52 protein-coding genes and 1 pseudogene (2 of these 53 running past the window's edge) are annotated in these 57,375 nt (G+C 59.5%); 30 read left to right on the top strand and 23 right to left on the bottom strand.

All coding sequences use genetic code 11. The features are described 5' to 3' along the window. Positions 1-3,707, bottom strand: partial view of a CheR family methyltransferase gene (locus JFU47_RS10275; protein WP_201182780.1) — the 5' portion only. Its footprint begins 430 nt before the window's first position; only the first 3,707 of its 4,137 coding nucleotides appear in the window; it begins with the start codon at positions 3,705-3,707; its stop codon lies off the left edge, out of view. Positions 3,708-3,905: 198 nt separating this feature from the next. Between JFU47_RS10275 and JFU47_RS10270 the strand changes: the two genes are divergently transcribed. The 4 genes from JFU47_RS10270 (at position 3,906) to JFU47_RS10255 (ending at position 9,083) form a co-directional block, all read left to right on the top strand. Continuing rightward, positions 3,906-5,510 carry a tetratricopeptide repeat-containing response regulator gene (locus tag JFU47_RS10270; RefSeq protein ID WP_123368743.1) on the top strand — a complete coding sequence of 535 codons (1,605 nt, stop codon included), beginning with the start codon at positions 3,906-3,908 and terminating at the stop codon, positions 5,508-5,510. Then, positions 5,507-6,199, top strand: coding sequence for a sensor histidine kinase (locus JFU47_RS10265; protein WP_140676506.1), 693 nt, complete (start codon positions 5,507-5,509; stop codon positions 6,197-6,199). The genes JFU47_RS10270 and JFU47_RS10265 overlap by 4 nt, the downstream gene beginning before the upstream one ends. Positions 6,200-6,400: 201 nt before the next feature. Further along, positions 6,401-7,642 carry a glutamine synthetase family protein gene (locus JFU47_RS10260; protein WP_201185195.1) on the top strand — a complete coding sequence of 414 codons (1,242 nt, stop codon included), beginning with the start codon at positions 6,401-6,403 and terminating at the stop codon, positions 7,640-7,642. Positions 7,643-7,712: 70 nt separating this feature from the next. After that, positions 7,713-9,083, top strand: a complete 1,371-nt coding sequence (locus JFU47_RS10255; RefSeq protein WP_201182778.1) for an MFS transporter — start codon at positions 7,713-7,715, stop codon at positions 9,081-9,083. A 71-nt stretch (positions 9,084-9,154) separates the two neighbouring features. Here JFU47_RS10255 and JFU47_RS10250 read toward each other — a convergent pair whose 3' ends face one another. The 4 genes from JFU47_RS10250 to flgA form a co-directional block, all read right to left on the bottom strand. Further along, positions 9,155-9,901: a flagellar brake protein gene (locus JFU47_RS10250; RefSeq protein WP_123368747.1), complete on the bottom strand. Its 747-nt coding sequence runs from the start codon at positions 9,899-9,901 to the stop codon at positions 9,155-9,157. Between the two features lie 92 nt (positions 9,902-9,993). Beyond that, the gene (locus JFU47_RS10245; RefSeq protein ID WP_123368748.1) at positions 9,994-10,461 is read right to left on the bottom strand and encodes a flagella synthesis protein FlgN; all 468 of its coding nucleotides are present in this window, start codon (positions 10,459-10,461) and stop codon (positions 9,994-9,996) included. A 48-nt stretch (positions 10,462-10,509) separates the two neighbouring features. Continuing rightward, entirely contained in the window at positions 10,510-10,836 is a 327-nt protein-coding gene (gene flgM, locus JFU47_RS10240; RefSeq protein WP_123368749.1) for a flagellar biosynthesis anti-sigma factor FlgM, read from the bottom strand. A 166-nt stretch (positions 10,837-11,002) separates the two neighbouring features. Continuing rightward, positions 11,003-11,764 carry a flagellar basal body P-ring formation chaperone FlgA gene (flgA, locus tag JFU47_RS10235; RefSeq protein ID WP_201182776.1) on the bottom strand — a complete coding sequence of 254 codons (762 nt, stop codon included), beginning with the start codon at positions 11,762-11,764 and terminating at the stop codon, positions 11,003-11,005. A gap of 82 nt (positions 11,765-11,846) precedes the next feature. Between flgA and JFU47_RS10230 the strand changes: the two genes are divergently transcribed. Both JFU47_RS10230 and cheR read left to right on the top strand, forming a co-directional pair. Then, positions 11,847-12,803 carry a chemotaxis protein CheV gene (locus JFU47_RS10230; RefSeq protein ID WP_140676489.1) on the top strand — a complete coding sequence of 319 codons (957 nt, stop codon included), beginning with the start codon at positions 11,847-11,849 and terminating at the stop codon, positions 12,801-12,803. Between the two features lie 22 nt (positions 12,804-12,825). Next, positions 12,826-13,653, top strand: coding sequence for a protein-glutamate O-methyltransferase CheR (gene cheR / locus JFU47_RS10225; RefSeq protein WP_201182774.1), 828 nt, complete (start codon positions 12,826-12,828; stop codon positions 13,651-13,653). 112 nt (positions 13,654-13,765) lie between these two features. Here the strand turns inward: cheR and JFU47_RS10220 are convergent, their stop codons facing one another. Continuing rightward, positions 13,766-14,716 (bottom strand): tetratricopeptide repeat protein, encoded by a 951-nt coding sequence (locus JFU47_RS10220; RefSeq protein ID WP_201182772.1) that lies wholly within the window; start codon positions 14,714-14,716, stop codon positions 13,766-13,768. A 293-nt stretch (positions 14,717-15,009) separates the two neighbouring features. Here JFU47_RS10220 and flgB point away from each other — a divergent pair, with 293 nt between their 5' ends. From flgB to flgE, 4 genes are read left to right on the top strand one after another with little or no spacing between them, the layout of a single operon-like run. Then, the gene (gene flgB / locus JFU47_RS10215) at positions 15,010-15,417 is read left to right on the top strand and encodes a flagellar basal body rod protein FlgB (protein WP_140676480.1); all 408 of its coding nucleotides are present in this window, start codon (positions 15,010-15,012) and stop codon (positions 15,415-15,417) included. 3 nt (positions 15,418-15,420) lie between these two features. Then, positions 15,421-15,864 carry a flagellar basal body rod protein FlgC gene (gene flgC, locus JFU47_RS10210; protein WP_007937507.1) on the top strand — a complete coding sequence of 148 codons (444 nt, stop codon included), beginning with the start codon at positions 15,421-15,423 and terminating at the stop codon, positions 15,862-15,864. Between the two features lie 15 nt (positions 15,865-15,879). Next, complete coding sequence (gene flgD / locus JFU47_RS10205) at positions 15,880-16,602, top strand: flagellar hook assembly protein FlgD (protein WP_201182770.1); 723 nt, start codon at positions 15,880-15,882, stop codon at positions 16,600-16,602. A 31-nt stretch (positions 16,603-16,633) separates the two neighbouring features. Beyond that, a complete protein-coding gene (gene flgE, locus JFU47_RS10200) occupies positions 16,634-17,950 on the top strand; it encodes a flagellar hook protein FlgE (protein WP_201182768.1) in 1,317 nt (438 codons plus the stop codon). Between the two features lie 295 nt (positions 17,951-18,245). Here flgE and JFU47_RS10195 read toward each other — a convergent pair whose 3' ends face one another. After that, positions 18,246-21,140: a ribonucleoside-diphosphate reductase subunit alpha gene (locus tag JFU47_RS10195; protein WP_140676475.1), complete on the bottom strand. Its 2,895-nt coding sequence runs from the start codon at positions 21,138-21,140 to the stop codon at positions 18,246-18,248. A 739-nt stretch (positions 21,141-21,879) separates the two neighbouring features. On the opposite strand from JFU47_RS10195, the gene JFU47_RS10190 reads away from it, so the two are divergent. Together JFU47_RS10190 and JFU47_RS10185 are read left to right on the top strand one after the other, a co-directional pair. Next, positions 21,880-22,593: a response regulator gene (locus tag JFU47_RS10190; protein ID WP_074879161.1), complete on the top strand. Its 714-nt coding sequence runs from the start codon at positions 21,880-21,882 to the stop codon at positions 22,591-22,593. After that, positions 22,590-24,200, top strand: coding sequence for an ATP-binding protein (locus JFU47_RS10185; RefSeq protein WP_140895461.1), 1,611 nt, complete (start codon positions 22,590-22,592; stop codon positions 24,198-24,200). The genes JFU47_RS10190 and JFU47_RS10185 overlap by 4 nt, the downstream gene beginning before the upstream one ends. A 161-nt stretch (positions 24,201-24,361) precedes the next feature. Here the strand turns inward: JFU47_RS10185 and JFU47_RS10180 are convergent, their stop codons facing one another. Together JFU47_RS10180 and JFU47_RS10175 are read right to left on the bottom strand one after the other, a co-directional pair. Beyond that, positions 24,362-25,087, bottom strand: coding sequence for a 4'-phosphopantetheinyl transferase family protein (locus tag JFU47_RS10180; protein WP_201182766.1), 726 nt, complete (start codon positions 25,085-25,087; stop codon positions 24,362-24,364). A gap of 196 nt (positions 25,088-25,283) precedes the next feature. Further along, positions 25,284-26,075, bottom strand: a complete 792-nt coding sequence (locus JFU47_RS10175) for a dienelactone hydrolase family protein (RefSeq protein WP_123368759.1) — start codon at positions 26,073-26,075, stop codon at positions 25,284-25,286. Positions 26,076-26,215: 140 nt separating this feature from the next. On the opposite strand from JFU47_RS10175, the gene JFU47_RS10170 reads away from it, so the two are divergent. The 4 genes from JFU47_RS10170 (at position 26,216) to JFU47_RS10155 (ending at position 29,948) form a co-directional block, all read left to right on the top strand. Then, a complete protein-coding gene (locus tag JFU47_RS10170; RefSeq protein WP_140676467.1) occupies positions 26,216-26,818 on the top strand; it encodes a porin family protein in 603 nt (200 codons plus the stop codon). 225 nt (positions 26,819-27,043) lie between these two features. Then, entirely contained in the window at positions 27,044-27,721 is a 678-nt protein-coding gene (locus tag JFU47_RS10165) for a response regulator (protein WP_008029360.1), read from the top strand. Next, positions 27,718-29,064, top strand: coding sequence for an ATP-binding protein (locus tag JFU47_RS10160; protein WP_201182764.1), 1,347 nt, complete (start codon positions 27,718-27,720; stop codon positions 29,062-29,064). The genes JFU47_RS10165 and JFU47_RS10160 overlap by 4 nt, the downstream gene beginning before the upstream one ends. Positions 29,065-29,582: 518 nt before the next feature. Further along, a complete protein-coding gene (locus tag JFU47_RS10155) occupies positions 29,583-29,948 on the top strand; it encodes a DUF6124 family protein (RefSeq protein ID WP_201182762.1) in 366 nt (121 codons plus the stop codon). A 128-nt stretch (positions 29,949-30,076) separates the two neighbouring features. On the opposite strand, the gene JFU47_RS10150 is transcribed toward JFU47_RS10155, so the two are convergent. Beyond that, positions 30,077-31,075 (bottom strand): AraC family transcriptional regulator, encoded by a 999-nt coding sequence (locus JFU47_RS10150; protein ID WP_201182760.1) that lies wholly within the window; start codon positions 31,073-31,075, stop codon positions 30,077-30,079. A 339-nt stretch (positions 31,076-31,414) separates the two neighbouring features. On the opposite strand from JFU47_RS10150, the gene JFU47_RS10145 reads away from it, so the two are divergent. Then, a complete protein-coding gene (locus JFU47_RS10145) occupies positions 31,415-32,749 on the top strand; it encodes a dicarboxylate/amino acid:cation symporter (RefSeq protein WP_123368763.1) in 1,335 nt (444 codons plus the stop codon). 144 nt (positions 32,750-32,893) lie between these two features. Next, positions 32,894-34,075 (top strand): CaiB/BaiF CoA transferase family protein, encoded by a 1,182-nt coding sequence (locus tag JFU47_RS10140; protein WP_201182758.1) that lies wholly within the window; start codon positions 32,894-32,896, stop codon positions 34,073-34,075. A gap of 121 nt (positions 34,076-34,196) precedes the next feature. Here the strand turns inward: JFU47_RS10140 and JFU47_RS10135 are convergent, their stop codons facing one another. Both JFU47_RS10135 and JFU47_RS10130 read right to left on the bottom strand, forming a co-directional pair. Continuing rightward, positions 34,197-34,691, bottom strand: coding sequence for a SprT family zinc-dependent metalloprotease (locus JFU47_RS10135; RefSeq protein ID WP_201182755.1), 495 nt, complete (start codon positions 34,689-34,691; stop codon positions 34,197-34,199). Positions 34,692-34,849: 158 nt separating this feature from the next. After that, positions 34,850-35,452, bottom strand: a complete 603-nt coding sequence (locus tag JFU47_RS10130; protein ID WP_008147981.1) for a Yip1 family protein — start codon at positions 35,450-35,452, stop codon at positions 34,850-34,852. A gap of 286 nt (positions 35,453-35,738) precedes the next feature. On the opposite strand from JFU47_RS10130, the gene ttcA reads away from it, so the two are divergent. Together ttcA and JFU47_RS10120 are read left to right on the top strand one after the other, a co-directional pair. Further along, positions 35,739-36,563: a tRNA 2-thiocytidine(32) synthetase TtcA gene (ttcA, locus tag JFU47_RS10125; protein WP_033055258.1), complete on the top strand. Its 825-nt coding sequence runs from the start codon at positions 35,739-35,741 to the stop codon at positions 36,561-36,563. Positions 36,564-36,694: 131 nt separating this feature from the next. Further along, positions 36,695-37,369 carry a DNA-3-methyladenine glycosylase I gene (locus JFU47_RS10120; protein WP_074879137.1) on the top strand — a complete coding sequence of 225 codons (675 nt, stop codon included), beginning with the start codon at positions 36,695-36,697 and terminating at the stop codon, positions 37,367-37,369. A gap of 51 nt (positions 37,370-37,420) precedes the next feature. Here the strand turns inward: JFU47_RS10120 and JFU47_RS10115 are convergent, their stop codons facing one another. The 3 genes from JFU47_RS10115 to arsC are packed head-to-tail and all read right to left on the bottom strand — an operon-like array spanning position 37,421 to position 38,794. Beyond that, positions 37,421-37,846 (bottom strand): DUF2069 domain-containing protein, encoded by a 426-nt coding sequence (locus JFU47_RS10115; protein ID WP_201182753.1) that lies wholly within the window; start codon positions 37,844-37,846, stop codon positions 37,421-37,423. A gap of 1 nt (position 37,847) precedes the next feature. Continuing rightward, complete coding sequence (gene wrbA, locus JFU47_RS10110; protein WP_046046494.1) at positions 37,848-38,444, bottom strand: NAD(P)H:quinone oxidoreductase; 597 nt, start codon at positions 38,442-38,444, stop codon at positions 37,848-37,850. Next, positions 38,441-38,794, bottom strand: coding sequence for an arsenate reductase (glutaredoxin) (gene arsC / locus JFU47_RS10105; protein WP_123369215.1), 354 nt, complete (start codon positions 38,792-38,794; stop codon positions 38,441-38,443). Before arsC ends, wrbA begins: the two co-directional genes overlap by 4 nt. A 114-nt stretch (positions 38,795-38,908) precedes the next feature. Here arsC and JFU47_RS10100 point away from each other — a divergent pair, with 114 nt between their 5' ends. Beyond that, positions 38,909-39,376 (top strand): TlpA disulfide reductase family protein, encoded by a 468-nt coding sequence (locus JFU47_RS10100; protein WP_201182752.1) that lies wholly within the window; start codon positions 38,909-38,911, stop codon positions 39,374-39,376. A gap of 175 nt (positions 39,377-39,551) precedes the next feature. Here the strand turns inward: JFU47_RS10100 and JFU47_RS10095 are convergent, their stop codons facing one another. Then, positions 39,552-39,956 (bottom strand): META domain-containing protein, encoded by a 405-nt coding sequence (locus JFU47_RS10095; protein ID WP_140676435.1) that lies wholly within the window; start codon positions 39,954-39,956, stop codon positions 39,552-39,554. Continuing rightward, positions 39,956-40,390, bottom strand: a complete 435-nt coding sequence (locus tag JFU47_RS10090) for a hypothetical protein (RefSeq protein ID WP_008147995.1) — start codon at positions 40,388-40,390, stop codon at positions 39,956-39,958. The genes JFU47_RS10095 and JFU47_RS10090 overlap by 1 nt, the downstream gene beginning before the upstream one ends. 134 nt (positions 40,391-40,524) lie before the next feature. On the opposite strand from JFU47_RS10090, the gene JFU47_RS10085 reads away from it, so the two are divergent. Continuing rightward, the gene (locus tag JFU47_RS10085; RefSeq protein WP_140676432.1) at positions 40,525-40,926 is read left to right on the top strand and encodes a hypothetical protein; all 402 of its coding nucleotides are present in this window, start codon (positions 40,525-40,527) and stop codon (positions 40,924-40,926) included. A 5-nt stretch (positions 40,927-40,931) separates the two neighbouring features. On the opposite strand, the gene JFU47_RS10080 is transcribed toward JFU47_RS10085, so the two are convergent. Both JFU47_RS10080 and JFU47_RS10075 read right to left on the bottom strand, forming a co-directional pair. Next, on the bottom strand, positions 40,932-41,921 hold the full coding sequence (locus tag JFU47_RS10080; protein ID WP_201182750.1) for a 2-hydroxyacid dehydrogenase: 990 nt from the start codon (positions 41,919-41,921) through the stop codon (positions 40,932-40,934). 21 nt (positions 41,922-41,942) lie between these two features. Next, positions 41,943-44,696 carry a response regulator gene (locus tag JFU47_RS10075; protein ID WP_201182748.1) on the bottom strand — a complete coding sequence of 918 codons (2,754 nt, stop codon included), beginning with the start codon at positions 44,694-44,696 and terminating at the stop codon, positions 41,943-41,945. Positions 44,697-44,910: 214 nt separating this feature from the next. On the opposite strand from JFU47_RS10075, the gene JFU47_RS10070 reads away from it, so the two are divergent. The 8 genes and pseudogenes from JFU47_RS10070 to JFU47_RS10035 all read left to right on the top strand — a co-directional run bounded on the left by JFU47_RS10070 (position 44,911) and on the right by JFU47_RS10035 (position 54,544). Continuing rightward, positions 44,911-45,633: a response regulator transcription factor gene (locus JFU47_RS10070; RefSeq protein ID WP_201182746.1), complete on the top strand. Its 723-nt coding sequence runs from the start codon at positions 44,911-44,913 to the stop codon at positions 45,631-45,633. Then, a pseudogene (locus tag JFU47_RS10065) lies at positions 45,620-47,057 on the top strand (histidine kinase sensor domain-containing protein). Before JFU47_RS10070 ends, JFU47_RS10065 begins: the two are co-directional and overlap by 14 nt. A 197-nt stretch (positions 47,058-47,254) precedes the next feature. Continuing rightward, positions 47,255-48,277 (top strand): PDDEXK nuclease domain-containing protein, encoded by a 1,023-nt coding sequence (locus JFU47_RS10060; RefSeq protein ID WP_201182744.1) that lies wholly within the window; start codon positions 47,255-47,257, stop codon positions 48,275-48,277. A 108-nt stretch (positions 48,278-48,385) separates the two neighbouring features. After that, positions 48,386-49,288 carry a cysteine synthase CysM gene (gene cysM / locus JFU47_RS10055; protein ID WP_201182742.1) on the top strand — a complete coding sequence of 301 codons (903 nt, stop codon included), beginning with the start codon at positions 48,386-48,388 and terminating at the stop codon, positions 49,286-49,288. Then, a complete protein-coding gene (rlmD, locus tag JFU47_RS10050; RefSeq protein ID WP_140676414.1) occupies positions 49,288-50,640 on the top strand; it encodes a 23S rRNA (uracil(1939)-C(5))-methyltransferase RlmD in 1,353 nt (450 codons plus the stop codon). Before cysM ends, rlmD begins: the two co-directional genes overlap by 1 nt. A 124-nt stretch (positions 50,641-50,764) precedes the next feature. Next, complete coding sequence (gene relA / locus JFU47_RS10045) at positions 50,765-53,008, top strand: GTP diphosphokinase (RefSeq protein ID WP_140676411.1); 2,244 nt, start codon at positions 50,765-50,767, stop codon at positions 53,006-53,008. Positions 53,009-53,139: 131 nt separating this feature from the next. Beyond that, entirely contained in the window at positions 53,140-53,973 is an 834-nt protein-coding gene (mazG, locus tag JFU47_RS10040) for a nucleoside triphosphate pyrophosphohydrolase (protein WP_201182740.1), read from the top strand. A 28-nt stretch (positions 53,974-54,001) separates the two neighbouring features. After that, complete coding sequence (locus tag JFU47_RS10035; RefSeq protein ID WP_008148015.1) at positions 54,002-54,544, top strand: DUF2058 domain-containing protein; 543 nt, start codon at positions 54,002-54,004, stop codon at positions 54,542-54,544. A gap of 70 nt (positions 54,545-54,614) precedes the next feature. Here JFU47_RS10035 and JFU47_RS10030 read toward each other — a convergent pair whose 3' ends face one another. The 4 genes from JFU47_RS10030 to JFU47_RS10015 all read right to left on the bottom strand — a co-directional run. Continuing rightward, positions 54,615-54,803: a hypothetical protein gene (locus JFU47_RS10030; protein WP_095132420.1), complete on the bottom strand. Its 189-nt coding sequence runs from the start codon at positions 54,801-54,803 to the stop codon at positions 54,615-54,617. Between the two features lie 403 nt (positions 54,804-55,206). Beyond that, a complete protein-coding gene (fabB, locus tag JFU47_RS10025) occupies positions 55,207-56,427 on the bottom strand; it encodes a beta-ketoacyl-ACP synthase I (protein ID WP_140676405.1) in 1,221 nt (406 codons plus the stop codon). An 11-nt stretch (positions 56,428-56,438) separates the two neighbouring features. Continuing rightward, entirely contained in the window at positions 56,439-56,954 is a 516-nt protein-coding gene (gene fabA, locus JFU47_RS10020; protein WP_111451717.1) for a 3-hydroxyacyl-[acyl-carrier-protein] dehydratase FabA, read from the bottom strand. 247 nt (positions 56,955-57,201) lie between these two features. Beyond that, positions 57,202-57,375: the end of an ATP-binding protein gene (locus JFU47_RS10015; RefSeq protein WP_140895602.1), read on the bottom strand. Its footprint extends 1,728 nt past the window's final position; only the last 174 of its 1,902 coding nucleotides appear in the window; its start codon lies off the right edge, out of view; it ends in the stop codon at positions 57,202-57,204.

Raw genomic sequence — 57,375 nt, 5'->3', positions numbered from 1 at the left:
TGGGCCAAGGGCAGGTAAACCGTGAAGGTACAACCTGTTCCCTCCCCGGCAGAGTTCACCTCAACCGTTCCCCGTTGGGCTTCGGCCAACTGGCGGACCAGGGACAAACCGATCCCCAGGCCTTCACGGTTGTGGCTGACGTGCTGCTTTTCAGCCTGACCGAACAGGTCGAACACGTGATCGAGGTTCTCGGGTGCGATGCCGGCACCGTTGTCTTTGACGTCCAGCCGCGCCATGTTTCCAATTTGGCTGGCGATCAATTGCACACGGCCGTTGGAGGGTGTGAATTTCAGCGCGTTATTCACCAGGTTCCAGATAATTTGCTCAAGGCGCGTCGGGTCTGCATGGACCATCAAGGCGCCTGAAGGCACGAGCAGTTCGACGGTGGCGTCATGTCGGTCGCTGAGCACGACGGCATGAATGTCGCGTAACACACCGGCCAGATCCACGGCGATGGGTTTCAGTTTGAGTTTGCCGGTACGCACCCGGGCGACATCCAGCAGATCATCGATGATTCGTGCCTGGCTGTTGACGGCGTCGCAGATGGTGTTGACGGCCTTGGCGGCCGGCGCCACCGACTTGGTCACCGGCAAGCGCCGCAGCAGTTCTGCATTGAGCTGAATCAGGTTCAACGGATGCTTGAGTTCGTGGGACATGACCGCGAAGAATTCATCCTTGAGGTAATTGGTGTTGCGCGTTTCGGCCAGTTGTTGGCTCTGTTCTTCATGCTGGCGTTTATGGCCGGTCAGGTCCCGGGCGATTTTGACGTAGCCTTTGAGATTGTCGCCGCTGAGCAATGTCACCTCGCCGCTGCAAAAGAAGCGGTTGCCGTCCTTGCGCACGTGCCAGCGCTCATCTTCGCTGCGGCCATGGGTGCGCACCGACAGCAGTTCGTTTTCAGGCACGCCGGACGCACGATCTTCAGGCGAGAAAATGAAGTCGTAATAGGCGCCCTCGGCCTCGGCCTTGCTGTAGCCGAAGATCAATTCGGCGCCTTTGTTCCAGGTGGTGATCACGCCCAGCTCATCGAGGGTGATGATGGCGTAGTCGCGAGTGCTTTCGGCGACCAGGCGCATGCGTTCTTCGCCCAGTCGCAGCTCTTCTTCAGCCGCCCGACGTTTGGTGATGTCGATGAACGTCAGTACGGTGCCGTCGATGTGGTCTTCGCTGGAGCGATAGGGCAGCAGGCGGGCGATGTACCAGCGGTTGTCGGTGCTGCTGACTTCGCGTTCGATCATGTTCAGCGATTCGAAGACCTGCGTCGCGTCTGCGACCAGGTCCTCGTAATGCAGGCGATGGGTAATGTCGAGCAAGGAGCGGCCGGTATCCACCGGCAACATGCTGAAGATGTCAGTGGCGCGCGGGGTGAACCACTTGATGCGCATGCTGCGGTCGACAAACACCGTGGCGATGTCGGTGGAGGCAATCAGGTTGGTCAGGTAGTCGTTGATCTTGTCGGTTTCTTCGACTTTGGTTTTCAGCTCGTAGTTGACCGTCAGCAGCTCTTCGTTGATCGACTGCAACTCTTCCTTGCTGGTTTCCAGTTCTTCGGTGGCCGAACGCAGTTCTTCGTTGATGGCCTGCATTTCTTCGTTGGAAGCCTTGAGCTCTTCGCTGGAGACTTCCGATTGTTCGATGGTGTCCTGCAGGTGCAATTTGGTGCGTTGCAGTTCGCGCTCAAGGTTGGACAGCACCTGGCTTTCGGTCTGTAGCACGGTGGTGGCCGCTCGTTCGGCAGGGTCGACCTCGACTTCCTCGAAAATCACCAGGACGTATTCGCCGTCCGATTCTTCATCCTTGTAGGGGTGCGCGACCAGATCAATCAGGTAACTGCGCTCATCACGCTTGATCGGCACTTCACGGGACTTGACCGGGAGGCCACTCTGCTGGACCTGGAACAGCGTGGTGCGGATTTCCAGGCGCAGTTCCGGAAGAATCAGTGTCAGCAAGTTACGCGACAATTCGCCGCCAACATGACGCAGGAAACGTCCGGCACTCTCGCTCATGTGCAGGATGTCGGCGTTGGCATCGATGATCACGCTCGGTGGTGCGGACTGTTCGAGGGCGCGGTGATGGATATCGCCAAATGACAATTTACGCGGCGCGCTGCTTTGCGGGACCTGTTGGGAAGTGTTGGTCCGCACATAGCCTCCACGTGGCATGGTCGGGGTGCGCCGACTGTTGGCCGTGCCGGTCTTGGCACGGAAGATTCGGTTGCGTTTATCCACCGGCGCGAACAATTCGTGGCACGCGTCCGCGCTCTCGGAAGTACCGAGGAACAGGAAGCCACCGGGACGCAGGGCAAAGTGGAACATCTGGAGGATTTCGCGTTGCACTTCGCGATCCAGATAGATCAGCAGGTTGCGGCAAACAATCAGGTCGATCTGCGAGAAGGGCGGGTCGGACAACAGGCTGTGTTTGGCGAACAAGACCTTTTCGCGGATTTCCTTGCGAATCCGATAATGATCGTCTTCCTTGATGAAGTAGTGGCGCAGCCGCGAGGGTGGCACATCGGTGATGATCGCTTGTGGATACAGGCCGGCCCGGCCGACGCTGATGGCGCGTTCGTCGATGTCGGTGGCGAATAGCTGCATCGACGCCGCACTGGCGTCCAGTTGCAATTGATCGTTGAGCAGCATGGCCAGGCTGTAGGCTTCTTCGCCCGTGGAGCAGCCCGCGGACCAGACCCGGATTTCTTCTTTTTCGGGTTGCGCGGACACGGCCGCGCTGACCAGTTGCGGCACGACATCCCGCTCCAGGGCTTCGAAAGCCTCCCTGTCACGGAAGAAGTTGGTCACGCCGATCAGCATGTCGCCCAGCAGTGCCTTGGTTTCTTCAGGGTTGTTTTGCAGATACTGGTAATAGGCACTCAGGTCCGGTTGGCCGGTGACCTGCATCCGGCGTTCGATCCGGCGCAACACGGTGGCGCGTTTGTAGTGCTTGAAGTCATGGCCGGTGCCGGTGCGCAACTGAATCAGGATGTCGCGCAGCATTTGTTCGGCAAGTGCTGCGTCGCGCTCGGACACCGCAGCAATGGTTTGCAGTTCCGGATCGTTGGCGATGGGCAAACAGATTTCCCTGGAGTTGCGCCATAGCTCCAGCAGTTTTTGTGGCATTTCCACTACGGGCAGCACCAGGTCAACCATGTGGGTTTCGATGGCGGCGCAAGGCATGCCATCGAACTCGGCGTCTTCCGGTGCCTGGACCAGTGTGATGCCACCTTGTTCCTTGATCCGTGACAAGCCCACCGCGCCGTCCGAGCCGGTGCCTGACAGCACCAGGCAGAAGGCGCGCTCGCGGTGCACATCGGCCAGGTTGCGGAAGAACAGATCAATGGACGCGTGGCGACCTTCGCGCGGATCTGTAGCGCTGACCTCCAGAAAGCCATCGTTCATTGTCAGCCGTTGCGCCGGTGAAATGACGTACACCCGGTTTTTCTCGATAGCCACCGTTTGGGTCACCTGCAGAACCGGCATCTTGGTCGATTCCTGGATGATCTTGTCAGCGATGCTTTGGTGATCGGGCGACAGGTGGAGAATGATCACGAACGCCATGCCATTGTCCTGGGGCATGTTTTCAAAGAACAGTTTGATCGCTTGCCGCCCGCCCGCCGACGCACCGATGCCCACCACCGCAAAGTCCAGGGTGCTGGGGGGCAGGGCCTTTCGCTCAGGAGCAGGGGCCGAGTGCTTGGGAGTGGTGGTCATTACGCTTGCCTTTGGCGAGGGGAAACGCCTCGAGTTCAAGTGGGGGGGGCGCCTTAATAAATCAGGATAATCCCGATTTTCAATAACACTTCAAATATTTAGCGCGTACTGAGCGGCATGGTTTCTCAAGGGAACGCCACTACTGGCCGATAACCCGAACAGTCATGGTCTTCTTCTTAAATTGCCTGGAAATCTTCGATGCTGTCGTATCACCAAAAGCGCTTTTTGATCGTCGATGATTTCTCGGATTTCCGCAGTTCCGTCAGGTCCATGCTGCGTGAGCTGGGCGTCAAGGATGTCGACACCGCCGACACCGGTGAGCAGGCGCTGCGTATGTGTTCGCAGAAGGCCTACGATTTCATCCTGCAGGACTTTCACCTGGGCGACGGCAAGAAGAACGGTCAGCAAGTGCTTGAAGACCTGATGATCGAAAAGCTGATCAGCCACGAGTCCGTGTTCGTCATGGTCACCGCCGAGACCAGTCAGGCGATGGTGCTCAGTGCGTTGGAACACGAACCCGATGCGTACCTGACCAAACCGTTCAACCGTTCCGGCCTGGCTCAACGCCTGGAGCGGCTGGAGCAGCGCAAGACCTTGCTCAAGCCGATTCTGCAGGCCCTTGACCGGGGCAAACCGGTTGAAGTGCTCAATGCCTGCATCGCCCTGTGCAAGCAAGATATCCGCTACTCGCCGTTGTGCCTGCGCTACCGCGCCGATGCCTTGCGCGACCTGAATCAGAACGAGGCGCTGGAGCGTCTCTATGACAGCATCATTGCTGATCGACCTTTGCCGTGGGCGTTTGCCGGGTTGGGTAAGCTGCTGTTCAAGCGTGGCCAGGTTGCTCAGGCCAAAGGCGTCTACGAAAAAGCTCTGAAAGTGTTCCCGATGATGCCGGCACTCTACGACGGCATGGCCGATGTGCTGGTCGCCGAAGGCGACACCAAGGCGGCCCAGCGTGTGCTGGAAGAAGCGATCCGCTTGTCGCCGCTGGCGGTGCGCCGACAAGCGCTGCTGGGCAAGTTGGCGATGGCCAACGAAGATTTTGACACCGCCTCCAAAGCCTATCGTCAGGCCGTGGCGCAGGGCGCGCAGTCACGTTTCAAGGATGCGGAGAGCAACCTTGGCCTGGCCCATGCCTTGATCAGTAAAGGCAGCGAAAAAGGTCTGGATACCCGGACTCGACTGGAAATCAACACGACGCTGAGTGCGGTGGCCAAGGAAAACCCTTCCGACCCGGGTCTGCAGATTCGTGCGCGATTGATGAAAGCCACCAGTCTGCTGCTCAACGATGCCGAAACCGCCGAGAAGCTCACCGAGCAGGCGATGATGCGCCTCGATGGCATGGAACAGTTTATGAGCGCCGAAGCGGCGCTGCTGGTGGCCAAGCAACTGCAGATGCTCGGGCAGGCCAGCGCCGGTGCCTCGATGCTGAAAAACTGCGCGGAAATCTACGGCGACGACCCGACAGTGATGAAGGGCATCGCCAAGTTGACCGACGATCCGACCATTCTCAACTCCGGCAACGCGGCTGCCGACCTCAACCGTCAGGGCGTGCGGGTGTACAAGACCGGCAACCTGGTGGAGGCGCGGCAGGTGTTCCGCAAAGCTCTGGCGCTGCAACCCAAGAACATCAGTATCGCGCTGAACATGGCGCAGTCGCTGCTGCACGGCACCGACACCAGTGTCCCTTCGGCGGAGCTGGAGGAATGTCGGACGTGCCTGAAAATGGTCGGCCTGATGCCCGACACCGATGCGCGTTTTCCCCGTTATCAGAAGTTGCGAAGCAAGGCGTTTGGCGAATGAACGACAGCGAACAGGCACTCGATTTTTCCACGGTGATTGCCTCCACCGTGCACGACATGAAGAACTCCCTGGCGATGCTGATGCAGGCCCACAGCCAATGGTTGGCGCGCTTGCCGGATCCGCAACACCACACCCCGGAGCAGGGCGTGATCGAATTCGAGTTCGCGCACCTCAATGGCATGCTCGTGCAGTTGCTGGGGCTGTACAAACTCGGGGTCAACCAGATGCCGTTGCAACCGGCCTACCATGAACTGGATGACTTCATCGAAGCGCAATTGGCCTGCCACCAGGACGTGTTCGCCAGTCGCGGCATCATGGCGACCTATGAAGTGGACCCGCTGAGCCCTCTGGGTTTCTTCGACCGGGAGCTGATTGCTTCGGTGCTGGGCAACAGCATCAACAACGCCATTCGTTACGCCCGCCACGCGGTGTTGATCAGCGTCAGCGATGAAGCCGGGCAACTGGTGCTGACCGTCAACGACGATGGCGAGGGTTATCCTCCCGAGATGATCGAGCGTCAGGCCGATTACGTGCAGGGCATCAACCACAGCAGTGGAAGCACCGGCCTGGGCCTGTATTTTGCCGGGCGGATCGCCGCACTTCATCAACGCAATGGCGTGGGCGGACGCACCGAAATCAGCAATGGCGGCCCGCTGGGTGGCGGGGTGTTCAGTCTCTATCTGCCTTGACCGGTCTTTTTGTTGGCCGCTGCTTGATATTCCGAACAGGCGGAGCCTATTTTGTACGGGTCGCCGTTCGCGGCTTGCACAACAACAAAGGATTGCGTCATGACAACCGATGGCCATAGTTCATTCGCGGAGCGATTGACGGGCATTGATGAGATCGAATGTGTTACGCCGGATTTGAATGGCGTACCCCGCGGCAAGGTAATGACCGCCGAAGGCTTTCTCGAGGGGCGGCGTTTGCAGATGGCGCGGGGGGTGCTGCTGCAATGCATCATGGGCGGATACCCGCCAGCGCGCTTTTACGGCTGCGATGATGGCGACCTGGCGCTGGTGCCCGATCCTGCACAGATCCATCGCTTGCCGTGGAGCCAGCAGCCGCGAGCCTTGGCCATTTGCGATGCACACGAGCTGACCGGCGAAAGCTCGTCTCTGTCGACCCGCGGCCAACTCAAAGCCGTGATTGCGCGTTACGCGGCTCTCGGCCTGGCGCCGGTGGTGGCGACCGAGCTGGAATTTTTTGTCTTCGCGCCCAATACCGACCCGACTCAACCGTTCCAGCCGCCGCTGGGCCTGGACGGTCGTCGCGAGGACGGTCATTCGGCGTTCAGTATCAGTTCCAATAATGGTTTGCGGCCGTTCTTCAGTGAAGTCTACGCCTGCATGGGGGCCCTGGGTTTGCCGCGCGATACCTTCATGCACGAAATGGGCGTCAGCCAGTTCGAGATCAACCTGCTGCACGGTGACCCACTGCTGCTGGCCGACCAGACTCTGCTGTTCAAACATCTGCTTAAAGAAGTTGCGCTCAAGCATGGCCTGACCGTGGTTTGCATGGCCAAGCCGCTGGCGCACACGCCGGGCAGTTCGATGCATATTCATCAGAGCATCATCGAGATCGGCAGCGGGCGTAACGTGTTCAGCGACAAGGCTGGAGAGCCGACGGCGACCTTCCGTCATTTCATCGCGGGTCAGCAGGCCGGCATGGCGGATTTGACCGCGTTGTTCGCACCGAACGTGAACTCGTATCAGCGCTTGTGCCATCCGTATGCGTCGCCGAATAATGCCTGCTGGTCCCACGACAACCGGGCGGCCGGATTGCGTATTCCGGCCAGTTCGCCCGCCGCTCGTCGGGTCGAGAACCGCTTGCCGGGGGCTGATGCAAATCCTTACCTGGCGATCGCCGCCAGCCTTGCCGCAGGGTTGTATGGCATTGAACACAAACTGGAGCCTGGCGAGCCGATCCAGGGTGAGTTCGAAGTGCCGGACAATCTTTCGTTGCCGTGTACCTTGCATGCGGCTCTTGAGCGTCTGAAACGTAGCCAATTGGCGAAGGAACTGTTTGGCAAGGAGTTCATCGAAGGCTACATCGCCTCGAAGACCATGGAGTTGACCAGCTTCTTTGATGAAATTACTCCCTGGGAGCGGCGTGTTTTAGCGGCCCAGGCCTGACGTTCCATCGTCTTCGGGCTATCTTTTCGGGTAGCCCGACTCTCACTGCAAGGAGCCGCTCGGAACGCCGATGCGCCAAATCTGGAAACCCTTTCGAGCGCTTTATTTTGCCTCGCTGATGATGTTGATCGGCTCTGGCCTGTTGAGTACTTACCTGGCCTTGCGCCTGGCCGCCGACCACGTCGACAGCCTGTGGGTCGGTGCGTTGATGGCAGCCAACTATTGCGGCCTGGTGCTGGGTGGCAAGATCGGCCACCGGCTGATTGCCCGGGTCGGGCATATTCGCGCCTATTCGGCCTGCGCCGGGATTGTCGGTGCGGCGGTGCTGGGCCATGGCCTGGTGGACTGGTTGCCGGCCTGGATCTTCCTGCGGGTCATCGTCGGCCTCGGCATGATGTGCCAATACATGGTCATCGAAAGCTGGCTCAATGAGCAGGCTGAAGCCTCGCAGCGCGGGACGGTATTCAGCGGCTACATGATCGCTTCGTACCTGGGGCTGGTGCTGGGTCAGCTGATTCTGGTCATGCACCCAGGCCTGGGTCTTGAGCTGCTGATGCTGGTCGCCTTGTGCTTCGCGCTGTGCCTGGTGCCGGTGGCCCTGACCCGGCGGATTCACCCGGCGCCGTTGCACCCGGCACCGATGGAGCCGCGGTTCTTCATCAAGCGCGTGCCGCAGTCGTTGAGCACGGTGCTGGGGGCGGGGCTGATCATTGGTTCGTTCTACGGTCTGGCACCGCTGTATGCCTCACAGCAGGGGTTGTCCACGGAGCAGGTCGGTCTGTTCATGGGTAGCTGCATTTTTGCGGGGTTGCTGGTGCAATGGCCGTTGGGCTGGCTGTCCGACCGTTATGACCGGGCGCTGTTGATCCGCTGTTTTGCGCTGGTCCTGGCGCTTACCGCGTTGCCGCTGGCAATCATGCAACAGGTACCGCTGGAGATTTTGTTTATCACCGGGTTCTGCTGTTCGCTGGTGATGTTCTGCCTGTATCCGCTGGCGGTGGCATTCTCCAACGACCACGTCGAGGGTGATCGTCGGGTGTCCCTGACAGCGATGCTGTTGGTGACCTACGGTGTCGGCGCCAGTATCGGACCACTGGTGGCCGGGGTGCTGATGAAGCTGTTCGGCAGCCACATGCTCTATGCCTTCTTCAGTTTCTTCGCGTTGGTGCTGGTGTGGCGGATTCGCCCGAAAGCGGTGACCAACCTGCATGTGGTGGACGATGCACCGCTGCATCACGTCGCCATGCCGGACAGTATGTCGAGTTCGCCACTGGTGGCTTGCCTTGACCCGCGGGTCGATGAGCAGGTGGTGCAAGACCAGATGCAGAGCCCGATCAACCCTGAGCCGGACCCGGAACCTGAATCAGAGCCCGAAACCGATCCGCCGCCCGAAGACCCTGATGCACCTCGCGAGCAAAGTTTTACCGAGGCCAGGCCATAACGCATAAAAGCAACGCATAAAAAACGGGCAGTCACCGCAAGGGACTGCCCGTTTTCTATTGAAGCGTCGTATTACATGTCGTCTTTGTCGAAGCGCCGCGCTTCACGCTGAAGCTGATAGACGAACCGCTCGACCTGGCGCTGCACCAGCCCGCTCATGTTGTGAAAGCGTACGCCGGCGAAGGTGATGGAGATCCTTTCTTCGAAGTGCAGGTAACGCAGCTCGACGGGTGCCGTCATGTTGCCAAAGGGCAGGGCGGCGATGAAGCGGTCATAGACCTGGCCCAGTTGCAGGCTGTCCGTGATGTCGCCTTCGAAGCGCAACTTGCAGCCGGTGGCGGAGATGTCCAATAGCTTGCCGCTGATCGGCGACTTGAGCTTTTCACCGCCCAGATCGACGTTGACCAGTTGTGCCAGCTTCAATGCTGCGCGGAATGCATTGCGACGCTGGTGGTAAACCACCTCGGCGGGCAGGGCGCCACGGTAGCAGCGACCGCCACCGGATTCGTCGATGGTCAACGGGCCGTTGCTTTCCCAGGCAATACGCACGCCGTCGTGAAAGCCTTCGACCTTGAACGGTTCGCCGGCGAGCAGGAAGCGTTCACCATCGCGGGGAATCATTTCGTCCAGGGCAATCATGTTGCTGTTACGGTCAATGTCCACCAGATAACTCTGGAAGCGCTGGCTGCGCTCATGGAACGTGATGATCAGCGGGTCATGGCTGTCTTGCAGCTGGCGCAGGGTGCCGGAGATCTCCAACGGCGTGGTGAGCACCTTGGGTGGCTGCGGAGCATCTTCCGCGCTTAAGGCATTGAACACGGTTCATCAATCTCCAGACAAAATATGACTACGACTGGCTATCATATTGCCAGCATGTCGCGCGTCTTGATAGTACGCGCTTTTCAGCAGGCTCAAGCCTGACTGAGCGGGCGTGGCTTCGCAAGCATGGAGGTTGATCCGCGCGCATCGTAGAGCGCTGGCGGCTCGCCGCCGTTGAGGATTTTCAGCTGATTGGCCGTCGCGGCCTGTTGCACCAGGATCGACTGGCCATTCTTGACGTTGGCCGCTTGGCACTGAGCCAGAAGATCGGTCAACACATCACTCTGCTCCAACAGCTGATCGCCAATACTCGAATGGCTGGCAAGTTGCTCCAGGCCGTTGCGATTGGTCGGCAGGTTGAGGCTGGCGAGGATTTCACTGCGCTTGCGGCCATGCTGATCGAGCAAAATGATCAATGCCTGTTTCTGCGCCAGAATCTCTTCGAGCAGTGGCATGTCACGACCGTGCAAGGCGAGGGACTCGGTTTGCAGTAACTCCAGCAAGTGCTGTGCTGGAGCGAAATCGTCGGTGATCAGTTGCAGTAAATTAGTGTCGTGCATGGCTGGCCTTGGGTTTTAAGCGTCCAAAAGCCTGGCGCAGGCCTGGGCCTAGCGCTGGGCTTCGAAGTTGAGCAGTTTGCTGGCTACACGGTTGCTGTCGACTTTGTAGCTGCCATCGGCAATCGCTGCTTTCAACTCGGCCACGCGGGCGTTGTCGACGGCAGGCTGATCGCGCAGCTTGTCAGTGACCTTCTGCAACTGTTGAGCCTCATTGCTGAGATGTACTGATTCCCCGCTTTTAACGGTACTGGCCTGTTCGGCCGGGGTATTCAGCGGCGCGGATTTGCCGGTTTCGGCGGTTTCCTTCGCGGTGCTGGTACGTGTACTACCGGTTAGTGACGAGGAACTGTTCAAACGGCTGAAATCGATGACCATGACAAAAAACCTCTGGGTATTTGGACGCTTGCCATGTTTTCGGCCATACCCTGGAAAACTTTAGGCCCATTTATCAATGAGCTTGCGCGCGTCAGCGCTTGCCCTGCATAGGGCACAGTCTAGGGAACAGTCGAGCGGCGCGCCACATCTTCACCAACAGAGAGTTCTACATGGCCACTTCCACCTGGCCGGGCGCGGTGACTTGCGCCTTGATGACCCGCTGGGAGTTGAGGTTTTTCACCCGAATCTGTTCGCGCAAGCCGCCGTTGGACAGCGCTTCACCCGGCATGCGCACGCTCAGCGTTCCACTGTGGGCGGTAATCACCACCTGGTCACCCTTGCTGATGACTTCTGCCTGTTCCATGTGCACCAGGGTCATGACCTGGTCGGCGACCATTGGTCGGGTAAGTTTCTGCCCGATCGCCTGGTCGACGGAAGTCAGGTAACCCTGGCTGATCAGGCTGATGTCACGCTCGCGCAGGGTCACATCCTGGGGCTCGACGATACCGGCGCGTCGCAGCGGGCGGGTGGTGGTCACAATGTCGCGAAACAGGCGCACTTGAGCGGGTACGAAGACCGTCCAGGGCGACGCGCCCTCGCAGCGAACCTTGACCGTAACCCGTCCCAGCGGCGTGGCCGGGCTCTCCAGGGACGCTGTCAATTCCTTGTCGCACATGGGCATGCGCAGCCGCGGATCAAGCTGCTTGACCTCGATCTCGTAGCGGCCTTCCGTTTGACTGGTGGCCAGATAGTCTTCTACGGTGAATTCAAGAAAGCCCTGAGTGACGCCGATAAGCATGTCAGGCAAGGTAACCGCGTCAGCAAGGGCAGGGCAGCCAGCGTTGAACAGGCAGACGGCCGACACCACGCAAAGCAATTTGCGGGCGTTTGATGTCAGGCGTCGGAAAAATGTCGGTTCTGTGTTCATAAGAGTTAAAAAGCAAGCGCCGTGCCGTTTAGTGATGAATGCGCGTCGCAACACACTTAAGCGTTGGTGTAGGAGTCTGTGCATGGCTGGTGTAATGGATGCGGTAAACCAGCGCACGCAACTGGTAGGGCAGAATCGCCTTGAGCTGTTGTTGTTCCGTCTCGACGGCCAGCAGCTGTATGGGATCAACGTGTTCAAGGTTCGGGAGGTGCTGCAATGCCCCAAACTGACGCTGATGCCAAAATCCAGTCCTGTCGTGTGCGGTGTGGCAAATATTCGGGGGGCGACCATTCCGATTCTTGATCTGGCCATGGCGACCGGTTCCGGGGCTTTGAAAGACAAGAACAATCCCTTCGTGATCATCACGGAGTACAACACCAAGACCCAGGGTTTCCTGGTGCGCTCGGTGGAGCGCATCGTCAACATGAATTGGGAGGAGATTCATCCGCCACCCAAGGGCACGGGACGCGATCATTACCTGACGGCTGTGACTCGGGTCGACAATCAGTTAGTCGAAATCATCGACGTCGAGAAAGTGCTGGCAGAAGTGGCGCCGACACCGGAAGCGATTTCCGTTGGCGTGGTGGATGTCGAAACCCAGCACAAGGCGCTCTCTTTGCGAGTACTGACGGTCGATGACTCGTCGGTGGCGCGCAAGCAGGTGACCCGTTGCCTGCAGACGGTCGGTGTCGAAGTGGTGGCGTTGAACGACGGTCGGCAAGCGCTGGATTACCTGCGCAAGCTGGTCGACGAGGGCAAGAAGCCGGAAGAAGAGTTCCTGATGATGATTTCCGACATCGAGATGCCGGAGATGGACGGGTACACCCTCACGGCCGAGATCCGCAACGACCCTCGCATGCAAAAGCTTCACATCATCCTGCATACTTCGTTGTCGGGTGTATTCAATCAGGCGATGGTCAAGAAGGTCGGTGCCGATGACTTCCTTGCCAAATTCCGTCCTGATGACCTGGCATCCCGGGTAGTCAACCGGATCAAAGCAGCAGACATCAGCCAGGGGCCTTCTGCCCCTAACGGTTAATACGATTTAAGAGGCGGCATCTTTGTCTACGGGTAATTTGGATTTCGAACAGTTCCGGGTCTTCCTGGAAAAGGCCTGTGGCATTTTGCTCGGTGAAAACAAGCAGTACCTGGTCTCGAGCCGTCTCAACAAACTGATGGAACAGCAAGGCATCAAGTCCCTGGGTGAGCTGGTCCAGCGCATCCAGACCCAGCCGCGCAGCGGTTTGCGCGAGATGGTGGTGGACGCCATGACCACCAACGAAACCCTGTGGTTTCGTGACACCTACCCGTTTGAAGTCTTGAAGAACAAGGTGCTGCCCGCAGCGATCAAGGCCGCCCCTGGCCAGCGTCTGCGGATCTGGTCGGCGGCCTGTTCGTCGGGTCAGGAACCGTATTCGCTGTCGATGTCGATCGATGAGTTCGAGCGCGTGAACATGGGCCAGTTGAAGATGGGCGTACAGATCGTTGCCACCGACCTGTCCGGTACCATGCTGACCAACTGCAAGGCCGGCGAGTACGACAGCCTGGCGATCGGCCGTGGCCTGTCGCCCGAGCGCCTTCAACGTTACTTCGACCCGAAAGGGCCGGGACGCTGGGCCATCAAGGCACCGATCAAGAGCCGGGTGGAGTTTCGCTCGTTCAACTTGCTGGACAGCTACGCGAGCCTCGGCAAGTTCGACATCGTGTTCTGCCGCAACGTGCTGATCTACTTCTCCGCCCAGGTGAAGAAGGACATCCTGTTGCGCATTCACAGCACGTTGAAGCCAGGCGGTTATCTGTTCCTCGGTGCTTCCGAGGCGCTGAACGGTTTGCCGGATCATTACCAGATGGTCCAGTGCAGCCCGGGGATTATTTACCAGGCCAAGTGATTGGCCGGCAGCGTAAAGAAACTGTCGACCTCAAAGTAATGCCAGTCAGCCAAGCTGACTGGCATTTTTGTTTTGGGCATAGGACATCGAACGCTATTGGCGGTACCCGAGATTATTTGAGGTCGCTGTACGTCAATGGGTACGCACACAGCGGTGGGTGGGAATCTGTCCATTCCCTGGCAAACGCCTTGCCGGCTTCGATTTGTTCGGGTGTGGATCGGCTGGTCAGAGTGGCCAGCAGATTGGCTGCTTCACGATGCCTGATATATTCCCGAGTGCTGTCGACCACCAGCCAAAGCAAGCCATAGCCCTTGATGTAGTCATAGCTGAAGTTATAGCGATCGAGGTTTTGTTCGGTGTCGAAATAGTGCATGAGCGCGTAGCTATAGGCGAGTACGGCGTTGAGATCATTGTGTTCAAGTCGCTTTAACAGCCAATACTGCTGATAAGGAATATTCCTGTACCTGACCCGCAGGTTGCTCAACCAGGTCATCGCAGGAGGGAAACCGGCTTGGGCGGACTTTCTCAGCATGATGTCCCGCAGGCTGTCCCAGTTTGAATCGGCAGGCCTGAGTGCCCTGTCGTTTTCGTAGAGGAGGGCCTGGATGTAGATCGCCTCTCCATTGCCCGCTACGCCAGCCTTTTTCAGCCAGGCGATATCCTTGGTCAGTTCATACATTTCAAGCATGGCGTCGCTGTCGCCAATATCGGCCCGCTCGCGCGCCAGTTTCAAGGCTTTCGCAAGAGAGTCGGTATCGCCCAGGCGCATCAACGAATAGACGTGATCTTGCGCGCCGGCCAGTTCGTACCACTTTTTGGCCGAGCCGGTGGTATTGCCTTCGCGGCGTCGAAAGATTTCGCCCAGCGCATATTGTGATTCGGCATCACCAGCAGTGGCCGCGATAGTCAGGTCGCTTTCAGCATCCAGGTATTCCCGCAGATGGTAACGCTGCAGTCCTCGTGTTTTGGCAGCCCGTTGCGGATCGGTTAATGGCGACACGAGCGAGTGGATTGATTTGATCAGTGTGTGAAGCGCCGTAAATACATCAGCGTGAATATGCATGTTCAGTCCCTGTGTGGATGCAAAGTGGAGTTGCCAACACAGGTTATCGGGGGGGCGGTGGCCAGAAGCGGTACATATTTATGGACGCCTGCCACTTTTGCGTCAGCTCCTCAGAGGCATGCGCCCATGGACAAGCGGCAGAAAAGCGGCAGACGGCGGAAACCCGTTGCCGCTTTTCTGGCATTGCCACGTTGCCACGGCCCGCAAAGCCCCGGTTTACGGGCTTTTTTGAATTGGCACGCCGCTTGCTATGTCCCTGTTACGAAAAATCAGGTCACCCGAAGGTTTCCGACATGAGCATCAGCTTCGATAAAGCGCTCGGTATCCACGAACAAGCCCTGGGCTTCCGCGCTCAGCGTGCCGAAGTCCTGGCCAACAACATCGCCAACGCCGACACCCCGAACTACAAGGCTCGGGATCTGGACTTCTCGAAAGTGCTCGCCGAGCAGAACGAAAAGACCAAGAGCGGCACTTTCGCCTTGAACATGACCAACAGCCGTCATATCGAAGCCGAAGGCCTGGGCAATGGCGACGAGTCGCTGCTGTATCGCACGCCGATGCAACCGTCGATCGACCAGAACACTGTGGACGCCCAACTGGAACAGTCGAACTACGCGGAAAACGCGGTCGGCTTCCAGGCCAGCTTCACCCTGCTCAACAGCAAATTCAAAGGGCTGATATCAGCCCTGCGCGGAGAGTAAGCCATGTCTCTATCCAGTGTTTTCAACATTGCCGGTAGCGGCATGAGTGCCCAGACCACTCGCTTGAACACCGTCGCCAGTAACATCGCCAACGCCGAAACCGTCTCGTCGAGCATCGACCAGACCTACCGTGCTCGGCACCCGGTATTCGCCACCATGTTCCAGGGTGGCCAGAGCGGTGGCAGCGACTCGCTGTTCCAGAACCAGGACGCCGCCGGTCAAGGCGTGCAAGTGCTGGGCGTGGTCGAAGACCAGAGCAACCTTGAGGCGCGCTACGAGCCGAACCATCCGGCGGCCGACGCCAAGGGCTACGTCTACTACCCGAACGTCAACGTGGTGGAAGAAATGGCTGACATGATTTCCGCGAGCCGTTCGTTCCAGACCAACGCCGAAATGATGAACACCGCCAAAACCATGATGCAGAAGGTCCTGACCCTCGGTCAGTGATAAGGGGCGACTCAGATGAGTGTTACCGATACCACCAGTGGCATTAGCCTCAAGGACATCCTGGCCAACTCCTCGATCAAGACCAGCACCACGACGGATGGCCTGGCGTCGGCGACGAACAGCGCCACCGGCAAAAAGGCCCTGGGCAAGGACGCGTTCCTGCAGTTGCTGGTAACGCAACTGAAAAACCAGAACCCGCTGGAGCCACAGGACAACGGCGCGTTCGTCGCCCAGTTGGCGCAGTTCAGTAGCCTGGAAGGCATCACCACGCTCAACGACACCGTCAGTGGCCTGGCGAGCAATTACAACTCGTCCCAGGCGTTGCAGGCGTCGTCGCTGGTCGGGCGTTCGGTTATTGCACCGGGCGACAAGGCTGTGGTCGATACCTCCAAGAGTTTCAGCGGCACCCTTGCCGTACCGGCGTCGGTGGACCCGGTCACGGTCAAGATCACCGATGCCGATGGCAAGGTTGTCCGCACCCTCAACCTGGGCAGCCAGGTCGCCGGTACTTCCAGTTTCATCTGGGACGGCAAAAACGATGCAGGCGAAGTGGCCAAGGCGGGTACCTATACCTTTGGCGCTACGGCGACCTACGACGGCAAGGCGACCTCGCTGGTGACGTACCTGCCGGCCACCGTCAACAGCGTGACCATCAGCCAGACCGGCGGTGAGTTGATGCTCAACCTGGCCGGGGCAGGCAGCATCGCCCTGTCCAAAGTACAAACCATTGGTATGTAGAGCCGACTAACACGGCACAAAGGAGTGGAATATGTCTTTCAATATCGGCCTTAGCGGTCTCTATGCAGCCAACAAACAACTGGACGTGACCGGTAACAACATCGCCAACGTCGCGACCACCGGTTTCAAATCGTCCCGTGCAGAATTCGAAGACGTCTACTCGGCGACCAAGCTGGGTTCGGGCGGCAAGACCACCGGTAACGGTGTGCGTCTGGCCAACGTTTCCCAACAGTTCACCCAGGGCGACATCAACAACACCGGTAACGTGCTGGACATGGGCATCAACGGCTCCGGCTTCTTCGTGCTGAACAACAGCGGCTCGCTGTCCTACACCCGTGCCGGTACGTTCAAGGTCGACAAGGACGGTTACGTCACCAACACCGACGGCACTTCGCGTCTGCAGGGCTACGGTGTGGATGCCAATGGCAAGATTCAGAACGGTGTGTTGACCGACCTGCGCATTGACACCTCCAACCTGGCGCCGAAAACCACCACCACCGTGTCGTCGACCATCAACCTGAACTCTTCGGCTGATGTGATTGACCAGGCGGTTGTGGCCAACAAGTTCGATCCGACCAAGTCAGCCACCTTCACCAAGCAGTTCAGCACCCCGATTTTCGACACTCAGGGCAACCAGCACACCATGGATCAATACATGGTCAAAACTGGGGCCAACACGTGGGATACCTACACCCTGATCGATGGTCGCAACCCGGATGGCAGCGACCCTGCTGTTGCCGCTACCGCTCCGGTTCCTTCGACCATGACGTTCGATACGTCAGGCAAGCTGGTTCAGGTCAGTACTCCGCCCGTTCCGACCATCAGCAGCGATCTGAAGATCATGAACTGGACTCCAGGCACTGTGACCGCTGGCGTCTGGACGGCCAACGGCGCCGCCGCCAGCGCGGCGGGCGTGACCATTTCCATGGCCAACACCACCCAGTTCAACGCCGATACCGCGCGTTCGATTCCTTCCCAGAACGGTTACGCCACTGGCCAGATCACCAACCTGACCATCGACGGTAGCGGCGTGTTGCTGGCTAACTTCAGCAACAACCAGACCAAGCCTATCGGCCAGATCTCCCTCGCCAGCTTCACCAACGAGCAAGGTCTGCAGCCAGTCGGTGGCACCAGCTGGAAAGAAACCTACGCGTCGGGTATCCCGGGCTACGATGCGCCGGAAACCGGCACGCTGGGTTCGATCGCCTCCAACTCTCTGGAAGAGTCCAACGTCAACCTGACCAATGAACTGGTCGACCTGATCAAGGCGCAGAGCAACTACCAGGCGAACGCCAAGACCATTTCCACCCAAAGCACCATCATGCAGACCATCATTCAGATGACCTGATGCGGGTTGGCTGAAAGCGCTGCACAAAGAGCCCCTCAATCGAGGGGCTTTTTTGTGGCCGGGATTTTGTCGGTAACCTGAATTTTGCATTGTCGTGCAGGGCCCCTTCGCGAGCAGGCTCGCTCCCACAATAGATCTCATTTCTCTGGCTAACTCGGTCACCTGTGGGAGCGAGCCTGCTCGCGAAAGCATCAGGCCGGCCACCACATTCCTCCAGACAAAAGAAAACCCCCGACAATCCAGAGGACTGATCGGGGGTTTCGAGTCAGCGCCTTGCGGCGCCTACCTGCTCAGCTTACTGGCAAGCTTCGCAATCCGGCTCGTCGATGGCGCAAGCCTTCGGCACTGGAGCTGGACCTGCGGGAGCTGCCAGGACCGAATCTTCACCGTGGTTGCCGCCGCTGGAAACAGCGTTCAGCTTGCCGGTGTTGATGGTCGACTTCTCGGTGCTGGTCGCGGCCAGGGCACGGAGGTAGTAAGTGGTTTTCAGACCACGGTACCAGGCCATGCGGTAGGTCACGTCCAGCTTCTTGCCCGAAGCGCCGGCGATGTACAGGTTCAGCGACTGAGCCTGGTCGATCCACTTCTGACGACGGCTGGCCGCGTCAACGATCCACTTGGTGTCCACTTCGAACGCGGTCGCGTAGAGCTCTTTGAGTTCTTGCGGGATGCGCTCGATCTGCTGCACCGAACCGTCGTAGTACTTCAGGTCGTTGATCATGACCGAGTCCCACAGACCGCGAGCCTTCAGGTCGCGAACCAGGTACGGGTTGATCACGGTGAATTCGCCCGACAGGTTCGATTTCACGTAGAGGTTCTGGTAGGTCGGTTCGATCGATTGCGATACGCCAGTGATGTTGGCGATGGTCGCGGTCGGTGCGATGGCCATGATGTTGGAGTTACGAATGCCTTTCTGAACGCGGGCACGAACCGGTGCCCAGTCCAGGGATTCGTTCAGGTCAACGTCGATGTACTTCTGGCCACGCTGTTCGATCAGGATCTGTTGCGAATCCAGCGGCAGGATGCCTTTGGACCACAGCGAACCCTGGAACGTCTCGTAAGCGCCGCGCTCGTCGGCCAGGTCGCAGGAAGCCTGGATCGCGTAGTAGCTGACCGCTTCCATCGACTTGTCGGCGAACTCGACGGCCGCGTCGGAACCGTAAGGAATGTGCTGCAGGTACAAAGCGTCCTGGAAGCCCATGATGCCCAGACCGACCGGACGGTGCTTGAAGTTGGAGTTCTTCGCTTGCGGCACCGAGTAGTAGTTGATGTCGATAACGTTATCGAGCATGCGAACGGCGGTGTTCACGGTGCGTTCCAGCTTGGCGGTGTCCAGCTTGCCGTTGGTGATGTGGTTCGGCAGGTTGATCGAGCCCAGGTTGCAAACAGCGATCTCGTCCTTGTTGGTGTTCAAGGTGATCTCGGTGCACAGGTTCGAGCTGTGAACCACGCCGACGTGCTGCTGCGGGCTGCGCAGGTTGCACGGGTCTTTGAAAGTCAGCCATGGGTGGCCGGTTTCAAACAGCATGGAGAGCATTTTGCGCCACAGGTCTTTGGCCTGGATGGTCTTGAACAGTTTGATCTTGCCTGGGTACTGGGACAGGGCTTCGTAGTACTCGTAACGTTCTTCGAAGGCTTTGCCGGTCAGGTCGTGCAGATCCGGCACTTCGGACGGCGAGAACAGGGTCCACGGGCCGTCATCGAAGACACGTTTCATGAACAGGTCAGGGATCCAGTTGGCGGTGTTCATGTCGTGGGTACGACGACGATCATCACCGGTGTTCTTACGGAGTTCGATGAACTCTTCAATGTCCATGTGCCAGGTTTCCAGGTAGGCACAGACAGCGCCTTTGCGCTTGCCACCCTGGTTAACGGCTACCGCGGTGTCGTTCACCACTTTCAGGAACGGAACAACGCCCTGGGATTTGCCGTTGGTGCCCTTGATGTACGAACCCAGTGCACGAACCGGCGTCCAGTCGTTGCCCAGGCCGCCCGCAAATTTCGACAACATGGCGTTGTCGTGGATCGCGTGGTAGATGCCCGACAGGTCATCCGGCACGGTGGTCAGGTAGCAGCTCGACAGCTGTGGACGCAGGGTGCCGGCGTTGAACAGGGTCGGGGTCGAGGACATGTAGTCGAAGGACGACAACAGGTTGTAGAACTCGATCGCACGGTCTTCCTTGTTCTTCTCTTCGATCGCCAGGCCCATGGCCACACGCATGAAGAAGATCTGCGGCAGTTCGAAGCGGATACCGTCCTTGTGGATGAAGTAACGGTCGTACAGGGTTTGCAGGCCCAGGTACGTGAACTGCTGATCGCGCTCGTGGTTGATCGCCTTGCCGAGTTTTTCCAGGTCGAAAGTGGCCAGGACCGGGTTCAGCAATTCGAATTCGATACCCTTGGCGATGTACGAAGGCAGGGCCTTGGCGTACAGGTCGACCATTTCGTGGTGAGTCGCGCTTTCGGCGACTTCCAGGAAGCTCAGGCCTTCGGCACGCAGGGTGTCCATCAGCAGGCGAGCGGTCACGAACGAGTAGTTCGGCTCACGCTCGACCAGCGTACGGGCGGTCATCACCAACGCGGTGTTGACGTCGGTCAGGGCCACGCCGTCGTACAGGTTTTTCAGGGTTTCGCGCTGGATCAGGTCGCCGTCGACTTCTTCCAGGCCTTCGCACGCTTCGGTAACGATGGTGTTCAGGCGGCCCATGTCCAGAGGAGCAAAGGTGCCATCGGCGCGGGTGATGCGGATCGACGGGTGAGCGTTGACTGCTTCCTCGGCCGGTGCGTGGGCGGCGCGTTCTTTCGAACGACCGTCACGGTAGATCACGTAGTCGCGCGCCACTTTCTGCTCGCCGGCACGCATCAGGGCCAGTTCGACCTGGTCCTGGATTTCTTCGATGTGAATCGTGCCGCCCGAGGGCATGCGACGCTTGAAGGTCGCGGTGACTTGTTCGGTCAGACGGGCAACGGTGTCGTGGATTCGCGACGAAGCGGCAGCGGTGCCGCCCTCAACTGCGAGAAACGCTTTGGTGATGGCGACGGTGATCTTGTCATCGGTGTAAGGAACGACAGTGCCGTTACGCTTGATCACGCGCAGCTGGCCAGGCGCGGTGGCGGACAGATCCGAAGTCGAATCAGCGGCCTGCGGCAAGGTGCCCTGCGGGTTCTCGCGAGTTGTGTCGGTTTGCATGGGGGGTTGTCTCCACATTCTCTATGTTTGTTTGGGCACCATCTGGGTGCCCACCGTTCCGTCCTGAAGCACTACAACCGGCGAGGGGCCGGGCATACCAACTTCGGGACAGATCAGGAAGGGGCAATTGGGGCGCCGCTTCCATGCCGAAGTCTTTGGTCTCAGGCCTTGAACCTGAAACCGGGATCCTTTTGGGTGGCAGTAATTGACTGCAACACCCGTACCGTTAACGCCGTTTTCGGCTCAAAAACAGTAGCCATCCGCACGCGCGGTTTGGTCTTTCGAAAATACGTTTGGTTCAACCGGACAGAGGCAATAAAAGCGCTTGAAATCGGTGTCTGATTTGTGTTTGGTTTTTTACGCAAAACCCTACATGTAGGGTTTTTTTGGCGCCGGGGTACAAGATAATGCGTTTTGGGGGGTGTTGCAACGTACTACCTGTGGATAAACCTGTGCGTAAATTGTGTGTGAAAGGTGGAACGGGCGTGTAGGCCGCGACCTAGCTGGAGCGGACCGTTTTTCACTGATTTTCACCGATTGAAAACAGTCGCTCGGGTTTTTAAGGGCGCGAACCCTATCACAAAAAACCGCGTTGTCCGAACGCATTTACCGGCTTGTGTTCTTGGCGAGTGGCGTTTATACAATCGGCCAATGCAGATGCATTCTTATCCTCCCCAATCATTACAAAAAGACGGGCGGATCCTTCCTTATTAAGTGTTGTTGGCAAGCAGAGGTCACCGTGGAGCAAGAAGCCTGGCAGGTATTGATTGTCGAGGACGACCAGCGTCTGGCCGAACTGACCCGCGATTACCTGGAAGCCAATGGCCTGCGCGTATCGATCGAGGGTAACGGCGCCTTGGCCGCAGCCCGAATCATCAAGGAGAAACCGGACCTGGTGATCCTCGACCTCATGTTGCCGGGCGAAGATGGCCTGAGCATCTGCCGCAAGGTCCGCGACAAGTATGACGGCCCGATCCTGATGCTCACCGCCCGCACCGACGACACCGATCAGATTCTTGGCCTGGACCTGGGTGCCGACGACTACGTGTGCAAACCGGTTCGCCCACGTCTGTTGCTGGCGCGCATCCAGGCCTTGTTGCGACGCAGTGAAGCCCCGGAAGTGGCGCCGGAAAAACAACGGCGTCTGCAGTTCGGTCCGTTGGTGGTCGACAACGCATTGCGCGAAGCCTGGCTGAACGACAACGGCATCGAATTGACCAGCGCCGAGTTCGACCTGCTCTGGCTGCTGGTGGCCAACGCCGGGCGCATCCTGTCCCGGGAAGAGATTTTCACTGCATTGCGCGGCATCGGCTATGACGGCCAGGACCGTTCCATCGACGTGCGCATTTCGCGCATTCGCCCGAAAATCGGCGATGACCCGGAGCATCCGCGGCTGATCAAAACCATCCGCAGCAAAGGTTATCTGTTCGTTCCGGAAGCCTGCACGCTGTGAACTCGATCTTCCTGCGCATCTATGGCGGCATGTGCGCGGCGCTGATTCTGGTGGCGGTACTCGGCGTGCTGGCCTTGCACCTGCTTAACCAGGTGCGCGGCGAGCAATACCGCGAACGCCTCGCCCACGGCACGTTCTCGCTGATGGCCGACAATCTGAACCCGATGAATGAAACCGAGCGCCACCGTGCCTTGCTGGTGTGGGAACGGTTGTTGGGGATTCCTCTGGCACTGAAGACCTTTGCCCAAACCGACCTCGACCTCACCCAGCGCACCCGCGTGCTGCGCGGTCAGGCGCTGGTGGAACAGACCGGTCCGCATGCGGCGAAGGTTTACCGGTTGGTCAGCGACAAGGAACAGCTGGTGCTGACCGGCGAAGTCCAGCAGATCAGCGAACAACTGGCCCGGGCGACTATTTACCTCTTGGCCGACGAATTGGTGCGCTACCCGGTGGCCGAGCAACCCGATCGCCTGGCGCAATTGAAGCGCGATAAAGGGTTTGGTTTCGACTTGCGGCTGGTGACGATCGAACAGGCGGATATGGACGAGGACCAGAGTCGCCGGGTGTCCGAGGGCGACACGGTGATGGCGCTGGGCAAGGGCGGCGATTCGATCCGGGTGTTTGCCGGCATGGTCGGTACGCCGTGGGTGCTGGAAATCGGCCCGTTGTATCAGATGAATCCTTATCCGCCGGAGTGGCTGGTGCTGATCGCCGCCCTGGGTTTGAGCCTGATCGGTTTGATCGTCTATTTGTTGGTGCGCCAACTTGAGCGACGTTTGCGTGGCCTGGAAGCGGCCGCCACGCGCATCGCCAAGGGCAGCCTGGAAACCCGCGTGCCGGCACGCGGCGCGGACTCGGTGGGGCGGCTGGCCTCGGCGTTCAACGGCATGGCCGAGCACTTGCAGCAACTGTTGGCAATTCAGCGTGAGCTGGTGCGCGCCGTCTCGCATGAGCTGCGCACACCCGTGGCGCGGTTGCGATTTGGTCTGGAAATGATCGGCTCGGCCACCACGCCGCAGGCGTTGGAAAAATACTGCGAAGGCATGGACAACGACATCGAGGATCTCGATCGACTGGTGGACGAGATGCTCACCTACGCACGACTGGAACAGGGTTCACCGGCGCTGAATTTTCAGCGGATCGATCTGGATGCGTTGGTCGATCAGGTGATCGAAGAACTGGCGCCGTTACGCGCCGAGGTCACGGTGCAGCGCGGTTTGTGTTTGTCCGCCGCTGACAACGACGACGCTTGGGTCGAGGCCGAGCCGCGCTACCTGCACAGGGCGTTGCAGAACCTGGTGAGCAACGCCATGCGCCACGCTCAATCACGGGTGACCGTCAGTTATCAGGTCGGGCAGCAGCGCTGTCGAGTGGATGTCGAGGATGACGGGCCGGGCGTGCCGGAAACGGCCTGGGAGAAGATCTTCACGCCATTCCTGCGCCTCGATGACAGCCGTACCCGCGCCTCGGGCGGGCATGGATTGGGGTTGTCCATCGTGCGGCGAATCATCCATTGGCATGATGGCCGGGCGTTGATCAGCAAGAGCAAAAGCCTGGGCGGGGCGTGTTTCAGCCTGAGCTGGCCGAGGAATCAGGAGAAGCGTTGAGGCTTGGCGTATGACCTGTAGCAGCTGGCGAAGCCTGCGTTCGGCTGCGCAGCAGTCGTTAAACCAAACAACTCGGTGCTTCAGATAAACCGCATGCACAGGATTTACGACTGCTTCGCAGCCGAACGCAGGCTTCGCCAGCTGCTACAGGGATCGCGTTCTCAGGCCTTGATGCTGACCAGACTCAACAACTGCCCATCCACCACCCCAAACTGCGCATCCAACTCAGTGCCATTGCACCATTCGCTGGACAGATCAGTCAGCAACCGCAGCCGCACTTCACCGCTCTCGGTCCACTCCAGCACTTCAGCGTGCTCGAAATAGAAGCGCTGCTGAACGATCGGATACAGCGCCTTGAACAGGCTTTCCTTCACCGAAAACGTCAGGGTTACCAGCATCGCCAACTGATCGCGACGGCCAGCGGTCATGCGTTGCAACTCGGGCGGGGTGAGGATTTCCCCGGCCAGTCGCTCGGCCCGTTCGGGGTTGAGCAGGTTTTCCAGGTCCATCCCCAGGCCGCGCCAGTGGGTTTTCTTCGCGACAATCGCCGAGGCCCGGCCGGTGCTGTGGGTAATCGAGCCCGTGATGTGCGTCGGCCATACCGGTGCCCGGTCTTCGCCGATGGCCGGGATGAAGCTCAGCCCTTCCAACTGTTGCAGCGCAGCCCGAGCGCAAACTCGCCCGGCGAGGAACTCGGCCTGACGCTTGGCGACCGAACGCTGGATGGTGGGCGGCGGCTCGATGGCGCTGCGCTGGAAATCATCGCTGGCCAATTGCGAGGTATCGAAGTGAGTGCTCAACAGCACCGTATCGGGCAGCGCAAACGGCAGCGGCCAATGGGCATCGAGTGGGGTGCAGCAGACGGGGAGGGCGGGGGCGGGATTCATGTGGGGCATTTTGCCGGGTTGCTCTCAGGCTGGGTAGCCCCACACTGATCGTTCCCACGCTGGGTACCCCCCATGCTGATCGTTCCCACGCTCCGCGTGGGAATGCCTCAAGGGACGCTCCGCGTTCCAGCTCCCGAAAGGGACGCGGAGCGTCCCGGGCTGCATTCCCACGGGGACCGTGGGAACGATCAAGGTGTCAGCCGAAGATTTTCTTGAAAAACGCCTGCATGTCCGCCCAGGATTTTTCATCCGCCGCCTTGTTATAGCCAATGTCCGGCCCGGCATGATCGCCATGGCTCAAGCGATCCGCATCAGGATTACTGAACCCATGCTTGGCGCCCTCCAGGCTGACGAACTTATAGTCAGCCCCGGCCTTGTCCATTTCAGCCTTGAACGCTGCAACGTTATCCGGCGTGACCATGCTGTCCATCGCCCCATGCTCAACAAGAATTTTCGCTTTCACACTGCCAGGCGTCGCAGGCGTGTTAGTCGCCAGCGCACCGTGAAAACTCACCACGCCCGCCAGCGGCAAACCCTGACGTGCCGCATTCAGCACCACGCCGCCGCCGAAGCAATAACCGATAGCGGCGAGTTTGTTCGGGTCGGTTTGCGGTTGCTTCTTCAACAGATCGAGCCCGGCCTGAAAGCGCGCGCTGGACGCGGCACTGTCTTTCATTGCCGCTTGCATGAAGGCCATGGCGTCCTTGGGATGCTCGGTGTTCTTGCCGTCGCCATACATATCGATGGCCAGCGCGCTGTAACCCAGGCCGGCCAGATCACGGGCGCGGCGCTTGGTGTAGTCGTTGAGCCCCCACCATTCGTGCACCACCACCACGCCCGGACGCTGGCCTTTAATGGCGTCGTCGTAGGCGTAATAGCCGATCAGCTTGGTGCCATCGGCACTCTGATAGGGGATTTCCTGAGTCTTGATAGCCGCCTGGCTGAGCCCGCTCAGGGCCAGCAAGACGAAAGCGAGAAACATGCGCATGGTCGGATCTCCAGACAGAAAAGTCATCAAAACAGCTTAGTCGGTTTGATTCAGCTCAGGTTCAGAGTGCGTTCAGGGGGAGTTCAGGGCCGGGTGAGTAACCTTGCCCCGTACCCAAATAGCACATAAGGAACTCCCCTATGACGGGCTTCAAAAAACTGCTTCTGGCTTTCACTGTCCTGAGCGCGAGTACCGCGGCTTTCGCTTCCGACGACAATTTCGCCAGCCTTACTTTTGGACAGACCAGCGACAAGGTCAAAAAGTCCCACGCCCTGAACGACAACCTCAACAGCCCGAACGCCGACGGCGTGATCGGCAAGGACAACACCTGGGGTGTGCGTCTGGGCCAGCAAAACAGCCAGGGCCGCTACTACGCCACTTACGACAACGTGTCGGGCTCGCACAATGGCATTAAACTGCGTCAGGAAAACCTCTTGGGCAGCTACGATCTGTTCTACCCGGTGGGCGGCAGCACCAAGCTGTTCGGCGGCGCCACGGCCGGTTTAACCAAAATGACTCAGGAGTCGCCAGGCTTCAGCCGCGACAGCGACATCGGTTACGCCATCGGCGGCCAATTGGGTGTCCTGCAACAGGTTTCGCAAAACACCTCGGTGGAACTGGGTTACCGTTACCTGCGCAGCAACGCCAGCACCGAGATGAGCGAGCGCGGTGGCAGCAAACAGGGTTCGCTGGACCTGACCAGCAGCGCCCAGACCTATCTGTCGGCGAACTACGCTTTCTGACAAGGGCATGCGCCAATGCCAGTGAGTTAAGCGATACCCTGTGGGAGCGAGCCTGCTCGCGAAAGCGGTATTTCAGACGACATCAATGTTGACTATGCCGCCGCCTTCGTCGGAACGCCGCCCGGAGCAGGCTCGCTCCCACAGGTTGCGCTTAACTGACCGTTGCCATGTTAGCCATCGAGGTACGCGTGCCTCTGGAGATGTTGATTTGCGTAGGAGAGCGTTATGAAACTGCTGGTCGTCGAAGATGAAGCACTGCTGCGCCATCACCTGCAAACCCGCCTGACGGACAGCGGCCACGTGGTCGAGTCCGTGGCTAACGCCGAAGAGGCGCTGTACCAGACCGAGCAGTTCAACCATGACCTGGCGGTGATCGACCTCGGTCTGCCGGGCATGGGCGGGCTCGACCTGATTCGTCAGCTGCGCTCGCGCGGCAAGACCTTCCCGATCCTGATCCTCACCGCCCGCGGCAACTGGCAGGACAAGGTCGAAGGCCTCGCCGCGGGCGCCGACGATTACGTGGTCAAGCCGTTCCAGTTCGAAGAACTCGATGCCCGGCTGAACGCGTTATTGCGCCGTTCCAGCGGTTTCACCCAGTCGACCATCGTCGCCGGGCCGTTGCTCCTGGACCTCAATCGCAAACAGGCGTCCCTCGATGAACAACCGCTGGCGCTGACCGCTTACGAGTATCGGATCCTCGAGTACCTGATGCGGCATCACCAGCAAGTGGTGGCCAAGGATCGCTTGATGGAGCAGCTCTACCCGGACGATGACGAGCGCGATCCGAACGTGATCGAAGTGCTGGTCGGCCGTCTGCGCCGCAAACTTGAAGGCCCGGCCGGTTTCAAACCGATCGATACCGTGCGTGGCCTCGGCTACCTGTTCAATGAGCGCTGCACTTGATTCGTTCCCTTCGTGTCCGGTTGATGCTCGCCGCCACGATCCTGGCGGTGTTGTTCATGCTGGCGTTGCTGCCAGCGATGCAGGGCGCGTTCAGCCTGGCGTTGCAGGACTCGATCGAACAGCGCCTGGCGTCAGACGTCACCACGCTGATCTCCGCCGCCCGGGTGGAGAACAACCGCTTGCAGATGCCGGCGCAGTTGCCCGATGAGCGTTTCAACCTCACTGACGGCCGATTGCTTGGCTACATCTATGACCGCGAGGGGCATCTGGTCTGGCGCTCGAAGGGCACTCAGGAAGAGCACATCAACTACAAACCGCGTTACGACGGACGCGGTAACGAGTTCGCGAGAATCAGCGAAGCCAACGGCCAGGAATTCTTCGTCTATGACGTCGAGGTCAAACTGCTCGGCGGCAAGAGCGCGGCGTTCAGCATCGTCGCGCTGCAACCGGTGCGTGAGTACGAAGCCACCCTCGAAGGCCTGCGGGAAAACCTCTACCTCGGATTCGGTGCCGCCTTGCTGGTGTTGCTCGCGCTGCTGTGGATCGGTTTGACCTGGGGCTTGCAGGCATTGCGCCGGCTCAGTCAGGAACTGGACGAAATCGAAAGCGGCACCCGCGAAAGCCTCAGCGAACAACACCCGCGCGAACTGCTGCGCCTGACCGGCTCCCTCAACCGCTTGCTGCACAGCGAGCGCGAACAACGCAGCCGCTATCGCGATTCCCTCGACGACCTGGCCCACAGCCTGAAAACCCCGCTGACCGTGCTGCAAGGCGTCAGCGAAGACATGGCCAAGCGCCCGGCCGATCGTGATCAGGCCTGGGTGCTGCAAACCCAGATCGAACGCATGAGCCAGCAGATCAGCTATCAACTGCAACGCGCCAGCCTGCGCAAAAGTGGCCTGGTGCGCCATCAGGTACGCCTGCGCCCGGTGCTGCAAAGCCTCTGCGACACCCTGGACAAGGTCTACCGCGACAAACGCGTGCGGGTGGCTTTCGATATGCCGGAGCCGTGTTATGTGCCGATCGAACAGGGCGCCCTGCTGGAAATGATGGGCAACCTGCTGGAGAACGCCTATCGCCTGTGCCTCGGCGAAGTACGCATCAGCGTGCGCGAAAGCCTTGGCGGGATTGAGTTGTGCGTTGAGGATGATGGGCCGGGCGTGCCACCGGATCAGCGAGCGCGGATTCTGCAGCGTGGAGAGCGGCTGGATCGGCAGCATCCGGGGCAGGGGATTGGTCTTGCGGTGGTGAAGGACATTATTGAAAGCTACAGCGCCAAGCTGACGCTGGGGGATTCGCCGATGGGCGGGGCGGCGTTCCGGATTCATTTTCCGGTGGTTTGATCGAAAGGTTGATTGTGTTCTTTCGGGCCTCATCGCGAGCAGGCTCGCTCCCACAATTGGATCTGCGGCGTTCGCGAAAAGTGGATGCTCCGCAGATCTCCTGTGGGAGCGAGCCTGCTCGCGATGAGGCCAGCCCTTACGGCGCAAATCCCACAGATTCTCTGCAATAAACAGCGATGTTTAAAACACATCTCCAGACACTCACTCAGGCTACACAACCTTGCGCCGCTGCCTACGACTACGCCAGAATCCGCCGGCTTGTGCGCCTAAGGGCCGGGCTCTATCGTTTGCCGGTCGCTGAAAAACAGCGATCGGGTTTGGTAGCCCGGTTCAATCTGGCGCATTGCGCAACCTAATGCAGGGACTTTTTTCGTCTTCTGTTTTTATGGTGGCCATGCGTAGGGCGCCCTTGGGCGCGCCGGGTTGCCAGATGACCGGTCTACCAACCTCCGTATGGCCGCCACCCTCGTTTGGTAGCGAGGGTGATGGCTCCACTTTTATTATCTGGAGTTCCATCAATGTTCAAGATCACCCCCAATCCCCCAGAAACCGACGACGTTTCCCCGCACGAAACCCCCGATTCCAAAAAACTCAACGAAGCCGCCGACCGCGCCCTCGATTACTACCTCAACCCGGCTGCCCACCTCAAAGCCACCCCGCGCACACCCGGCACCATGTTCATCGTCAACCCGGAACTCGATACCGAAACCCTGCTGGCCCACGCGTGCGAGTCGCTGGCCTCGGCCAATGTCATGACCATGGACCTGGCGGATCATATGGAGGGGCCGAGTCGCAATTCGCTGTTGGGTATTGCGCAAATCATCATGCTGGGCGAACTGGCGGTGAATCGGGCGCTGGATAACATCGATCCCCGAGACGCTTAACGTACAGATCGTTCCCACGCTCTGCGTGGGAATGCCTCAAGGGACGCTCCGCGTTCCAGCTCTCGAAAGGGACGCAGAGCGTCCCGGGCTGCATTCCCACGCGGAGCGTGGGAACGATCAGTGCGCCTTCAGTTCTCTTGTGCGCGGTAGGCCCCAGGCGTTAGCCCCGTCCACTTCTTGAACGCCCGGTGAAACGCTGAAGGCTCGGAGAACCCCAACTGCTCGGCAATCTGCTGCAACGACAAATCCGCCCGCCCCAGGTGATAAATCGCGATGTCCCGGCGCAGCTGATCCTTCAATTCCTGGAAACTCGACCCTTCCTCCCGCAAATGCCGACGCAAGGTTTGCGGGCTGATGTGCATATGCGCAGCCACCGCTTCAAGGTCCGGCCAGCGAGAACTGTCGCGGCTGAGCAGCCTTCGCAACTGGCTGCTCAAACTGTCACCGTCATCCGGGCGCGACAACAAGTCGGCGGGGGAGCGTTCGAGGAAATGTTTGAGCGTCCGTTCGTCCTGCAACAGCGGCATGCTCAGGTAGCGACTGTGAAACAACAGGCTGCTCTGAGCCGTGGAAAAGGCCGTCGGGCAGGGGAACAGCAAATCGTATTCGGCGCCGTGCTCGGGTTTCGGGTAACTGAACGTCGCCTGTTCCAGGCGTATACGCTGGCCGATCAGCCAGCTGCCGAGTCGATGCCACACCATCAGCTGGCTCTCGGTGAGGAAGTGGTCCGGGTCTCGGAACTGCGAATCGTCGAGGCTCAGGCGAATCATTTCGTCTTCGCGGGTCAGGGTCAGACGCGGACTGTCGGGGAATAAGCTATAAAACAATAAGCCGCGATGGAGTGCTTTCTCCAGATTGCGGCAGTGGATCACCGCATGGCACATCATCGCGAAGCTCCCGGTTTTGCTCGGGACCGGCCCGAAGCCCAGGTATTCGTCGTCCAGTGCCAGCCACAGTCCCTGGATCAATCGGGTGAACTGTTCAGGCGCGATTCGCGCACGCGGCTCTTCAAGCAACTCGGGGCTGATGCCGAGTTGTTGCAGTAAACTTGAATAGTCATAACCCAGCCGGCGTGCGCCACCGAGGGCGGCACGGGCGAAATGACTGGCGATGGTGCGTTCGCGCATAGAAGGCAAGTCCGTCCATTGAACGGCCGATGGTAGCCGTGGAGCCTGATGATGGACAAGGCGGATATCCGCCAATTTGTAGGACGAGGTCTGGTCGATGGGCGGGAATCCGCCACTTTGCCGTAACCGTTTGGTGACAAAGAAAAACCTGCAACCCTTGATGTCAACAGGCTTGCTGGCGATTTGACGAAGGTGGCACGGGCCTTGCGATACAACCGGCAGATGCCTGCCGTTGCGCAGCTCGACAAAACAAATCCCTCCAGTGCAGGAGGGTTCGCAATTGAAGTGTTCAGGGCAACAGATGGATGTTGTCACCGGGCACTCTTGAGGAACTTTGCAATGACGACTCGTCAGCCACTGTACAAATCCCTGTATTTCCAGGTGATCGTTGCCATCGCCATCGGCATCCTGGTCGGTCACTTCTACCCACAGACCGGTGTGGCCCTCAAGCCGCTGGGTGACGGGTTCATCAAACTGATCAAAATGATCATCGCCCCGATCATCTTTTGCACCGTCGTCAGCGGTATCGCGGGCATGCAGAGCATGAAGTCGGTCGGCAAGACCGGCGGTTATGCGCTGCTGTACTTCGAAATCGTGTCGACCATTGCGTTGCTGGTCGGTCTGGTGGTGGTCAACATCGTGCAGCCGGGTGCCGGCATGCACATCGACGTGGCCACGCTGGATGCCTCCAAAGTCGCTCAATATGTAGCGGCCGGTGCTGATCAAAGCGTCGTTGGCTTCCTGCTGAACGTGATCCCGAACACCATCTTCGGTGCGTTCGCCACCGGCGATATCCTGCAAGTGCTGATGTTCTCGGTGATCTTCGGTTTCGCCCTGCATCGCCTGGGTGCCTACGGCAAGCCGATCCTGGACTTCATCGATCGCTTCGCCCACGTGATGTTCAACATCATCAACATGATCATGAAGCTCGCGCCACTCGGTGCCCTGGGCGCCATGGCCTTCACCATCGGTGCCTACGGTGTGGGTTCGCTGGTGCAACTGGGTCAGCTGATGGCCTGCTTCTACATCACTTGCCTCGTGTTCGTACTGGTCGTGCTGGGCGGTATCGCTCGCGCTCACGGCTTCAGCGTGCTGAAAGTGATTCGCTACATCCGTGAAGAACTGCTGATCGTGCTGGGTACTTCTTCTTCGGAGTCGGTGCTGCCACGCATGCTGATCAAGATGGAACGCCTGGGCGCGCAGAAATCCGTTGTGGGTCTGGTGATCCCGACCGGTTACTCGTTCAACCTCGACGGTACTGCGATCTACCTGACCATGGCGGCAGTGTTCATTGCTCAGGCAACCGACACCCACATGGACATCACTCACCAGATCACCCTGTTGGTGGTATTGCTGCTGTCCTCCAAAGGCGCTGCGGGCGTGACCGGTAGTGGCTTCATCGTGTTGGCGGCCACCTTGTCCGCCGTTGGCCACTTGCCGGTTGCCGGCCTGGCGCTGATCCTCGGTATCGACCGCTTCATGTCCGAAGCCCGTGCCCTGACCAACCTGGTCGGTAACGCTGTTGCCACCCTGGTTGTCGCCAAGTGGGTCAAGGAACTGGACGTTGACGTGATGCACGCTGAACTGGCTTCTGGCGGTCGCGGTATCTCCGACGAGCGCGTTGAAGACGACCTGGGCGTGGCCGAAGGCCCAACCCCAACCAACGTCAAATAAGACGGCAGCACTGAAAAAACCCGCTTCGGCGGGTTTTTTCATGCCTGGGATTTGAGCGCAACGGTCAGCGCAACTGATGCATAAGGTGATTGCTGCAATGTCGTTGGCTGCCTAGTCTGGAGGCATCGTTTACGGAGAACGCCCATGCTCGGTCCACTGGCATCACTCAAGGTTCTGGATTTCTCGACACTGCTGCCGGGGCCGTTCGCCTCGTTGTTGCTGGCAGACATGGGCGCCGAGGTGCTGCGCATCGAATCGCCAACGCGCATGGACCTGCTGCGGGTTTGGCCGCCTCACGATCAGGGCGTCTCCGCCAGCCACGCCTACCTCAATCGCAACAAGCGCAGCCTGGCGCTGGACCTCAAGCAGCCTGAGGCGCTGGAGGTGATCAAGCAGTTGCTGCAGGACTACGACATCGTGCTGGAGCAGTTCCGCCCCGGCGTGATGGAACGATTGGGCCTGGGTTATGAAGCCTTGAAGGCGATCAATCCGAAACTGATCTACGTGTCGATCACCGGTTACGGCCAGACCGGCCCCTACAAGGACCGCGCCGGCCACGACATCAACTACCTGGCGCTGGCGGGGCTGGCGAGCTACACCGGCCGCGCCGACAGCGGGCCGCTGCCGTTGGGCATGCAAGTGGCGGATATCGCCGGGGGCTCGTTGCACGGGGTGATCGGGCTGCTGGCGGCGGTCATCGCCCGGCAGCAAAGCGGATTGGGGCAACACCTGGATGTGAGCATGACCGACTGCGCGTTCAGCCTGAACGCCATGGCCGGCGCCGGGTATCTGGCCTGTGGCGAGGAGCCGGGAAGGGAGGACCAGATGCTCAACGGTGGCAGTTTCTATGACTATTACCGTTCCCGCGATGGGCGCTGGTTCTCGGTGGGCAGTCTGGAGCCCGCGTTCATGAAACAACTGTGTGCGGCGCTCGGTCGGCCGGAACTCGCGGCACAGGGGCTCTCTCCCAAGCCTGCGGAGCAACAAGCGCTCAAGAATGAGTTGAAAGCCGAATTCGAGAAGCATGACTTCGCCCAGTTGTGCGAGTTGTTTGCCGGCGTCGATGCTTGCGTGGAGCCGGTGTTGAGCCTGAGCGAAGCGCTGCGGCATCCGCAGATGAAGGCTCGGCAACTGGTCACTGATGTGCCGCGTGGTGACGGGACGACTCAGGCGCAGATGGCGTGTCCATTGAAGTTTTCGCAAGGGTTGCCCGAGCCGCGGCATATCGGCGCGGCCATAGGGCAGCATACGGATCAGGTGTTGGGGGAGTTGGGGTACAGCGTTGAGCGGATTGAGGAATTGCGGCTTGCCAAGGTGGTTGTGTAGCGCTTGTCAGGATGCCTTCGCGAGCAGGCTCGCTCCCACAGGGGATCTTCGGCGTGACATAAATCCAATGTGGGAGCGAGCCTGCTCGCGAAGAGGCCTGCTCCGGCACCACAAATCTGTACTACTCGATCCGCATTTCCCCACTGAACACCAACGTGCTCCGGCACCGTCGACACAAATACCGCCGTCCTTGCCGCACCAAACCATGGCGCTGGGCGGAGAACGGGAAGTCACTGTCCGCGCACGGGCATTTGTAGATGTAGCGGGTCACGCTGCGGCGTTTGACGTCATAGGTGTGGCATCGATTGGGCGGCAGTTCGTACACGCCGCGCATGATCAGTTGCCACTCCTCGCCATGCGGCTGGATGCGGTCGCCGAACAGCTGATGGGCGATCAGGTGCGCTACCTCGTGGGCCACGGTCTGCTTGAGGAAGTCTTCGGTGTTTTCCCGATACAACTGAGGATTGAAGCGCAGCAGGTTCTCGTGCAAATGCGCGACACCGGCTTTTTGCCCGCGCAGCTTGAGGCTCACCACGGGGCGTTTGAAAGGTCGTTTGAAAAAGGATTCGGCGAGTTGGTAACAGTCTTCGACGCGGGTATTGAGTTGCTCGGGCATGCTTGATGGATCTCCAGAGACGTCGAGTATGCCGCAACCCTCGGGACTTGCGAATCGCTGAGGCGCCGAATGGTCGTCACCGTTTTCTATCCTTGAGCATTAGAAGGCCGCCTTGCGGCGGCCTGTGTTGGCAGATCTTGTTTTTGGGTGATGTGTTGCTAGTTCGTATAGACCGGCCCCACGCCGAGTCCCCAAACAATTACCGTGAACGCCATGATGGCCACCAGCACCACCAGGCCTACCGCAAGCACCGAACTCGAAAACAGAAATCCCTCGTCTGATGGAATGTTCATGAAAGTGGGTAGCCCCACATACAGCAGGTACACCGTGTAGCAGATGGCCGCGGTGCCGACGATCATCCCAAGCCACATGTGTGGGTACAGCGCCGCCAGACCGCCGATAAACAGAGGTGTCGCGGTGTAGGTCGCAAATGCAACGCAGCGTGCCAGGCTCGGGTTGGCGTCATAGGTGCGAGCCATCCAGTGGATGAACGCGCCCATTACCGCCACACCGCCGAGCATCGCCAGGTACGACATGACCGTCATCCATATCGCGCTTTCCACCGTCAGCATCACCGGTGCGCGACTGCCAATGACCCAGCCGACCTGTGTGGTGCCGATAAACGCCGACACCGCAGGGATCGCCGCCAGAATCAGGGTATGAGTGAGATACATGTGGCTGATGCTTTCCTCCTGGTCGCCACGAATCTCTTTCCATTCTTGGTCAGGGTGGGTGAATAGCCCCACTACGTGATGGATCATGCCAGTCACTCCTCTTGTTTTTACCGTCGCCCCCCAGTGGAGCGCCTACGGGCCAAAGTGGCCGAGTAAGGAAAGGTCTGGATATGTGTGCGACCTTAAGTCGCAGTATAGAAAGGTCTTAACGACGCAGGTTGCAGGGCTTTAGAGCAAATTGCGCTGTAAACCCTTCTGTTAATCGCCGCAGGGTCTGTAACCATCAATCCCACAGGGGATAGGGGGCTCTTCGCCCGTGACCGGTTTTTGCGTAAAATGCCGGCCTTTCGTCACACCTCACGGATTTCGCGTCATGGGCACTCTTACGGTCAACCAGAACAAACTGCAAAAGCGCCTTCGCCGCCAGGCCGGTGAGGCTGTTGCCGATTTCAACATGATTGAAGACGGCGACAAGGTCATGGTCTGCCTGTCCGGTGGCAAGGACAGCTACACCATGCTCGACGTGCTGATGCACTTTCAGAAGGTCGCCCCGATCAAGTTCGAGATCGTGGCCGTGAACATGGACCAGAAACAACCAGGTTTCCCTGAACATGTGCTGCCGGCCTACCTCAAAGAGCTGGGCATCGAGTACCACATCGTCGAGAAAGACACCTATTCGGTGGTCAAGGAGCTGATCCCGGAGGGCAAGACCACCTGTTCGCTGTGCTCGCGCCTGCGTCGCGGCACGCTCTATACCTTCGCCGACGAAATCGGCGCGACCAAGATGGCCCTCGGTCATCACCGCGACGACATCGTCGAGACCTTTTTCCTGAACATGTTCTTCAACGGTTCGCTCAAAGCCATGCCGCCGAAGCTGCGCGCCGACGATGGCCGCAACGTGGTGATCCGCCCTCTGGCCTACTGCAACGAAAAAGACATTCAGGCCTACTCGGACTTCAAGCAATTCCCGATCATCCCGTGCAACCTCTGCGGTTCCCAGGAAAACCTGCAACGCCAGGTGGTCAAGGACATGCTTCAGGAGTGGGAACGCAAGACGCCAGGCCGCACCGAAAGCATTTTCCGCAGCTTGCAGAACGTGATCCCCTCGCAACTGGCGGACCGTAATCTGTTCGACTTCACCAACCTGCGCATCGATGAAACCGCGGCGTCGCGGTTCGTCAACGTAGTAAACCTCTAAACACAATCACTGTGGGAGCCAGCCTGCTGGCGATAGCGGTGGGTCAGACACATCATTGTTGACTGACCCACCGCTATCGCCAGCAGGCTGGCTCCCACATGAATCTATTCACTTACTCATCAGGAAAGGGCATGCGCGATTACAAGTGGCTGCACGAATACTGTCTGAACCGCTTCGGTTCAGCGGCTGAACTGGAAGCCCATCTGCCCGTTCCGAAAACCCCGGCGCAACTGCGCAAGATCAGCGACGACCGCTACCTCTCGACCATGGCGCTGCGCGTCTTCCGCGCCGGGCTCAAGCACAGTCTGGTGGACGCCAAATGGCCGGCGTTCGAAGAAGTGTTCTTCAAGTTCGACCCTGAGAAAGTCGTGCTGATGAGTGCCGAACACCTTGAGCGTTTGATGCAGGACGCGCGGATCATTCGTCATCTGGGCAAACTCAAGAGCGTGCCGCGCAACGCGCAGTTCATTCTGGATGTGGCGCATGAGAAGGGCAGCTTCGGCGCGTTGATCGCCGATTGGCCGGTCACGGATATCGTTGGGTTGTGGACCTACCTGAAAAAGCGCGGTCATCAATTGGGCGGGTTATCGGCACCGCGGTTCTTGCGGATGGTGGGCAAGGATACGTTTGTGCCGAGCTACGACGTGGTCGCGGCGTTGAATGCGCAGAAGATCGTCGACAAGGTGCCGACCAGTCTGCGGGATCTGGCCACGGTGCAGGGCGTGTTCAACCAGTGGCATGAAGAGAGTGGTGGGCGGCCGATGAGCCAGATATCGATGATGCTGGCGTATACCGTCAATCACTGACGAAGATGATCGTTCCCACGCGGAGCGTGGGAACGATCATCGTAGGGGCTGTCAGGCGACGGAGATTTCGCCCTCGCCAGCCAACTTGCGATTCAACTGAAACCGCCACCGCACATACAGCAGCGCCGAGCAGAACACCGCCAGGCTCGCGCCCATCTCGAGCAAACCAAACAACTGCCGGTTCGGGTCATACGCCGCCAATGCGCCCTTGATGAAATACAGGTTCACCACAAAACACATCCATGAATGCCCGCGCGCGCTGCCGATAATCATCCCCGGCGCCAGCAACAGCAGCGGCACCAGTTCGATCAGCAGAATCACCCACGGCCGGGCGCCGTGCAGGTCAGCGATCACCAGGTAGTAGGCGCACAGCAAACCCACCAAACCGAAGTAACACAGCAGGCTGATGACGCGCATCGCCCGAACGCGCGGTTCGAGCCATTCGATGGAGGGCAAAATCTTTGGCTTCTTGGCCACATCAGTTCCCCAGTTTCTGTGCAGTTTTCGCCAAGCGCAGGCCCAAGGCCCGACACAGCGCGACTTCGTGTTCATTCAAGCCGCTTTTGCCATCGGCCCCGGCGTGATGGCTGGCGCCGTAAGGCGTGCCGCCGCCACGGGTTTCCAGCAGGGCCGATTCGCTGTATGGCAGGCCGGTGATCAGCATGCCGTGGTGCAGCAAGGGCAACATCATCGACAGCAGCGTGGTTTCCTGGCCGCCGTGCAGGCTCGCGGTGGAGGTGAAAACGCCAGCCGGTTTGCCCACCAGAGCGCCGGTCAGCCACAGGTTGCTGGTGCCGTCGAGGAAGTATTTGAGCGGCGCCGCCATGTTGCCGAACCGGGTCGGGCTGCCCATGGCCAGGCCCGCGCAGTTCTTCAAATCGTCGAGGCTGGCGTACAGCGCGCCTTCGTCCGGGATGTCCGGCGACACGGCTTCGCACTCGGTGGAAATCGGCGGCACCGTGCGCAGGCGCGCTTCCATCCCGGATTGCTCGACACCCCGGGCGATCTGCCGGGCCATTTCATTGGTCGAGCCGCTGCGGCTGTAATACAGAACCAGAATGTACGGCGCACTCACGGCAGCAACTCCAGCACATTCTCCGGTGGCCGGCCGATGATGGCTTTGTCGCCGACTTCCAGAATCGGTCGCTCCATGAGCTTCGGGTTGGCGGCGATGGCGGCGATCAATTGCGCTTCGCTCAGGCTGCTGTCGGCCAGGTTGAGGGTTTTGTATTCGTCCTCACCGGTGCGCAGCAGTTGCCGGGCGCTGATGCCGAGCTTGGTCAGCAGGCTCTGGATTTGCGCAGCGTCCAGCGGGGTGTCCAGGTAACGGACCACCGTCGGGGTCAGGCCACGGGCTTCGAGCAGTTCGAGCGCACCGCGGGATTTCGAGCAGCGCGGGTTGTGATAAAGCGTCAGATCGGTCATGTGCGGTTCGCATCTTGCGTAAGGTGACGGCTATTCTAACTGTGCAGCGCGTAATCCAGAACCTTGGGAGGCGATGGGTCGCAGGCGCATTCAATTTTGAACAAGGAATACGACATGACTAGGCGACTGGCAGCGGCATTGGCGATCATCGGTACGTTATTGCTGGGGGGCTGTGGTAACGACTATGGCATCGACCAGAGCGGCCGGAAAGTCGCCGCCGAACGTCTGGACAAACAATGGCTGGTGCTCAATTACTGGGCTGAATGGTGCGGGCCGTGCCGGACCGAGATCCCGGAATTGAACACCCTCGCCGATCAGCTCAAGGACAAGAATATTGGTGTGTTCGGGGTCAACTTCGACAATGTGCAGGGTGAAGAGCTGAAAAGCGCCAGTGAAAAACTGGGCATCAAGTTCACCGTGCTGGCTTCTGATCCGGCCGATCTTTTTGAGTTGCCGCGCAGTGAGGCGTTGCCGGTGACTTACATCATCGATAACAAGGGCAAGGTACGGGAACAGTTGATGGGCGAGCAGACGGCGGCGGGGGTGATGGCCAAGTTGGAGGCGTTGCAGGCGAAGAACTAATCAGTTAAGCGCGTAACGCGATCCTGTAGCAGCTGGCGCAGCCTGCGTTCGGCTGCGAAGCAGTCGTGAAACCTGTGCTCGCGGATTACCTGAAGGACCGCATTGCTTGATTTGACGACTGCTTCGCAGCCGAACGCAGGCTGCGCCAGCTGCTACAAGTGCAGCGTTGCGTGGATCAACCCTCTTCAAGCCACCAACGCAACGGCTTCCCTTCTGCCGGCCAGAAACGCATCTGGTCGATCGGCGAGACGTCCCAGCGCTGAACGTTTTCCAACGCCTGAAGGAAGCGTTTTTCCTGCTCCATCAACGCCGGCGCACACAGTTTGCGGGTGCTGCCAACCTTGCCGAAGCTCAGCTTGTCGCCTTCCAGGGTGTACGGCGCGAACCAGTGGTTGCAGCCGCCGTTGCCGTAGGCCCGACCGTCTTCACCGAGGGTGACGGTCAGGTGGCTGTAATCCATCAACGGGCGTTCGCCAATCCACTCCAGGATGTAGCTGCGGTTCTGTTGCAATTGCACCGGCTCGGCGGCGCAGCCCAGCAGGCTGGCGCCAACCATCGCGGTCAGAGCGAGGTGTTTCATCACGCGGGCTCCTGGCATTTCGGGCACAGGTGCTTCTCGCCGACCGTGGTCCAGCCCAGTTCGGCGATCCGTGCGGTGGCAGCAGGCTTTTCAGCCTTGTTGCCCAGCTTGGCGTCGACCGCGAACTCGAAGTTCAGCTCTTTGGCGCAGCTGTCGCAGTTCACTTTCCAGGTGTGGATCGCCAGTTCACCGAACACCGGACCACTGGCCACCGCGACCCATTGGCCAGGCGGATTGATCAAGTGGCGAACCGTTTCGACGGTCAGGCGCATGGACAAGTCCTTGGCGCCCTTGAGGGTCACTACCAGCACGTCGTTGTTACGAATCGAGCCGCCGTTGCCGGTGACTTGATAACGCCCCGGCACAAGTGCGCGGCATTCGGTGAGGGTGTGTTGCGGGTTCATCAGGCTATAGCGGAAATCGTGTTCGACCATGGGTCCTCCAAATATGCGCGGCATGCTAGCACGGACATCAGCGCAGCATGGCGCGGGCGTATGACCTTCGATCTGGTTCAAATTACCGGCCGACTCATGGCACACTGCCGCTTTTGCATCTCTAAGGAATGGACATGGCGTTAATCGAATGTGTTGAGTGCAAGCAAAGCATCAGCTCCATGGCGCCTGCTTGCATTCATTGCGGTGCACCGGCGGGAACGGTGCAAGCGGCTACTTCAACGGCAGCGCCTGTGCAGGCACCCCTTTCCTTCGGGCGATTGCCGGCCGATGAGAAAGTAGCCAGGGTGACCCCGGCCGCGTTCGGACGTAGACGGAAAACTGAAGTTGCAGCCGAGGTTGCGCCACCGATTCCCACACCCAGCGGCGTGCGTCCGGTGGAACTGTGGTTGAAGCTGATGATTTTTTTCCTGCCGCCGTTTTTTGTCTGGTTCCTGCTGCGTCGTGGGCATTCCGTGGGGCAACGCTTGCTGGGCTTCGGCTGGCTGGGCCTGATGATCCTCCTGTCCAAGGCCTGATCGGCTCAGCCCTCGACCTGATTCTGCGGCGTGCCGGCGGCCCAGGCGGCGATGTTCTGCAAGGTGGTCGCGGCAATCGCGCCCAGGGCTTCGCGGGTCAGGAAGCCCTGGTGAGCGGTGATGATCACGTTCGGAAAGGTCAGCAGCCGCGCCAGCACATCGTCCTGCAGCGGCAGGTCGGAACGGTCCTCGAAGAACAGCTGCGCCTCCTCTTCATACACATCCAGCCCCAGATAACCCAGTTGACCGTCCTTCAATGCATCGATCAGCGCCGGTGTGTCCACCAGACCACCGCGGCCGGTGTTGATCAGCATCGCACCCGCTTGCATGTGGGCCAGTGACTCGCGATTGATCAAGTGTTTGCTCTGCTCGTTGAGCGGGCAGTGCAGGCTGATGATCTGCGACTCGGCCAGCAGTTCCGGCAGGCTCAGGTAGCGGGCACCGAGGGCTTCGACTTGCGGATTGGGGAAGGGGTCGTAGGCCAGCAATTGGCAGCCAAAACCGTTCATTATTTTCGCGAAAGTCGCGCCGATCTGCCCGGTGCCGACCACGCCGACGGTCTTGCCTACCAGGTCGAAGCCGGTCAGCCCGTGCAGGCTGAAATCCCCTTCGCGCGTGCGGTTGTAGGCGCGGTGCAGACGTCGGTTAAGCGCCAGGATCAGCGCCACCGCATGTTCCGCCACCGCATGGGGCGAGTAGGCCGGGACGCGCACAATCGCCAGCCCCAGACGCTTTGCCACTGCCAGATCGACATGGTTATAACCGGCCGAGCGCAGGGCGATCAGGCGTGTACCGCCCGCGGCCAGGCGTTCGAGCACCGGCGCGCTGAGGTCATCATTAATGAAGGCACAGACCACTTCGTGATGCTCTGCCAGCGCCACCGTATCAAGGCTCAGTCGCGCTGATTGAAAGTGCAGTTCAATGCCGGCCGGTAGCTCGGCACTGAGAAAACTGTCGCGGTCGTAAGTCTGGCTGCTGAAAAGAATCGTACGCATGCGGTCCTCCTGGAACGTGCATCAGGCATTTATACGGGCATGGGCGGCCAGGCGATTGATGGCCCGGTCGAGGTCTTCCAGTGCGCTGGGGGCTTTCGGGTCCTGTTGCTTGAGCAGGGTTTCGCTGCGTTGGCAGGCGGCGCGCAGTTGCGGGACGCCGCAATAGCGTGTCGCACCGTGCAGGCGATGGACGCGCTCGATCAGGGCGTTCTGGTCGTTGGTTTCCCGGGCGAAGCGAATCGCCTCGCGGTCGGCTTCCAGCGACGCCAGCAGCATTGCCAGCATGTCCGCCGCCAGATCAGCCTTGCCGGCGGCCAGGCGCAAACCTTCTTCGTGATCGAGCACCTGCAACTCATGACCGCCACCGTGGCTGTCGCTGGAGCGCTCCGGCCCATGATTGCGCAGCGCGAGGCCGGTCCACTTCAGCACCACTTGGGCCAATTGCCGTTCGCTGATCGGTTTGGTCAGGTAGTCGTCCATGCCGCTTTGCAGCAGCGCGCGTTTTTCGTTGGCCATGGCGTGAGCGGTGAGGGCAACGATTGGCAGCGGTGTGCAATGCCGCTCACTTTCCCACTGGCGAATCGCTTCGGTGCTTTGCCGCCCGTCCATGCCGGGCATCTGAACGTCCATCAGCACCAGGTCGAAGGTTTCGGTCTGCACCGCTTTGACCGCCGCGTAACCGCTTTCCACCGCGAGGACTTTGGCGCCCATGTCTTCGAGCAGGGTTTGCACCAGCAGCAAGTTGGCCGGGTTGTCGTCGACACACAGCACTTTTGGCGCACGGCTGGACACCGGTTCGCCGGGTTCGCTGCGTTGCTGGCGCGGATTGACCAGGTCGGACAAGGCCCGCCGCAGCTTGCGGGTGCAGGCCGGTTTGGCCTGGAGCTGGCTGTGCGGATTAGGCACCGAGAGGTGGAACAGCGTCTGTTCGGTGGTCGGGCACAACACCAGCACCTTGCAGCCCAGGTGTTCGAGGTCCCAGATGTGTTGATTGAGGCGCTCTGGTGGCATGTCGTTGCTGGTGATGCCGAGCACCGCCAGGTCGATCGCCTGATCGGTCTGATGCGCGCCGGTCACGCCATTGGTCAGGCTTTCCAGCGTATTGAACGGAGTCACTTCGAGGCCACAGTCTTCCAGTTGATGCTGCAAGGCCTGACGGGCCAGTTCGTGGTTTTCCAGCACTGCCACCCGACGCCCGAGCAACGGCGGGCCGGGCAGGTCTTCGGCGTCGTCGCGGGTTTTGGGCAGGCTCAGGCTGATCCAGAATTCCGAGCCTTCGCCGGGCGTACTGTCGACACCGATCTCGCCGCCCATCTGTTCGATCAGACGTTTGGAAATCACCAGCCCCAAACCAGTGCCGCCAGGTTGCCGGGACAGAGAGTTATCGGCCTGGCTGAAGGCCTGGAACAAGGCGCGCACGTCCTGGTTCGACAGCCCGATACCGGTGTCCTGAATGCTGATGCGCAGTTGCACGCTGTCTTCGTGCTCTTCTTCGAGCATGGCCCGGGCGACGATGGTGCCTTCGCGGGTGAACTTGATCGCATTGCTGACCAGGTTGGTGAGAATCTGCTTGAGCCGCAGCGGGTCGCCCACCAGCGACAGCGGCGTGTCGCGATAAACCAGGCTCACCAGTTCCAGTTGCTTGGCATGGGCGGCCGGGGCGAGGATGGTCAGCGTGTCCTGGAGCAGGTCGCGCAAGTTGAACGGAATATTGTCGAGCACCAGTTTGCCGGCCTCGATTTTCGAGAAGTCGAGAATCTCGTTGATGATCCCCAGCAGGCTGTCGGCGGACTTTTCGATGGTGCCCAGATAGTCGAGCTGGCGCGGGGTCAGCTCGCTTTTTTGCAGCAGATGCGTGAAGCCGAGAATGCCGTTGAGCGGCGTGCGGATTTCATGGCTCATGTTGGCCAGGAACTCGGATTTGATCCGGCTGGCTTCAAGGGCTTCCTTGCGCGCCAGGTCCAGTTCGATGTTCTGGATCTCGATGGTTTCCAGGTTCTGGCGCACGTCTTCGGTGGCCTGCTCGATGCTGTGCTGCAATTCTTCCTGCGCGTTCTGCAGGGTGCCGGCCATACGATTGATGCCGGACGCCAGTGTGTCCAGCTCCTGGCTGCCGAGGGGCGGCAGACGGGTTTCCAGATGACCGTCCTTGAGTTGCGCCACCGCTTGCTTGATCTGGCTCAGCGGCCGATTGATGCTCCGGCCCATGCGCAACGCCAGCAACGCCGCACCGGCCAGGCCTGCGCCGATCAGCAACAGGCTGGCGAACAAGCTGCGATAACCGCGCAGGAGCATGCCGTTGTGGGACAGTTCGAGTTCTACCCAGCCAAGCAGGCGGTCGGCTTCTTCAGGAATCAAATCGCCGGCCAGATTGCGGTGCTTGCCGAACACCGGCAGCAAGTAGCGCGTCGCGTCATTGCCGCTGCGGCGCAGCATCTGCGAACTGTTGCCGACTGGCGCCGGATTGAGCATGGTCGGGCCGGCATGGGCCAGCAGGGAGCGGTCGGGCGCGAGGAACGAAACGGCGCGAACGTCCTGTTGTTCCAGCGATTGGGTGGCAATGCGTTCCAAAAGCTCGGTGTTCTTGTGGCCCATGGCCGGGGCCACCAGGGGCGCCAGTTGTTCGGCGATCATCTCGCCACGCTGCATGAGCTGGGTTTGCAGGTCGGATTGCTGCATCCAGGTGAAATAGCCGCCCAGAACCAAGGCCATCAGGCTGGTCGGTAACAGGGTCAGCAATAGCACGCGGCCTTTTATTCCCAGTTTCTTGAGCACGCATCTCTCCTGCATCCAGCTATTTAATGACCTGCACGTATGTCCAGCACGCGCCACCTGCGCAGTGTAGCGATTTGCAGGCGGGCAATCTTCGTAAAATTGATGTCGGCATTCGTCGGCTGGATCACCACTTTTACCTCACGGGCAAACCTTGTGTTGCTCGCAGCAAGGCAATCTTGAATAATCGGCGACTGAGAATTATTTGCAGATACTCATGACTCCCATCACTGCTCGCCATCCTCGCATCCTGTCTATAGAAGACGACCTCGTGCTCGGTGCTTATGTTCATGAGCAACTGGGACGTTGCGGTTTTCAGGTGACGTGGTGCCAGAACGGTCTGGAAGGCTTGACCATCGCCCGCCAGCAGGCCTTTGACGTGGTGCTGATGGATATTCTGCTGCCGGGCCTGGACGGGCTGAATGTTCTGACAAAATTGCGTCAGAGCCATTCCACCCCGGTGGTGCTGATGTCGGCGCTCGGTGCCGAGGCGGATCGCATCAGTGGTTTTCGCCTGGGCGCCGATGATTACCTGCCCAAACCCTTCAGCATGGTCGAGTTGCGGGTACGCATCGAAGCGATCCTGAGGCGTGTCGCGCTCGACCGCCAGCCAGCGCCAGCACCGATTACCCCTTCGGCGGACAGCCTGCATTTCGACGATGAGCGCTGTGATGTCTTTTATTGCGAACACGCTGCCGGCCTGACCCGCAGCGAATACCGGTTGCTGGAAACGCTGAACCGCAATGGCGATGAAGTCCTGAGCAAAGCCTTCCTTTACCAGCACGTGCTGCAGCGCGGCTACGCGCCCCATGACCGCAGCCTCGACATGCATATCAGTCAGATCCGCCGCAAGCTCAAGGCCGTCGGTTACCTCGAGCGCGAAGTGCGCACGGTGTGGGGCAAGGGTTACGTGTTGAGTGCTGTCGATGAAGTGGACTGACCTGCCGGGCAGGCATTCGCTGTTCTGGAAACTGGCGTGTTTGTTGGTGGCGTTCTGTCTGCTGATGATCTGGCTCAGTTGGTCCTGGGGGCGCTACATGGAACAGAAAAACCTGTTCCTGTCCGACGAGGCACGGGGCACGGGGCACGCTGACGCGCTACGCCGCCGAGGCCGAGCAGGTGTGGAATGAGCGTCAGAGTGCAGGCGTCGATGTCTGGTTGCAGAGCGTCGGCCATCGCGAGTCGACATGGGTCGGTGTGATTGGCGGCGATTTGCAGTCATTGAGCAGTTACCCGCTGACGGAAAAAGAAACCCAGCGCCTGACCTTTTTACGCGGTCTGGATTGGCCGACGAGTCGCCATACCAAAGGTTTGCCGTGGTTGAGAGTGCCGTTTCCCAAGGACCCGTCCGCTGGCAGTCTGGTGATCGAACTGCCCCGGCGTTTCGTACCCGGGCACTACCGGGTGTTCTGGCGCGTGATCACCAACGGGGTGATTCCCGGGTTGTTCACCTTGCTGCTGTGCGTCGGTCTGTATCGGTTGCTTGTCGTGCCTTTGAACAGTCTGCGCGAACAAGCCAATGCCTGGCGTGCCGACCCGTTGAACGTGCGGTTGTCGAGCCGCCTCACCAATCGCCCGGATGAGCTGGGTGAGCTGGGCCGGGCCTTCGATCACATGTCCGAGCGCCTGCAAAGCACGGTGGCCCTGCAGCAACAACTGCTGCGCGACCTGTCCCACGAATTGCGCACGCCACTGAGTCGCCTGCGGGTGGCCAGCGAAAGCGAGCAGGGGTTGACGCCATTGCGCGAGCGCATTGGCCGAGAGGTCGATGGCATGCAGCGTCTGGTGGAAGACACTCTGCAATTGGCCTGGCTCGACACCGAGCGCACTCGGTTACCCGACGAATCGATCCAGGTTCAGGCGTTGTGGGAAATGCTCACGGAAAATGCCTGCTATGAAAGTGGCTGGCCGGCGAGCCAGTTGCAGTGTGCGGTGAATTCGTCCTGCTGGGTGCGCGGCCATCTCAATACGTTGGCTCAAGCGTTGGAAAACATCCTGCGCAATGCCATTCGTCATTCACCGCAGGGCGGCGTTGTGCGTCTGGGTGGGCTGCGCGATGGTGACTTCTGGCATGTGTGGCTGGAGGATGAGGGTGGCGGGGTGGCTGATGAAGATCTGGAGCGGATGTTCTCGCCGTTCATCCGACTTGACGGATCGCGGCCGGGGGATGGTGGATTTGGCTTGGGATTGAGCATTGCGAGGAATGCGGTGCAGCGCCAGGGCGGGAGTTTGTGGGCTGAGAACACTGAGACCGGGTTGCGGCTGAATATGCGGTTGGTGGCTGATATTGATGGCGTCAGTGATGACGCCTTCGCGAGCAGGCTCGCTCCCACAGTGGATGTGTGTCGGCCACAAATGGTGTGATCACCCCGATCCCCATGTGGGAGCGAGCCTGCTCCGGGCGGCGTTCCGACGAAGAGGTCCTCTCCTGCACCACTGTTCTGATTTTGCCGGAGCGTTCCCGTTATTTTGTACGACCTTTCCTAAAGGGTATTGCCGACACCTTAAGCCTGTTTCGACGGAATAGACTCGCGTTTTTCCTCGTCCTCCAGGAGTTCGGCATGAATGCATCCAGCGTCCCCGGTAACGCAGCCGACGACCGTTTCAATGAAGTGCTTGCGCTGATTCACAGTGCCAAGCAGCAAGCTATACAGGCGGTGAATACCCAGTTGATCGAGCTGTATTGGCAGGTGGGTGCTTACATCAGTCGCAAGCTGGAAAAAGCCGAATGGGGCGATTCTGTGGTCAGCCAACTGGCCGAGCATCTGGCTCAGACTCAACCAGGGTTGCGCGGGTTTACCCGGTCGAATTTGTTCCGGATGCGCCAATTCTATGAGACTTATCACGCTGAAGAGAAAGTCGCACCACTGGTGCGACAATTGTCCTGGTCGCACAACCTGATCATTTTCAGCCAGAGTAAACGGCCGGAAGAGCGGGAGTTCTACGTCCGTTTGGCCGTTCAGGAAAAATGGTCGAAGCGCGAACTGGAGCGTCAGTTCAAAGCTGCACTGTTCGAGCGAAGCGTGACCCAACCAGCAAAAATCTCAGCAGTGCTGAGACAAGCCCACCCGGCAGCGCTTGAGATATTCCGCGACGCCTACATGCTCGAGTTTCTCGACCTGCCGGGTGGCCATGCCGAAACTGATCTGCATAAAGGGTTGATGGCGCGCCTCAAAGAATTCCTGAGCGAGCTCGGCCGCGATTTCTGCTTTGTCGGTTCCGAGTATCCGCTTCAAGTGGGTGGGTGTGATTTTGCCCTGGATCTGCTGTTTTTCCACCGTGGCCTTAATTGTCTTGTAGCCATTGAGCTTAAGGTCGGTCGTTTTAAACCGGAGTATCTGGGCAAGCTGAACTTCTATCTGGAAGCGCTGGATCGCAAGGAGCGCAAACCCCACGAAAACCCTGCCATTGGTGTGTTGCTGTGTGCCAGCAAGGATGACGAGGTGGTCGAGTACGCCCTTAACCGCAGCCTGTCGCCAGCGCTGATCGCTGAATACCAGGTGCAGCTACCGGACAAACAATTGTTGCAGGCCAAGTTGCATGAGTTCTACGCATTGAATGTCGCGCAAGGCGAAGAGTACTGATCCAGCCCCTTATTCCCATAAACCATAAGCACCGTACTTTGCGTGATATGGCCTGGGTCGGTTTGCCGGTATGATAGGCGCCCCCGCAGTCTGGATTGCGAATACACCATGACCTTGCAGTACCCAACCATCGCCGATTGCGTCGGCAACACTCCGCTGGTTCGTTTGCAGCGCCTGCCTGGCGCCACCAGCAATACCCTTTTGCTCAAGCTCGAAGGGAATAACCCGGCGGGTTCGGTCAAGGACCGTCCGGCGCTGTCGATGATCACCCGCGCCGAACTGCGCGGGCAGATCCACGTCGGCGATACGCTGATCGAAGCGACCTCGGGCAACACCGGGATCGCGCTGGCGATGGCTGCCGCGATCAAGGGTTACAAGATGATCCTGATCATGCCCGACAGCTCCAGCGCCGAGCGCAAGGCGGCGATGACCGCCTATGGCGCCGAGCTGATTCTGGTCACTCAGGAAGAGGGCATGGAAGGCGCCCGCGACCTCGCCGACCGGATGCAGGCCGAAGGCCGTGGCAAGGTGCTGGATCAGTTCGCCAACGGGGACAACCCCGAAGCGCACTACACCACCACCGGCCCGGAAATCTGGCGTCAGACCGAAGGCACCATCACCCATTTCGTCAGTTCCATGGGCACCACCGGTACCATCATGGGCGTCTCGCGCTACTTGAAAGAGCAGAACGAGAGCGTGCAGATCATTGGCCTGCAACCGATGGAAGGCTCGGCGATTCCGGGCATCCGTCGCTGGCCGCAGGAATACCTGCCGAAGATCTACCAGGCCGAGCGCGTGGACCGGATCGTCGACATGGCGCAAAGCGAAGCCGAAGACGTGACCCGTCGTCTGGCCCGCGAAGAAGGCATCTTCTGCGGCGTCTCCTCGGGCGGTGCGGTGGCAGCGATGCTGCGTCTGTCCAAAGAAGTTGAAAACGCGGTGATCGTCGCGATCATCTGCGACCGTGGCGACCGTTACTTGTCGACCGGCATTTTCGACGCGCCTAACTGATGGCCAAGCAAGAGAGAGGCCTGCGCTTCCAGCCCACCGGTGGCAGCAAGGCCCCGCAAATTCCGACTGGCAAAAAGCAGCGCTTGAGTATCGAGCGCCTGGCTAATGACGGTCGCGGTATCGCGTTTTTTGAAGGTCGCACCTGGTTCGTCATCGGCGCATTGGCCGGTGAAGAAGTCGAAGCACGCGTGTTGGGTGCCCACGGCAAAGTGGTCGAGGCGCGCACCGAACGGGTGTTCCAGGCCAGCGAACTGCGCCGCCCGGCACCGTGCCCGCATGCCGGTCGCTGTGGCGGTTGCAGCGTGCAACATCTGCCACACAACGAACAACTCGCCCTGAAACAGCGCATGCTCGCCGAGCAGTTGTCGAAGGTCGCCGGTGTGGAACCCGAAGAGTGGGCCGCGCCGTTGAGCGGTCCGGAATTCGGTTACCGCCGTCGTGCCCGGGTAGCGGTGCGCTGGGACATGAAAGCTAAAAAACTCGAAGTCGGTTTCCGCGCGGCGGGCAGTCAGGACATCGTTGCGATCAACGAATGCAGGGTGCTGGTACAGCCCTTGCAACCGATCATGACCCGCTTGCCGGAAATGCTCCGGCGCTTGAGCAAACCTCAGGCGCTGGGGCATGTGGAGTTGTTCAGCGGTTCGTCGTTGGCAGTGTTGCTGAGGCACATGGCGCCGCTGTCCGACGCCGACATGACGATCCTCAAGGATTTCTGCGCGTTCCATGAAGCCCAACTGTGGCTGCACGGTGACGGTGAACCACAACCGGTCGAGGCTGACCAGTCGTTGGGTTATCGACTTGAACAGTGGGATTTGAACCTGGCGTACCGACCGGGAGATTTCATCCAGGTCAACGCTGGGGTCAACGAAGCGATGATCGCCCAAGCGTTGGAGTGGCTGCAGCCGACGGCGGAGGAACGAGTTCTCGATCTATTCTGTGGTTTGGGTAACTTTGCGTTGCCGCTGGCCAAGGTCGTTCGCGAAGTGGTGGCGGTGGAAGGTGTGCAGGCGATGGTCGAGCGAGCAGCCGCGAACGCTGCTAGCAACAATCTTCATAATGCGAAGTTTTTTCAGGCCGATTTATCCCAGCCTTTGACCGATGCCGAATGGGCGCGCGAAGGCTTTTGTGCGGTACTCTTGGACCCACCGCGTGACGGTGCTTTCGAGGCAGTGCGCAAGCTGGCGTCCCTGGGCGCCAAACGGTTGGTGTATGTGTCGTGCAATCCGGCAACTCTGGCGCGCGACACGGTCGAATTGATCAAGCAGGGCTACCGGTTAAAACGTGCCGGGATTCTCGATATGTTTCCTCAGACGGCACATGTCGAGGCCATGGCGTTATTTGAAGCGAGCTAGGACGGCTCGTCTGGTCCGACTGGCCTGCCCGCACCACTCTCGCATTAGCCCCGCGAGCGTCCACGGGTAACGAAAGGTCAGCGATTTGACGCATTGAATCTGCGTCGTAGGGAAGGTAAGCAAGATGGTACAGGTGAGAGCACACCAGCCGATCAACACCGACGGCAGTATCAATCTCGAGGCTTGGCTCGATCACGCGGTCAGTGTCGATCCGGCACTGGATCGCGAAGCCTTGAAGGAAGCGTGCGAGTTTGCTCGTGCGTCTGAACAACAAGCCAATGCGGCGAAAAACCTGTGGTCCGAAGGGACCTCGAGTTTCCGCACGGGCCTTGAGATCGCCGAGATTCTCGCCGACCTCAAACTCGATCAGGATTCGTTGGTTGCCGCGATCCTGTATCGCGGCGTGCGCGAAGGCCAGATTGAGTTGCCGGCGATCAGCCAGCGCTTCGGTCCGGTGGTCGCCAAGCTCATCGACGGCGTGTTGCGCATGGCGGCGATCAGCGCCAGCCTCAGCCCCCGTCAATCCCTGGTGCTGGGCACTCAGGGCCAGGTAGAAAACCTGCGCAAGATGCTCGTGGCAATGGTCGACGACGTACGCGTCGCGTTGATCAAACTGGCTGAGCGCACCTGCGCGATCCGTGCGGTGAAAACCGCCGATGACGAAAAACGCAACCGCGTCGCCCGTGAAGTCTTCGACATCTACGCGCCGCTGGCTCACCGTCTCGGGATCGGTCACATCAAGTGGGAGCTGGAGGACTTGTCCTTCCGTTACCTCGAACCCGATCAGTACAAGCAGATCGCCAAGCTACTCCACGAGCGGCGTCTGGATCGCGAGCGCTTCATCGCCGACGTGATGAGCCAACTGAAGAATGAGCTGACCGCCACCGGCGTCGACGCCGACATCAGCGGCCGGGCCAAACACATCTATTCGATCTGGCGCAAAATGCAGCGCAAGGGTCTGGAATTCAGCCAGATCTACGACGTGCGCGCCGTTCGTGTGCTGGTGCCGGAAATGCGCGACTGCTACACCGCGCTCGGTATCGTCCACACCCTGTGGCGGCACATCCCGAAAGAATTCGACGACTACATCGCCAACCCGAAAGAGAACGGCTATCGCTCGCTGCACACTGCGGTGATCGGCCCCGAGGGCAAGGTGCTGGAAGTGCAGATCCGCACCCACGCCATGCACGAAGAAGCCGAGCTGGGCGTTTGCGCGCACTGGCGCTACAAGGGCACCGACGTCAAATCCGGCTCCAACCACTACGAAGAGAAAATTTCCTGGCTGCGCCAGGTCCTCGAGTGGCATGAAGAATTGGGCGACATCGGCGGCCTGGCTGAACAGCTGCGGGTCGATATCGAGCCGGACCGGGTCTACATTTTCACCCCGGACGGTCACGCCATTGACTTGCCGAAGGGCGCGACGCCGCTGGACTTCGCCTACCGCGTGCACACCGAAATCGGTCATAACTGCCGTGGCGCGAAGATCAACGGGCGCATCGTGCCGCTCAACTACAGCCTGCAAACCGGTGAACAGGTCGAGATCATCACCAGCAAGCACGGCACCCCGAGCCGCGACTGGCTGAACCCGAACCTGGGTTACATCACCACCTCGCGGGCACGGGCGAAGATTGTTCACTGGTTCAAATTGCAGGCGCGCGATCAGAACGTCGCCGCCGGTAAAACCTTGCTGGAGCGCGAACTCAACCGCCTCGGTCTGCCAGCGGTAGATTTCGACAAGCTGGCCGAAAAGGCCAACATGAAAATGGCCGAAGACATGTTCGCCGCGTTGGGCGCAGGCGATTTGCGTCTGGCACAACTGGTGAACCTGGCGCAGCAACTGGTCGAGCCGGAGCGCGGCAACGAACAGCTGGAACTGATTCCGCGCAAAGCCACCGGTTACAAACCAGGCAAGCGCGGCGACATCCAGATCCAGGGCGTCGGCAACCTGATGACCCAGATGGCCGGCTGCTGCCAGCCGCTGCCGGGGGATGCGATCGTCGGTTACATCACCGTGGGCCGCGGCGTGAGCATTCACCGTCAGGACTGCGCCTCGGTGCTGCAACTGGGCGGGCGCGAGCCCGAGCGGATCATCCAGGTCAGCTGGGGGCCGGTGCCGGTGCTCACCTATCCGGTGGACATCATCATCCGCGCGTACGACCGGTCCGGTTTGCTGCGTGACGTTTCGCAAGTGCTGCTCAACGAGCGGATCAATGTGCTGGCGGTCAACACCCGCTCGAACAAAGAGGACAACACCGCGTTGATGTCCCTGACCATCGAGATTCCGGGGCTGGATGCACTGGGGCGGTTGCTGGGGCGGATTTCCCAGTTGCCGAACATCATTGAAACCCGTCGTAACCGGACGCCGTGATGAGCAGCGCCGATCCAATGTGGGAGCGAGCCTGCTCGCGAAGAGGGCGTGTCAGTCGACATCAGTGTTGTCTGACACACCGCTTTCGCGAGCAGGCTCGCTCCCACAGGATTTTGCAGTGAGAGAAATTGATGTACAGCCTTGAAGACTTGCTGCACCTGATGAGCCGTCTGCGCGACCCGCAGTACGGCTGTCCGTGGGACATCAAGCAAACCTACGAAACCATCGTCCCGCACACCCTTGAGGAAGCCTACGAAGTCGCCGACGCCATCGAGCGCGGTGACTTCGATCACTTGCAGGGTGAGTTGGGGGATTTACTGTTCCAGGTGGTTTATTACAGCCAGCTGGCACGGGAAGAAGGGCGCTTCGAATTCGCCGGTGTCATCGACAGCATCACTCGCAAGCTGATCCGCCGTCATCCTCATGTGTTTCCTAGCGGTGATCTTTACGCGCCGCTGGATGTTCCGCGCCTGAGTGAAGAGCAGGTCAAGCAGCGCTGGGAAGAGATCAAGGCTGAAGAACGGGCAGAGAAATCTTCGGCCCCCGAACAGTTGTCCTTGCTCGACGATGTACCCGCAGCGCTGCCGGCATTGTCCCGTTCGGCGAAGCTGCAGAAGCGCGCGGGGCAGGTCGGTTTCGACTGGCCGGACGCCTTGCCGGTGCTCGACAAAGTGCGCGAAGAGCTCGATGAAGTGCTCGAAGCCATGGCTGACAATGACTCGGCAGCGATTGCCGATGAAGTCGGTGATCTGTTGTTTTCCGTGGTCAATCTGGCGCGCCATCTCAAGGTCGATCCCGAAACTGCACTGCGTGGCGCCAACAGCAAGTTCGAAAGACGCTTCCGTTTTATCGAACAGGCATTGCGCGACACCCACCGTCCCATAGAAGATTGCACCCTCGAAGAGTTGGACGCCTTGTGGGGCGAAGCCAAACGTCAGGAAAAGAATTTGCCCAGCTGCGGTTGAGCAGTTGCCTAAGTGAGTAATAAGCACCATGAGCATTTCCCTTCGCGACCAGTTGCTCAAAGCAGGGCTGGTCAACCAGAAGCAGGCCAAACAGGTCGGCAAAGAGAAGCAGAAACAGCAGCGTCTGGCCCACAAAGGTCAGATCGAACTCGATGACTCGCAGCAGCGGGCGGCTCAGGAAGCCATGGCCGAGAAGGTCAAGCGCGATCAGGAGCTGAACCGTCAGCAACAGGAGAAGGCCGAGGCCAAGGCTCGCGCTGCTCAGGTCAAACAGTTGATCGAAGTCTCGCGTCTGCCGAAGCTGACGACCGAGGACTACTACAACTTCGTCGACGACAAGAAGGTCAAGCGCATCTGCGTCAACACCCTGATGCGCAACAAGCTCAGCAGCGGTTCGCTGGCCATCGTGCACCATGCCGGCGGCTACGAAGTGATCCCGCGTGAAGCGGCCCTGAAGATCCAGGAACGCGATCCACAGCGTATCGTGCAGATGAACGTGAAGACCGAAGAAGTCGCTGCCGAGGACGATCCGTATGCGGCCTATCAGATTCCGGACGATCTGATGTGGTAAGCCATTAAAGGCTGCAATAACGACAAACCCCGCTCATGGCGGGGTTTGTCGTTTTCAATGCTGTCATTGCTTATGCGGATTGGAGCTCTCGTTGCTGCTCCAGTTTTTCCAGTTCGGCCTTGTAGCTGTGGGCATCGGTTTCGGAGTGGAACATCCCCACCAGCATGTCTTGTTGGTGCACGTCCCAGATCCGGATACCGGCGGCTACGCCTTCGTGGGACTTATGTGAATCGTCGCGTTCAGTTACTTTTACAGTCATCTGCTAGCTCCAATCTCTGTTATCTGCAGCAAGGCGTGTGCAGGACTCCGTTATATGTTTGGTTAGCCTGCTAAGTAAACGACTGAGTTTGGTAACGAATTTTTGCGAAATCTGCAATAGTCCTGCAGCCCGCCAAATACGCGGCATTTGGTCGCAGGGCGTTGAGTTTCATGACAAAAGCTTCATGTTCGCGACGACGAAAACCGAGAGTTCAACACAGAACCTGTGGGAGCGAGCCTGCTCGCGAAGACGGCATCACTTTCAATATCAATGTATCTGTCAGACCGCCTTCGCGAGCAGGCTCGCTCCCACAGGGATTGCGTTGTTCCATATTATTCAGGCACAAAAAAAACGCCCCGAACCAGTCGGGGCGTTTTTGTGTGCAGCGTAGCGGGGTGGGGTATTACTTACCGGCCCAGCGCTTCAGTACCAGCGTGGCATTGGTGCCACCGAAGCCGAAGCTGTTGCTCATCACGGTGTTGATGGTGGCGTCTTCACGAGTCTTGGTCAGGATCGGCATGTCAGCCACTTCCGGGTCCAGTTCGTCGATGTTGGCGGAACCCGCCATGAAGTTGCCTTCCATCATCAGCATGCAGTAGATCGCTTCGTGAACGCCTGCGGCGCCCAGGGAGTGACCCGACAGGCTCTTGGTGGAGCTGATGGCCGGAGCCTTGTCGCCGAACACTTCACGCACGCCTTTCATTTCCATGACGTCGCCGACCGGAGTCGAGGTGCCGTGGGTGTTCAGGTAGTCGATCGGAGCGTCAACGGTGGACATGGCCATCTGCATGCAGCGGATGGCGCCTTCGCCGCTTGGAGCGACCATGTCGTAGCCGTCGGAGGTCGCGCCGTAGCCAACGATTTCCGCATAGATCTTCGCGCCGCGGGCCAGAGCGTGTTCCAGCTCTTCGACCACGACCATGCCGCCACCGCCGGCGATGACGAAACCGTCACGCTTGGCGTCGTAGGCACGGGAAGCTTTTTCCGGGGTTTCGTTGTACTGGCTGGACAGTGCGCCCATGGCGTCGAACAGGAACGATTGGCTCCAATGCTCTTCTTCACCGCCGCCGGCGAACACGACGTCCTGTTTGCCCATCTGGATCTGTTCCATGGCGTTACCGATGCAGTGAGCACTGGTGGCGCAGGCAGAAGCGATGGAGTAGTTCAGGCCCTTGATCTTGAACGGCGTGGCCAGGCAGGCGGAAACGGTGCTGCTCATGGTCCGCGTGACGCGGTATGGGCCGACGCGCTTGACGCCTTTCTCGCGCAGGATGTCCAGCGCTTCCATCTGGTTCAGCGTGGAGGCTCCACCGGAACCGGCGATCAGGCCAGTACGCGGGTTGGACACTTGCTCTTCGGTCAGGCCGGAGTCAGCAATGGCGTCTTTCATGGCCAGGTAGGCGTAAGCCGCCGCGTGGCCGACGAAGCGATAGATCTTGCGATCGATCAGCTCTTCGAGGGGAAGGTCAATGGAGCCGGAAACCTGGCTACGCAGACCCATTTCGGCATATTCCGGGTTGAACCGGATGCCAGGGCGGCTTGCACGCAGGTTAGCGGAGACGGTCTCTTTGTCATTGCCCAGGCACGAAACGATGCCCAGACCAGTGATAACGACGCGGCGCATGCGGATAACCCTTAGAAGTTGTCAGTGGAGGTGAAAACGCCGACCCGAAGGGCTTCGGCGGTGTAGATCTCGCGGCCGTCGACGCTGACCGAACCATCGGCGATGGCCAGGTTCAGCTTGCCCTTCAGTACGCGCTTGATCTGAATGTTATAGGTTACTTTCTTGGCGGTCGGCAGAACCTGACCGAAGAATTTCACTTCGCCCGAACCCAGGGCGCGACCGCGGCCCGGCAGACCTTGCCAGCCGAGGAAGAAGCCGACCAGTTGCCACATGGCGTCGAGGCCCAGGCAGCCTGGCATCACCGGATCACCTTCGAAGTGGCAGGCGAAGAACCACAGGTCCGGAGTGATATCCAGCTCGGCGACCAATTCACCCTTGCCGTACTTGCCACCCTCGGCGCTGATATGGGTGATGCGATCCACCATCAACATGTTCGGGGCGGGCAGTTGTGCGTTACCTGGGCCGAACAGCTCACCGCGACTGCAGCGCAGCAGGTCTTCCCGAGTAAAGGCGTTTTGTTGGGTCATGCGAGCTCCTCAATAGTCCCATGCGGCAGGTGGGGCAAATCTTCCCGGCCGATCGAAGCGTTCATGCCTCGAGTCAGCAGCCTACTCATAGACTATTGCGTTGTGGTGAAAGTCACAGCACCAAGGACATGAATGTACACTTGTGCACTGAAATTATTATTCAAGCCCCTTTTCGGGCCTGTTCGGGTGCCTAAGACTGCCGCACTTTCGCCTTTCACGCCAGTCGCAGATAGCCGAAAGGCCTGCACTACTGCACCCAACGCTGCAGAATTTGCTGCAAATCTGTGCGTTTGAAGGGTTTGGCCAGGTAATCGTTCATTCCCGCCGATAAACAGGCTTCGCGGTCACCCTGCAAGGCGTTGGCGGTCAGCGCGATGATCGGCAAGTCTGTGCAGCCGGGTAATTGGCGAATCTGTCGGGT

The organism is Pseudomonas sp. TH39(2020), assembly GCF_016650715.1.
Taxonomy (GTDB): Bacteria; Pseudomonadota; Gammaproteobacteria; order Pseudomonadales; family Pseudomonadaceae; genus Aquipseudomonas; species Aquipseudomonas mandelii_C.
Note: the sequence above shows the minus strand (reverse complement) of the source record. Positions and strands in the feature narration are given on the sequence as shown.

Coding starts and splice junctions, on each gene's coding strand:
- flgB (WP_140676480.1), top strand. CDS start 15,010: ATGAGCATCAGCTTCGATAAAGCGCTCGGTATCCACGAACAAGCCCTG.
- flgD (WP_201182770.1), top strand. CDS start 15,880: ATGAGTGTTACCGATACCACCAGTGGCATTAGCCTCAAGGACATCCTG.
- mazG (WP_201182740.1), top strand. CDS start 53,140: ATGTACAGCCTTGAAGACTTGCTGCACCTGATGAGCCGTCTGCGCGAC.
- JFU47_RS10085 (WP_140676432.1), top strand. CDS start 40,525: ATGGCGTTAATCGAATGTGTTGAGTGCAAGCAAAGCATCAGCTCCATG.
- JFU47_RS10255 (WP_201182778.1), top strand. CDS start 7,713: ATGCGCCAAATCTGGAAACCCTTTCGAGCGCTTTATTTTGCCTCGCTG.
- JFU47_RS10170 (WP_140676467.1), top strand. CDS start 26,216: ATGACGGGCTTCAAAAAACTGCTTCTGGCTTTCACTGTCCTGAGCGCG.
- JFU47_RS10265 (WP_140676506.1), top strand. CDS start 5,507: ATGAACGACAGCGAACAGGCACTCGATTTTTCCACGGTGATTGCCTCC.
- JFU47_RS10060 (WP_201182744.1), top strand. CDS start 47,255: ATGAATGCATCCAGCGTCCCCGGTAACGCAGCCGACGACCGTTTCAAT.
- flgM (WP_123368749.1), bottom strand. CDS start 10,836: ATGGTCATCGATTTCAGCCGTTTGAACAGTTCCTCGTCACTAACCGGT.
- rlmD (WP_140676414.1), top strand. CDS start 49,288: ATGGCCAAGCAAGAGAGAGGCCTGCGCTTCCAGCCCACCGGTGGCAGC.
- JFU47_RS10080 (WP_201182750.1), bottom strand. CDS start 41,921: ATGCGTACGATTCTTTTCAGCAGCCAGACTTACGACCGCGACAGTTTT.
- cysM (WP_201182742.1), top strand. CDS start 48,386: ATGACCTTGCAGTACCCAACCATCGCCGATTGCGTCGGCAACACTCCG.
- JFU47_RS10090 (WP_008147995.1), bottom strand. CDS start 40,390: ATGGTCGAACACGATTTCCGCTATAGCCTGATGAACCCGCAACACACC.
- relA (WP_140676411.1), top strand. CDS start 50,765: ATGGTACAGGTGAGAGCACACCAGCCGATCAACACCGACGGCAGTATC.
- JFU47_RS10270 (WP_123368743.1), top strand. CDS start 3,906: ATGCTGTCGTATCACCAAAAGCGCTTTTTGATCGTCGATGATTTCTCG.
- JFU47_RS10095 (WP_140676435.1), bottom strand. CDS start 39,956: ATGAAACACCTCGCTCTGACCGCGATGGTTGGCGCCAGCCTGCTGGGC.
- JFU47_RS10070 (WP_201182746.1), top strand. CDS start 44,911: ATGACTCCCATCACTGCTCGCCATCCTCGCATCCTGTCTATAGAAGAC.
- JFU47_RS10165 (WP_008029360.1), top strand. CDS start 27,044: ATGAAACTGCTGGTCGTCGAAGATGAAGCACTGCTGCGCCATCACCTG.
- JFU47_RS10035 (WP_008148015.1), top strand. CDS start 54,002: ATGAGCATTTCCCTTCGCGACCAGTTGCTCAAAGCAGGGCTGGTCAAC.
- JFU47_RS10145 (WP_123368763.1), top strand. CDS start 31,415: ATGACGACTCGTCAGCCACTGTACAAATCCCTGTATTTCCAGGTGATC.
- fabB (WP_140676405.1), bottom strand. CDS start 56,427: ATGCGCCGCGTCGTTATCACTGGTCTGGGCATCGTTTCGTGCCTGGGC.
- JFU47_RS10135 (WP_201182755.1), bottom strand. CDS start 34,691: ATGCCCGAGCAACTCAATACCCGCGTCGAAGACTGTTACCAACTCGCC.
- JFU47_RS10120 (WP_074879137.1), top strand. CDS start 36,695: ATGCGCGATTACAAGTGGCTGCACGAATACTGTCTGAACCGCTTCGGT.
- flgE (WP_201182768.1), top strand. CDS start 16,634: ATGTCTTTCAATATCGGCCTTAGCGGTCTCTATGCAGCCAACAAACAA.
- JFU47_RS10220 (WP_201182772.1), bottom strand. CDS start 14,716: ATGCATATTCACGCTGATGTATTTACGGCGCTTCACACACTGATCAAA.
- arsC (WP_123369215.1), bottom strand. CDS start 38,794: ATGACCGATCTGACGCTTTATCACAACCCGCGCTGCTCGAAATCCCGC.
- JFU47_RS10195 (WP_140676475.1), bottom strand. CDS start 21,140: ATGCAAACCGACACAACTCGCGAGAACCCGCAGGGCACCTTGCCGCAG.
- flgA (WP_201182776.1), bottom strand. CDS start 11,764: ATGAACACAGAACCGACATTTTTCCGACGCCTGACATCAAACGCCCGC.
- JFU47_RS10100 (WP_201182752.1), top strand. CDS start 38,909: ATGACTAGGCGACTGGCAGCGGCATTGGCGATCATCGGTACGTTATTG.
- JFU47_RS10030 (WP_095132420.1), bottom strand. CDS start 54,803: ATGACTGTAAAAGTAACTGAACGCGACGATTCACATAAGTCCCACGAA.
- JFU47_RS10230 (WP_140676489.1), top strand. CDS start 11,847: ATGGCTGGTGTAATGGATGCGGTAAACCAGCGCACGCAACTGGTAGGG.
- ttcA (WP_033055258.1), top strand. CDS start 35,739: ATGGGCACTCTTACGGTCAACCAGAACAAACTGCAAAAGCGCCTTCGC.
- JFU47_RS10180 (WP_201182766.1), bottom strand. CDS start 25,087: ATGAATCCCGCCCCCGCCCTCCCCGTCTGCTGCACCCCACTCGATGCC.
- JFU47_RS10260 (WP_201185195.1), top strand. CDS start 6,401: ATGACCGCCGAAGGCTTTCTCGAGGGGCGGCGTTTGCAGATGGCGCGG.
- JFU47_RS10175 (WP_123368759.1), bottom strand. CDS start 26,075: ATGCGCATGTTTCTCGCTTTCGTCTTGCTGGCCCTGAGCGGGCTCAGC.
- JFU47_RS10150 (WP_201182760.1), bottom strand. CDS start 31,075: ATGCGCGAACGCACCATCGCCAGTCATTTCGCCCGTGCCGCCCTCGGT.
- JFU47_RS10140 (WP_201182758.1), top strand. CDS start 32,894: ATGCTCGGTCCACTGGCATCACTCAAGGTTCTGGATTTCTCGACACTG.
- flgC (WP_007937507.1), top strand. CDS start 15,421: ATGTCTCTATCCAGTGTTTTCAACATTGCCGGTAGCGGCATGAGTGCC.
- JFU47_RS10155 (WP_201182762.1), top strand. CDS start 29,583: ATGTTCAAGATCACCCCCAATCCCCCAGAAACCGACGACGTTTCCCCG.
- JFU47_RS10130 (WP_008147981.1), bottom strand. CDS start 35,452: ATGATCCATCACGTAGTGGGGCTATTCACCCACCCTGACCAAGAATGG.
- fabA (WP_111451717.1), bottom strand. CDS start 56,954: ATGACCCAACAAAACGCCTTTACTCGGGAAGACCTGCTGCGCTGCAGT.
- JFU47_RS10245 (WP_123368748.1), bottom strand. CDS start 10,461: ATGCACGACACTAATTTACTGCAACTGATCACCGACGATTTCGCTCCA.